At 71.4% G+C, this 57,671-nt stretch carries 49 protein-coding genes (1 of these 49 running past the window's edge); 29 read left to right on the top strand and 20 right to left on the bottom strand.

From position 1 onward, the window contains the following. From Ari01nite_RS00245 to Ari01nite_RS00220, 6 genes are all read right to left on the bottom strand, one after another. Nucleotides 1-56, bottom strand: partial view of a M20/M25/M40 family metallo-hydrolase gene (locus Ari01nite_RS00245; protein ID WP_203778355.1) — the 5' end (the start) only. Its footprint begins 1,315 nt before the window's first position; only the first 56 of its 1,371 coding nucleotides appear in the window; it begins with the start codon at nt 54-56; its stop codon lies off the left edge, out of view. A gap of 48 nt (nt 57-104) precedes the next feature. Beyond that, a complete protein-coding gene (locus Ari01nite_RS00240; protein ID WP_203778354.1) occupies nt 105-662 on the bottom strand; it encodes a hypothetical protein in 558 nt (185 codons plus the stop codon). 109 nt (nt 663-771) lie between these two features. After that, complete coding sequence (locus Ari01nite_RS00235; RefSeq protein WP_203778353.1) at nt 772-2,097, bottom strand: ATP-dependent 6-phosphofructokinase; 1,326 nt, start codon at nt 2,095-2,097, stop codon at nt 772-774. A gap of 53 nt (nt 2,098-2,150) precedes the next feature. Next, entirely contained in the window at nt 2,151-2,861 is a 711-nt protein-coding gene (locus tag Ari01nite_RS00230; protein ID WP_239162366.1) for a SanA/YdcF family protein, read from the bottom strand. After that, nucleotides 2,858-5,107: an exo-beta-d-1,3/1,6-glucosidase gene (locus tag Ari01nite_RS00225; protein WP_203778352.1), complete on the bottom strand. Its 2,250-nt coding sequence runs from the start codon at nt 5,105-5,107 to the stop codon at nt 2,858-2,860. Before Ari01nite_RS00225 ends, Ari01nite_RS00230 begins: the two co-directional genes overlap by 4 nt. Before the next feature lie 113 nt (nt 5,108-5,220). Then, nucleotides 5,221-6,186, bottom strand: a complete 966-nt coding sequence (locus Ari01nite_RS00220) for an AraC family transcriptional regulator (protein ID WP_203778351.1) — start codon at nt 6,184-6,186, stop codon at nt 5,221-5,223. A 195-nt stretch (nt 6,187-6,381) separates the two neighbouring features. Here Ari01nite_RS00220 and argC point away from each other — a divergent pair, with 195 nt between their 5' ends. The 8 genes from argC to argG all read left to right on the top strand — a co-directional run bounded on the left by argC (nt 6,382) and on the right by argG (nt 14,244). Continuing rightward, nucleotides 6,382-7,383, top strand: a complete 1,002-nt coding sequence (argC, locus tag Ari01nite_RS00215) for an N-acetyl-gamma-glutamyl-phosphate reductase (protein ID WP_203778350.1) — start codon at nt 6,382-6,384, stop codon at nt 7,381-7,383. Next, the gene (gene argJ / locus Ari01nite_RS00210; RefSeq protein ID WP_203778349.1) at nt 7,380-8,552 is read left to right on the top strand and encodes a bifunctional glutamate N-acetyltransferase/amino-acid acetyltransferase ArgJ; all 1,173 of its coding nucleotides are present in this window, start codon (nt 7,380-7,382) and stop codon (nt 8,550-8,552) included. Before argC ends, argJ begins: the two co-directional genes overlap by 4 nt. After that, the gene (gene argB / locus Ari01nite_RS00205; protein ID WP_203778348.1) at nt 8,549-9,460 is read left to right on the top strand and encodes an acetylglutamate kinase; all 912 of its coding nucleotides are present in this window, start codon (nt 8,549-8,551) and stop codon (nt 9,458-9,460) included. The genes argJ and argB overlap by 4 nt, the downstream gene beginning before the upstream one ends. Further along, nucleotides 9,457-10,605 (top strand): acetylornithine transaminase, encoded by a 1,149-nt coding sequence (locus Ari01nite_RS00200; RefSeq protein ID WP_203778347.1) that lies wholly within the window; start codon nt 9,457-9,459, stop codon nt 10,603-10,605. Before argB ends, Ari01nite_RS00200 begins: the two co-directional genes overlap by 4 nt. Continuing rightward, complete coding sequence (gene argF, locus Ari01nite_RS00195) at nt 10,602-11,528, top strand: ornithine carbamoyltransferase (protein WP_203778346.1); 927 nt, start codon at nt 10,602-10,604, stop codon at nt 11,526-11,528. Before Ari01nite_RS00200 ends, argF begins: the two co-directional genes overlap by 4 nt. A gap of 85 nt (nt 11,529-11,613) precedes the next feature. Continuing rightward, nucleotides 11,614-12,123 (top strand): arginine repressor, encoded by a 510-nt coding sequence (locus Ari01nite_RS00190; RefSeq protein WP_203778345.1) that lies wholly within the window; start codon nt 11,614-11,616, stop codon nt 12,121-12,123. Beyond that, a complete protein-coding gene (locus tag Ari01nite_RS00185; RefSeq protein ID WP_203778344.1) occupies nt 12,120-13,007 on the top strand; it encodes a hypothetical protein in 888 nt (295 codons plus the stop codon). Before Ari01nite_RS00190 ends, Ari01nite_RS00185 begins: the two co-directional genes overlap by 4 nt. Before the next feature lie 7 nt (nt 13,008-13,014). After that, nucleotides 13,015-14,244, top strand: a complete 1,230-nt coding sequence (gene argG, locus Ari01nite_RS00180) for an argininosuccinate synthase (RefSeq protein ID WP_203778343.1) — start codon at nt 13,015-13,017, stop codon at nt 14,242-14,244. Here the strand turns inward: argG and dapE are convergent. After that, on the bottom strand, nt 14,241-15,299 hold the full coding sequence (dapE, locus tag Ari01nite_RS00175) for a succinyl-diaminopimelate desuccinylase (RefSeq protein ID WP_203778342.1): 1,059 nt from the start codon (nt 15,297-15,299) through the stop codon (nt 14,241-14,243). The two genes, argG and dapE, sit on opposite strands and share 4 nt — an antisense overlap. A 74-nt stretch (nt 15,300-15,373) precedes the next feature. Here dapE and argH point away from each other — a divergent pair, with 74 nt between their 5' ends. Next, nucleotides 15,374-16,804: an argininosuccinate lyase gene (gene argH, locus Ari01nite_RS00170; protein ID WP_203778341.1), complete on the top strand. Its 1,431-nt coding sequence runs from the start codon at nt 15,374-15,376 to the stop codon at nt 16,802-16,804. A 219-nt stretch (nt 16,805-17,023) separates the two neighbouring features. Here argH and Ari01nite_RS00165 read toward each other — a convergent pair whose 3' ends face one another. Continuing rightward, entirely contained in the window at nt 17,024-19,855 is a 2,832-nt protein-coding gene (locus Ari01nite_RS00165) for a DUF4062 domain-containing protein (RefSeq protein ID WP_203778340.1), read from the bottom strand. Nucleotides 19,856-19,873: 18 nt separating this feature from the next. Then, nucleotides 19,874-20,125, bottom strand: coding sequence for a cold-shock protein (locus Ari01nite_RS00160; protein ID WP_203778339.1), 252 nt, complete (start codon nt 20,123-20,125; stop codon nt 19,874-19,876). 71 nt (nt 20,126-20,196) lie between these two features. Here Ari01nite_RS00160 and Ari01nite_RS00155 point away from each other — a divergent pair, with 71 nt between their 5' ends. Then, nucleotides 20,197-22,626, top strand: coding sequence for a CHAT domain-containing protein (locus Ari01nite_RS00155; RefSeq protein ID WP_203778338.1), 2,430 nt, complete (start codon nt 20,197-20,199; stop codon nt 22,624-22,626). Between the two features lie 57 nt (nt 22,627-22,683). Here the strand turns inward: Ari01nite_RS00155 and Ari01nite_RS00150 are convergent, their stop codons facing one another. After that, nucleotides 22,684-23,724, bottom strand: a complete 1,041-nt coding sequence (locus Ari01nite_RS00150; RefSeq protein WP_203778337.1) for a LacI family DNA-binding transcriptional regulator — start codon at nt 23,722-23,724, stop codon at nt 22,684-22,686. A 166-nt stretch (nt 23,725-23,890) separates the two neighbouring features. On the opposite strand from Ari01nite_RS00150, the gene Ari01nite_RS00145 reads away from it, so the two are divergent. The 5 genes from Ari01nite_RS00145 to pulA are packed head-to-tail and all read left to right on the top strand — an operon-like array spanning nt 23,891 to nt 34,811. Next, nucleotides 23,891-25,138, top strand: coding sequence for a sugar ABC transporter substrate-binding protein (locus Ari01nite_RS00145; protein ID WP_203778336.1), 1,248 nt, complete (start codon nt 23,891-23,893; stop codon nt 25,136-25,138). Further along, nucleotides 25,138-26,760: an ABC transporter permease subunit gene (locus Ari01nite_RS00140; protein ID WP_203778335.1), complete on the top strand. Its 1,623-nt coding sequence runs from the start codon at nt 25,138-25,140 to the stop codon at nt 26,758-26,760. The genes Ari01nite_RS00145 and Ari01nite_RS00140 overlap by 1 nt, the downstream gene beginning before the upstream one ends. Continuing rightward, nucleotides 26,757-27,602 carry a sugar ABC transporter permease gene (locus Ari01nite_RS00135; protein ID WP_203778334.1) on the top strand — a complete coding sequence of 282 codons (846 nt, stop codon included), beginning with the start codon at nt 26,757-26,759 and terminating at the stop codon, nt 27,600-27,602. Before Ari01nite_RS00140 ends, Ari01nite_RS00135 begins: the two co-directional genes overlap by 4 nt. Then, a complete protein-coding gene (locus Ari01nite_RS00130; RefSeq protein WP_203778333.1) occupies nt 27,599-29,377 on the top strand; it encodes a glycoside hydrolase family 13 protein in 1,779 nt (592 codons plus the stop codon). Before Ari01nite_RS00135 ends, Ari01nite_RS00130 begins: the two co-directional genes overlap by 4 nt. A 10-nt stretch (nt 29,378-29,387) precedes the next feature. After that, a complete protein-coding gene (gene pulA, locus Ari01nite_RS00125) occupies nt 29,388-34,811 on the top strand; it encodes a pullulanase-type alpha-1,6-glucosidase (protein WP_438872113.1) in 5,424 nt (1,807 codons plus the stop codon). On the opposite strand, the gene Ari01nite_RS00120 is transcribed toward pulA, so the two are convergent. Both Ari01nite_RS00120 and Ari01nite_RS00115 read right to left on the bottom strand, forming a co-directional pair. After that, nucleotides 34,808-35,707, bottom strand: coding sequence for a sulfite exporter TauE/SafE family protein (locus Ari01nite_RS00120; RefSeq protein ID WP_203778331.1), 900 nt, complete (start codon nt 35,705-35,707; stop codon nt 34,808-34,810). The genes pulA and Ari01nite_RS00120 overlap by 4 nt on opposite strands. 41 nt (nt 35,708-35,748) lie before the next feature. Beyond that, complete coding sequence (locus Ari01nite_RS00115) at nt 35,749-38,073, bottom strand: putative bifunctional diguanylate cyclase/phosphodiesterase (protein WP_203778330.1); 2,325 nt, start codon at nt 38,071-38,073, stop codon at nt 35,749-35,751. A gap of 140 nt (nt 38,074-38,213) precedes the next feature. On the opposite strand from Ari01nite_RS00115, the gene Ari01nite_RS00110 reads away from it, so the two are divergent. After that, nucleotides 38,214-39,122 carry a hypothetical protein gene (locus Ari01nite_RS00110; protein WP_203778329.1) on the top strand — a complete coding sequence of 303 codons (909 nt, stop codon included), beginning with the start codon at nt 38,214-38,216 and terminating at the stop codon, nt 39,120-39,122. Nucleotides 39,123-39,126: 4 nt separating this feature from the next. Here Ari01nite_RS00110 and Ari01nite_RS00105 read toward each other — a convergent pair whose 3' ends face one another. The 3 genes from Ari01nite_RS00105 to Ari01nite_RS00095 are packed head-to-tail and all read right to left on the bottom strand — an operon-like array spanning nt 39,127 to nt 41,751. Continuing rightward, nucleotides 39,127-39,771 carry a maleylpyruvate isomerase family mycothiol-dependent enzyme gene (locus tag Ari01nite_RS00105; RefSeq protein ID WP_203778328.1) on the bottom strand — a complete coding sequence of 215 codons (645 nt, stop codon included), beginning with the start codon at nt 39,769-39,771 and terminating at the stop codon, nt 39,127-39,129. Further along, the gene (locus Ari01nite_RS00100; protein WP_203778327.1) at nt 39,768-40,337 is read right to left on the bottom strand and encodes a TetR/AcrR family transcriptional regulator; all 570 of its coding nucleotides are present in this window, start codon (nt 40,335-40,337) and stop codon (nt 39,768-39,770) included. The genes Ari01nite_RS00105 and Ari01nite_RS00100 overlap by 4 nt, the downstream gene beginning before the upstream one ends. 10 nt (nt 40,338-40,347) lie before the next feature. Further along, the gene (locus tag Ari01nite_RS00095) at nt 40,348-41,751 is read right to left on the bottom strand and encodes an MDR family MFS transporter (RefSeq protein ID WP_239162365.1); all 1,404 of its coding nucleotides are present in this window, start codon (nt 41,749-41,751) and stop codon (nt 40,348-40,350) included. A 67-nt stretch (nt 41,752-41,818) separates the two neighbouring features. Here Ari01nite_RS00095 and Ari01nite_RS00090 point away from each other — a divergent pair, with 67 nt between their 5' ends. The 5 genes from Ari01nite_RS00090 to Ari01nite_RS00070 are packed head-to-tail and all read left to right on the top strand — an operon-like array spanning nt 41,819 to nt 47,667. Continuing rightward, nucleotides 41,819-43,750, top strand: coding sequence for a hybrid sensor histidine kinase/response regulator (locus tag Ari01nite_RS00090; protein ID WP_203778326.1), 1,932 nt, complete (start codon nt 41,819-41,821; stop codon nt 43,748-43,750). Nucleotides 43,751-43,802: 52 nt separating this feature from the next. Further along, the gene (locus tag Ari01nite_RS00085; protein WP_203778325.1) at nt 43,803-44,831 is read left to right on the top strand and encodes an ABC transporter ATP-binding protein; all 1,029 of its coding nucleotides are present in this window, start codon (nt 43,803-43,805) and stop codon (nt 44,829-44,831) included. Beyond that, nucleotides 44,815-46,020, top strand: coding sequence for an ABC transporter substrate-binding protein (locus Ari01nite_RS00080; protein WP_203778324.1), 1,206 nt, complete (start codon nt 44,815-44,817; stop codon nt 46,018-46,020). The genes Ari01nite_RS00085 and Ari01nite_RS00080 overlap by 17 nt, the downstream gene beginning before the upstream one ends. A 1-nt stretch (nt 46,021) precedes the next feature. After that, on the top strand, nt 46,022-46,855 hold the full coding sequence (locus Ari01nite_RS00075; RefSeq protein WP_203778323.1) for an ABC transporter permease: 834 nt from the start codon (nt 46,022-46,024) through the stop codon (nt 46,853-46,855). Beyond that, entirely contained in the window at nt 46,852-47,667 is an 816-nt protein-coding gene (locus tag Ari01nite_RS00070; RefSeq protein ID WP_239162364.1) for an ABC transporter permease, read from the top strand. The genes Ari01nite_RS00075 and Ari01nite_RS00070 overlap by 4 nt, the downstream gene beginning before the upstream one ends. A gap of 2 nt (nt 47,668-47,669) precedes the next feature. Here Ari01nite_RS00070 and Ari01nite_RS00065 read toward each other — a convergent pair whose 3' ends face one another. Both Ari01nite_RS00065 and Ari01nite_RS00060 read right to left on the bottom strand, forming a co-directional pair. Further along, nucleotides 47,670-48,221 (bottom strand): hypothetical protein, encoded by a 552-nt coding sequence (locus tag Ari01nite_RS00065; RefSeq protein ID WP_239162363.1) that lies wholly within the window; start codon nt 48,219-48,221, stop codon nt 47,670-47,672. Between the two features lie 10 nt (nt 48,222-48,231). Further along, nucleotides 48,232-48,825 (bottom strand): TetR family transcriptional regulator C-terminal domain-containing protein, encoded by a 594-nt coding sequence (locus tag Ari01nite_RS00060; RefSeq protein ID WP_203778322.1) that lies wholly within the window; start codon nt 48,823-48,825, stop codon nt 48,232-48,234. A gap of 47 nt (nt 48,826-48,872) precedes the next feature. Here Ari01nite_RS00060 and Ari01nite_RS00055 point away from each other — a divergent pair, with 47 nt between their 5' ends. Continuing rightward, nucleotides 48,873-49,268, top strand: coding sequence for a DUF1707 SHOCT-like domain-containing protein (locus Ari01nite_RS00055; RefSeq protein ID WP_203778321.1), 396 nt, complete (start codon nt 48,873-48,875; stop codon nt 49,266-49,268). A gap of 3 nt (nt 49,269-49,271) precedes the next feature. Here the strand turns inward: Ari01nite_RS00055 and Ari01nite_RS00050 are convergent, their stop codons facing one another. After that, the gene (locus tag Ari01nite_RS00050) at nt 49,272-49,880 is read right to left on the bottom strand and encodes a DNA-3-methyladenine glycosylase (RefSeq protein ID WP_203778320.1); all 609 of its coding nucleotides are present in this window, start codon (nt 49,878-49,880) and stop codon (nt 49,272-49,274) included. Between the two features lie 252 nt (nt 49,881-50,132). Between Ari01nite_RS00050 and Ari01nite_RS00045 the strand changes: the two genes are divergently transcribed. From Ari01nite_RS00045 to Ari01nite_RS00020, 6 genes are all read left to right on the top strand, one after another. Further along, complete coding sequence (locus Ari01nite_RS00045) at nt 50,133-51,008, top strand: helix-turn-helix domain-containing protein (protein WP_203778319.1); 876 nt, start codon at nt 50,133-50,135, stop codon at nt 51,006-51,008. Further along, entirely contained in the window at nt 51,001-51,204 is a 204-nt protein-coding gene (locus Ari01nite_RS00040) for a DUF397 domain-containing protein (RefSeq protein ID WP_203778318.1), read from the top strand. Before Ari01nite_RS00045 ends, Ari01nite_RS00040 begins: the two co-directional genes overlap by 8 nt. Nucleotides 51,205-51,340: 136 nt before the next feature. Beyond that, on the top strand, nt 51,341-52,099 hold the full coding sequence (locus tag Ari01nite_RS00035) for a CAP domain-containing protein (RefSeq protein WP_239162395.1): 759 nt from the start codon (nt 51,341-51,343) through the stop codon (nt 52,097-52,099). A 54-nt stretch (nt 52,100-52,153) separates the two neighbouring features. Further along, a complete protein-coding gene (locus Ari01nite_RS00030; RefSeq protein ID WP_203778316.1) occupies nt 52,154-52,606 on the top strand; it encodes a type II toxin-antitoxin system PemK/MazF family toxin in 453 nt (150 codons plus the stop codon). Between the two features lie 91 nt (nt 52,607-52,697). After that, the gene (locus tag Ari01nite_RS00025; RefSeq protein ID WP_203778315.1) at nt 52,698-53,318 is read left to right on the top strand and encodes a hypothetical protein; all 621 of its coding nucleotides are present in this window, start codon (nt 52,698-52,700) and stop codon (nt 53,316-53,318) included. After that, the gene (locus Ari01nite_RS00020; protein ID WP_203778314.1) at nt 53,311-53,970 is read left to right on the top strand and encodes an adenylate kinase family protein; all 660 of its coding nucleotides are present in this window, start codon (nt 53,311-53,313) and stop codon (nt 53,968-53,970) included. The genes Ari01nite_RS00025 and Ari01nite_RS00020 overlap by 8 nt, the downstream gene beginning before the upstream one ends. Here the strand turns inward: Ari01nite_RS00020 and Ari01nite_RS50785 are convergent. Then, on the bottom strand, nt 53,960-55,231 hold the full coding sequence (locus tag Ari01nite_RS50785; protein WP_275410812.1) for a GGDEF domain-containing protein: 1,272 nt from the start codon (nt 55,229-55,231) through the stop codon (nt 53,960-53,962). The genes Ari01nite_RS00020 and Ari01nite_RS50785 overlap by 11 nt on opposite strands. A 57-nt stretch (nt 55,232-55,288) precedes the next feature. Beyond that, nucleotides 55,289-56,038, bottom strand: coding sequence for a polyphosphate kinase 2 family protein (locus Ari01nite_RS00010; protein WP_203778313.1), 750 nt, complete (start codon nt 56,036-56,038; stop codon nt 55,289-55,291). A 59-nt stretch (nt 56,039-56,097) separates the two neighbouring features. Here Ari01nite_RS00010 and tyrS point away from each other — a divergent pair, with 59 nt between their 5' ends. Continuing rightward, entirely contained in the window at nt 56,098-57,354 is a 1,257-nt protein-coding gene (tyrS, locus tag Ari01nite_RS00005) for a tyrosine--tRNA ligase (protein WP_203778312.1), read from the top strand. Nucleotides 57,355-57,671: the final 317 nt, after the last annotated feature.

The following is a 57,671-nucleotide window of genomic DNA, read 5'->3' as shown; positions in this document are numbered from 1 at the left end:
GCGGCCACGGCCGCCGCGGATGCCGTCAGGAAGGTGCGCCGGGTCGATTTGGCCATACCTCGCACTCTCGTCCACGAAGGACGGGATGTCCATGCCTGTCGATATCACGACGATGCCGACGGCACGGGCGCGGCCGGCGCCGGCGAGGCCGGTCCGGGCGGCGGTCCGCCGGGCTCCCGGCGGTGCGGCGGCAGGGCGGGCCGGCCGTCGCGGTGCTCACGCCACTCCTCGCGGTCGCCGACCCGGCCCTCGCGGGCGTCCCGGGAGATGCGCGGGCCGTCGTGCCGGTCGTCGCCGACGTTGACGATGACGGCGCCGAGGGCGACCGCGCTCGCGCCCAGGAAGCAGCCGAGCAGCAGGGTGGCGGCGGCGATCAGGATCGGCACCCGGCGGTTCCGCCAGGGCCGGCGGGGCGGGACGGCCGTGGCCGGCGCGGCCGCCGTGGCCGCGGTTGCCGCCGGTGCGGGTGCCGGCGCGGCCTGGTCGGTGGGCGGCTGGGTCGCCGTCTGCTCGGCCGTGGGTGAATAGGGCGGCTGCTCGGCCGTGGGTGAATAGGACGGCTGCGCCGGTGTCGCCGGATAGGGCGGCGGCGGCCCGGGAACGGCGGGCTGGCGCGCGGTCGGCTCGTCGGGTTCGCCCGGCGGCGGGCTCTGCTGGGTCATCCTTGCTCCCGGCTCGAAGGGGTGGAGGTCACCAGCTTCGGCCCGGTGGATAAGGGCATCTGCCCGGCATTCCTAAGAAACGACTAAGAGCCTGGACCCCCACCTCGGGTCAGGCGGCGGCCCGGTCGGTGGCCGGAGTGGTGAACGACGCGGGCTGGCCGGTGGCCTCCCGGACGGACATCCACAGGTCGCCGTCGGGGTCCACCTGGTTGCGGGTGGCCACGGCCAGCGGGATGGGCACGTGGACGAAGCGGTTGCGCCAGGTTCCGACCACCAGTTCGGTGCGGCCCGCCATGGCGGCGTGCACGGCGGCCTGGGCCAGGCGCAGGCAGTAGACGCTGTCGTACGGGTTGGCGGGGACGCTCCGGATCACGTAGCTGGGGTCGATGTACTTCAGGTTGATCTCGGTGCCGGCGGCCGTGAAGTCGTCCAGGATGCGGCGTCGCAGGTAGATGCCGAAGTCGCCCAGGCTGCGGTTGCCGGAGGCATCGGTGCCCTCGGCCGGCAGGTAGTTCTGGCCGGCGCCCTCGGCCACCACCACGAGGGCGTGGCCGCGCTCGCGCACCCGGCGGCGCAGGTGCGGCAGGAACGCGTCCACGTCCACCGGGACCTCGGGTATCAGCACGTAGTCGGCGTCGTTGGTGGCCAGCGCGGCGTAGCAGGCGATGAAACCGCTGTGCCGGCCCATCAGCTGCACCAGCCCCACGCCGCCGGGCTGCGCGGTGGCCTCGGTGTGCGCGGCCCGGATCGACTCGGTGGCCTTGCCGAACGCGGTCTGGAAGCCGAAGCTGTGGCCGATCCACGGGATGTCGTTGTCGATGGTCTTGGGGACGCCGACCACGGCTATCCGGCGGTCCCGGTCGGCGATCTCGCGGGCGATGCGCTGGGCGCCGCGCATCGAGCCGTCGCCGCCGATCACGAACAGGATGTTGATGCCGAGTTGGTCCAGGCAGTCGACGATCTCGGCGGGGTCCTGGTTGCCGCGGGAGGTGCCCAGGACGGTGCCGCCGTGCTCGTTGATGTGCTGCACCCGGGCGGGCGTCAACTCCTCGACGTCGTGGCCGTGCCGGGCCACCAGGCCGCGGTAGCCGTTGCGGAAGCCGACGATCCGGGACACGCCGTAGTGCGAGGTCAGTTCGAGGACCAGGCCGCGGATCACGTCGTTGAGGCCGGGGCAGAGGCCGCCGCAGGTGACGATGCCCACCCGGATCTTCGAGGGGTCGAAGTAGATGTGCCGGCGCGGGCCGCCGGGCTCGAACGACGGCAGGTCGCCGCCGTTGCGGCCGGCCAGCATCGCGACGGTGTCGTCGAACAGCACCCGGTCGGTCTCGTCGACGTAGTGCTCGGTGGTGCCGTGCCGGGTGACCAGGCCGCGCAGCGGTGAGCTGATCCGGCACTCGCCGAGGGTTCGTATCCGCAGGTCCGCCGCATCCATGGCGGACAATCTAGGCGGCCGACATTTCCAGCTGATTTAGCCGGCTGATGTAGTCAGCCGGCGCGCAGCGCGTCGTCGACGCCGGTCTCGTAGCGGCCCAGGAAGACCGGGTCGCGGCGGGACGCCACGTCGGCCAGGGCCTTGACCACGGCCAGCCGTTCGCGCACCAGGTTGCGCTGCCAGATGGCGGTCATCCAGCGGACCGAGTCGTCGCCGACGCCGGTCGCGTCCACGCCGAGCGAGCGGCACAGCGCCACCGCGCGGTCGAGGTGGAAGGTCTGGGTGACGACGACGGCCTGGCGGACGCCGAAGATGCGGCGGGCCCGGGCGCAGGAGTCGTACGTGTCGAAGCCCGCGTAGTCGAGCACCAACTGGCTGGCCGGCACCCCGCGGGCGATCAGGTAGACCTGCATGGCGCCGGGCTCGTCGTACTCCCAGCGGCTGTGGTCGCCGGAGAGCAGGATGGCCCGCACCTTGCCGGCGTCGAGCAGGCGTTTGGCCAGGTCGAGCCGGGCCGCCAGGTAGGCCGACGGGGTGCCGTCCGGGTAGACCTGCGCGCCGAGCACGAGCGCGACCGGCGCCGCCGGGACGGTGCTCTCGTCGTAAACGTGACCGTGCGAAACCCCGCGGGTCCAGAGCGCGCCGCCGGCCATCGCCAGCACCGCGAGCGCCACCAGCAGGGCGCCGGCGGTCACCAGGCGGCGGACGGCGGCGCGGACGAGAATCGCGATCGGCACGGCGCCGACGATGCCAGCTCGTGTCAACCGGTGATCGTGAACCGGGCTTTCAGCAGGTCACGCTCGCGCGAGCTGGGGCCGGCCTGCAGTTCGAAGTCGCCCGGCTCGACCACCCGGCGGCCGTCCGCGGTGACCAGCGAGCAGTCCGCGGCCGGCACCTCGAGGTCGACCGTGACCGACTCGCCGGGCGGCACGGTGACCTGCCGGTAGGCCTTGAGCTCGCGGACCGCCCAGGTGACGCTGCTGACCAGGTCGCTGACATAGACCTGGACGGTCTCGAGCGCCGGCCGCTCGCCGGTGTTGGTGAGCGTTACACGTGCCCGGATAAATCCTCCCATCGGCACGATGGGGGATGAAACCGAAATGTCTGAGTAAACGAGCGTGGTGTAGGACAGGCCCTCGCCGAAGACGAACAGCGGCTCCTGGGTCAGATCGGCGTACCGCGTGCCGTGCTGGCCGCGGATCTGGTTGTAGTAGACCGGCTGCTGGCCCACGTGCCGCGGCACCGACAGCGGCATCCGGCCGCTCGGCTCGATCAGGCCGAGCGCGAGTTCGGCGATCGCCCGGCCGCCGCGCATGCCGGGGTTGAAGGCCTGCACGATCGCGGCCGCACCGAGCGCCGAGGGCGGCAGCACGCACGGCTTGGAGTTGATCAAAACCACAATCATCGGGGTACGGGTGGCAGCCACCGCGTCCAGCAGGGCGATCTGGCCGCCCAGCAATTCGAGCGTGGCGGTCGACTTGTTCTCGCCGGTGAGGTTGACCGTGTCGCCCACCACCACGACCGCGTAGTCGGCGCCGATCGCCTGGTTGCGGGCCTGCTCGAGGAGGTGCTCGTCGACCGGGGCGGACTGCGAGACCGGCGGCCGGGGCTGGCCGTCCGGGTAGGTCTCGCCCTCCGGATCGGGCACCAGGCGTTCGATCTCGGCGCCGCGGGCGTACGTCACGTCCCAGCGTTCGGGCACCAGCGCGCGGAACCCGTCCAGCACCGTCTCGACCAGCTCGCGCGGGTGCCCGTCCGGCATCCAGTCGACCTGCCCGGAGTTGCCGGCCCAGTCGCCCAGCTGGGCGGACACGTCATCGGCGTTCGGGCCGATCACCGCGATCCGCTTGAACCGGGCGCCCGCGTCGATCGGCAGCACGCCGTCGTTGCGCAGCAGCACCAGCGAGCGGCGGGCCACCTCGAGGTTGAACTCGGCGTGCTCGGGCGCGCCGATCACCGCGCGCTGGCGGACCGGGTCGGGCGCGCGGGGATTCTCGAAGAGACCCAGCTCGAACTTCAGGCGCAGGATCCGGCGTACGGCCGCATCGATCTCCTGCTCCTGCAGGAGCCCGCGCTCCACCGCCTCGAGTGCCCCCTCGAAGAAGCCCGGGGTGACCATGACCTGGTCGTTGCCGGCCCGCACGGCGACCGCGGCGGCCTCCGCGTAGCCGGCGCAGACCCGCTGCTCCCAGACCATCCGGCCGACGTTGTCCCAGTCGGTGACGAGCGTGCCGGCGAAGCCCCACTCCTGTTTGAGGACGTCGTTGAGCAGCCACTTGTTCGCGGTGATCGGCACGCCGTCCATCGACTGGTAGCCGAGCATGAAGACCCGGCAGCCCTCCCGCGCCACCCGCTCGAACGGCGGCAGGAACCAGGACCGCAGCTTGCGCGGGCTGAGGTCGGCCTCGCTGGCGTCCCGGCCGCCCTGGGTCTCGGAGTAGCCGGCGAAGTGCTTGGCGGTGGCCAGGATCGCGGTCGGGTCGGACAGCCCGCCACCCTGGTAGCCGCGGATCATCGCGGAACCCAGCTCGCCGATCAGGAACGGGTCCTCGCCGAACGTCTCGTCGACCCGGCCCCAGCGCAGGTCGCGGGCGATGCACAGGACCGGCGAGAAGGTCTGGTGGATGCCGGTGGTGGACACCTCGACCGCGGTGACCCGGCCGACCCGTTCGAGCAGGGCCGGGTCCCAGGAGGCGGCCATCGCGAGCTGGCTCGGAAAGATCGTGGCGCCCGGCCAGAACGAGTGCCCGTGGATGCAGTCCTCGGCGGTGAGCAGCGGGATCTGCAGCCGGGTGGTGGCGACCAGGTCGATGGCCTCGAGCATCTTGGCCGGCGACGTGTGCAGGATCGAGCCGGCCAGCTTCTCGCTGACGATCTCCTTGACGTCGTTGCGGGCGTCCAGCTGGAGCATCTGGCCGACCTTTTCCGGCAGGGTCATCCGGCCGAGCAGGTCGTCCACCCGAGCCTCGACGGGCAGGGTGGCATCCCGGTACGGAACGTCAGCGGACACGGTGCCTCCGGTCGTCACGACCGCTGTGGCACGGTCTGCGAGTTCACTTTCGGGGGAAAGTCTTCCAGCCCGGAACCGGTTCCGGCACCCCGGCCCGGTTCCGGAACCTTCGGTCAGGTACTCAGCGTGCGGTCCGGCGGGTGACCGTACGCGCTGCGGTAGTCGGCGGTGAACCGGCTCCGGGAGGCCCAGCCCCAGCGGTTCGCGATCGCCACCACGGTGTCGCCCCGGGTCGGATCGGCGGCCTGAAGATCACGGTGGGCCCGGTCCAGCCGGACCCGGCGCAGGTGCCCGCTCGGGGTGGTGCCCAGGTGCCGGCGGAACGCCGCCTGTATCGCGCGGGGCGACACCCGGGCGGCGGCCGCGACCTGGGCCGCGGTGATCGGATCGCCGGCGTGGCTCTCGATGTAGGCGAGCGCCCGCCGCACCGACGACGGGGCCGCCTGACCCGGTCCGGGCAGGTAGGACGCGGCGGTGGAGGTGTTCGGGAAGGCCACGATCGCCGCGGCGGCAGCCAGTTCCGCGGCCGAGCGCACCACCAGCGGGCTGCGCAGCGGAGCCTCCGGCCCGGTGAACAGTTCGTACAGGTAGACCGTGGTTTCCCGCCAGTACCGGTTCATCACGGCCGACACCGGAGCCATCCCCTCGAAGCGGAATTCGTCCGGCGCCACCCCGGTGCGCGCGGCCGCCACGCCGGCCGTCAGCTCCAGGTCGACGCTGACCGTGACCAGGTCGATGTGCTCGCAGTAGGTGGCCAGCGCCGGGCCGATCCGGTTGAGGAACACCTCGCCGGGCCCGATTCCGTGCGTCTCGCGGCCGGCCCGGGCCTCCAGCCGGCCGGCCGTCAGCGAGCCGGCCAGCAGTCGGTCGACCGGCTCCGCCAGCATGTCGGTCGCCATCTGATAGCGGACTCGGCCCACCGCGATGGCGTCGGTGGACACCGCCTCCTGCCGGTACTCGAAGTCGCGCACCGGCCCGCGGACGCGGACGTCGTGGCCCACGTAGAGATCGCCCAATACCGCGTGCGCGCTTTCGAAGTCCCGGGTGGCGTAGTGGAACCGCTGAATGTCCTGTGGCATTGGCGCCCCCTAGGTCGGCCTCGAAAATAACCCACAGTGCTGGTCCGGTCACCAGACGTCGCACCTGTCCCTCGATGGAGTGGTACGCAGAGTGACGGACGTGTCACACGTCACACCCCCGCGTTCGTGGGATCACGGTTGCCCGCCGGTGGCCCCGGTTGCTACGGTTCGCTGCATAGTCATGCGGAGGTTGGTATGGGAATCCGGGTCGCGGTCGCCGGTGCAAGTGGGTACGCCGGGGGCGAGCTGCTGCGCCTGCTCACCGGGCACCCCGAGTTCGATCTGGTGGCCGCCACGGCGCACTCGCAGGCCGGTGCGCACGTCACCGCCGTACACCCGCAGCTCGCCGGCCTCGACCTGACGCTCAGCGCGACCGAACCCGCCGCCCTGGCCGATGCTGACCTGGTGTTTCTCGCCCTGCCGCACGGTCAGTCGGCGGCCCTGGCGGCGCAGCTGCCGGCCGGGGTCAGGGTGGTCGACCTCGGTGCCGACTTCCGGCTGCGCGACCCCGAGCCCTGGGTGCGGTACTACGGCGGCACGCACGCCGGCACCTGGACCTACGGCCTGCCCGAGCTGCCCGGCCAGCGGGAGCTGATCGCGGCCTCCGACCGCGTGGCCAACACGGGCTGTTATGCAGCCACCATCACGCTCGCGCTAGCCCCGCTGATCGCCGCCGGCATCGCGTCACCCGCTGACGTGGTCGTGGTGGCCGCCTCGGGCACGTCCGGCGCCGGCCGCAGCGCCAAGGTCAACCTGCTGGCCAGCGAGGTGATGGGCGACCTCTCTCCGTACAAGGTCGGCGCGCACCAGCACGTGCCCGAGATCAAACAGGCCTCCGGGGCGACCTCGCTGTCGATGACCCCGGTGCTGGCGCCGATGCCGCGGGGCATCCTCGCCACCGTCACCGCGGTGCCGGCCGGCGAGGGCGACCCGCGCGCCGTCCTCGAGCAGGCGTACGCGGGGGAGCCGTTCGTGCATGTCCTGCCGGCCGGCCGGTGGCCGCACACGGCCGCCACCGCCGGTTCCAACTCCTGCCACCTCCAGGCCACGGTCGACGTCGACTCCGGCCGCATCGTGGTGGTCAGCGCCCTCGACAACCTCGGCAAGGGTGCCGCCGGCCAGGCCGTGCAGTGCGCCAACCTGATGTCCGGCCTGCCCGAAACCATGGGCCTGTCCGCGTATGGAGTCGCCCCATGACCGTCACCCAACCGAAGGGCTTCCGTGCTGCCGGCGTCGCGGCCGGCCTCAAGGACAACGGAAACCTCGACGTCGCCCTGATCGTCAACGACGGGCCGGATTTCACCGCGGCCGGCGTCTTCACCGGCAACCGGGTGAAGGCCGCGCCGGTCCTGTGGAGCCAGCAGGTGCTCAAGGGCGGCATCGTCCGTGCCGTGGTGCTCAACTCCGGTGGCGCCAACGCGTGCACCGGCTCGCAGGGCTTCCGGGACACCCACACCACCGCCGAGCACACCGCCACGGTGCTGCGCGCCGGGGTGAAACCGCAGCTGATCGGCGCCGGCGACGTGGCGGTCTGCTCCACCGGCCTGATCGGCGAGCTGCTGCCGATGGACAAGCTGCTGCCCGGCGTCGCCGCGGCCGCCAAGGAACTGGCCGCCGACGGCGGTGGCCGGGCCGCCGAGGCGATCATGACAACCGACTCGGTGGCCAAGAACGCCGTGGTGCAGCGCGAGGGCTGGTCAGTCGGCGGCATCGCGAAGGGCGCCGGCATGCTCGCCCCCGCGCTGGCCACGATGCTCGTGGTGGTCACCACCGACGCGTCGGCCGACAACGAGGTGCTGGACGCCGCGCTGCGCGAGGCCACCCGGCTCACCTTCGACCGGATCGACGCGGACGGCTGCATGTCCACCAACGACACCGTGCTGCTGCTGGCCAGCGGCGCCTCCGACGCGCAGCCGTCGCCCGAGGAGCTGACCGAGGCGGTCACCGCGGTCTGCCACGACCTGGCCCAGCAGCTGATCGCCGACGCCGAGGGCGCCACCAAGCACGTCGCGATCGTGGTCGAGGGCGCGGCCAGCGAGGCCGACGCCGTCGAGGTGGGCCGCAGTGTGGCCCGCAACAACCTGGTCAAGACGGCGCTGTTCGGCAACGATCCGAACTGGGGGCGGATCCTCGCCGCGGTCGGGACCACGGCGGCGGCCTTCGAACCGGACCGGGTGGACGTGGCGGTCAACGGGGTGTGGGTCTGCAAGGGCGGTGCGGCGGCCGACGACCGGTCCAAGGTCGACCTCTCCGGGCGGGACGTGACCATCACGGTCAACCTGCGGGAGGGCGAGATGACCGCGACGATCTGGACGACCGACCTGTCGCACGCGTACGTGCACGAGAACTCGGCGTACTCCTCATGACCCCACTCGAGAAGGCCGGGGTGCTGGTCGAGGCGCTGCCCTGGCTGGAACGATTCTCCGGCACCACTATCGTGATCAAGTACGGCGGAAACGCCATGATCTCGCCGGAACTGCAGCGCGCTTTCGCAGAAGATATCGTATTTATGCGATATGTCGGAGTGCGTCCAGTCGTGGTTCACGGCGGCGGCCCGCAGATCAGCCGGATGCTCAGCCGACTCGGCATCGAGTCGGAGTTCCGCGGCGGCCTGCGGGTCACCACCCCCGAGGCCATGGACGTGGTCCGGATGGTGCTGACCGGACAGGTCGGGCGTGAGTTGGTGGGGCTGATCAACCAGCACGGGCCGTTCGCCGTCGGGCTTTCGGGCGAGGACGCGGGCCTTTTCACGGCCACCCGGCGCACCGCGGCTGTCAATGGCAAATCCGTTGATATAGGACAGGTTGGCGATGTGACGCGGGTCGACACCTCGGCGGTCGACGACCTGATCGCGGCCGGCCGCATCCCGGTCATCGCCACCGTCGCACCGGACGCCGACGGCGTGCTGCACAACGTCAACGCCGACACCGCGGCGGCCGCGCTGGCCGAGGCGCTCGGCGCCCGCAAGCTGGTCATGCTCACCGACGTGCCCGGCCTCTACACCGACTGGCCGGACACCTCGTCGCTCACCTCGCAGATCGACGCCGAGGCCCTCGAGAAGCTGCTGCCCAGCCTCGAGTCCGGCATGGTCCCCAAGATGGAGGCGTGCCTGCGGGCCGTGCGCGGTGGAGTGCCCGCTGCGCACGTCGTCGACGGCCGCGTCCCGCACTCCACCCTGCTGGAAGTCTTCACCTCGGAAGGAGTCGGAACGATGGTGGTCCCCGCATCCATCCAACCGCCCCACCCGCCATCCTTGAACGGACAAAAGGCATGACCTCGCTGGTCGACCGGTGGTCGCAGTCGATGATGAACAACTACGGCACCCCGCCGGTCGCCCTGGTCCGCGGCCGGGGTGCGGTGCTTATCGACGAGCACGGCAAGGAGTATGTCGACTTCCTGGGCGGTATCGCGGTCAACGCCCTCGGCCACGCGCACCCGGCCGTGGTCGCCGCCGTGACCCAGCAGATCCAGCAACTCGGCCACGTGTCCAACCTCTACGTCGCCGAGCCGGCCCTGTCGCTCGCCGAACTGCTGCTGGCGCTGGCCGGACGGGCCGGCCGGGTGCTGTTCACCAACTCCGGCGCCGAGGCCAACGAGGCCGCGTACAAGCTGTCCCGGCTCACCGGCCGCGGGCACGTGGTGGCCACCCACGGCGCGTTCCACGGCCGCACCATGGGCGCGCTGGCGCTCACCGGCCAGCCGGCCAAGGCCGACCCGTTCCGCCCGCTGCCCGGCGAGGTCACTCACGTCGACTTCGGCGACCTGTCCGCGCTGGACGCGGCGGTCACCGGCGACACCGCCATGGTGATCCTGGAGCCGATCCAGGGCGAGAACGGCGTGGTCGTGCCGCCGCCCGGCTACCTGGCCGGTGCCCGCGAGATCTGCACCCGCAACGGCGCGTTGCTGGTGCTCGACGAGGTGCAGACCGGCGTGGGCCGCACCGGGCACTGGTTCCACCACCAGAGCGAGGGCGTCGAGCCGGACCTCATCACGCTGGCCAAGGGACTGGGCGGCGGGTTGCCGCTGGGTGCCTGCCTGGCGTTCGGGCCGGCCGCCGACCTGTTCACCCCGGGCTCGCACGGCACCACGTTCGGCGGCAACCCGGTCTCCTGCGCGGCCGGTCTCGCGGTGGTGCGCACGATCGCCGGTGAGGGCCTGCTCGACCACGTGAAGCGGGTCGGCGAGCAGTTGCGCCGCGGCCTCGAGGCCAACCCCCTGGTGGCCTCGGTCCGGGGGGCCGGGCTCCTGCTCGGCGTCGTGCTGAAAAACCCTGATGCCGTACGCCTGGCAGCAGCGCTCGCCGACGCCGGTTTCCTGGTGAACGCCTGCCAGCCGGACGTGATCCGGCTGGCCCCGCCGCTGATCGTCAGCGCCGAGCAGGCCGACGCCCTCATCGCTGCCCTGGAGGCTTTGTCGTGACCAGGCACTTCTTGCGTGACGACGACCTGAACCCGCAGGAGCAGGCCGCGGTGCTCGACCTGGCCGCCGCCATGAAGGCCGACCGGTTCGGCCACCGGCCGCTGGCCGGGCCGCGCGCGGTCGCGGTCTTCTTCGACAAGGTCAGCCTGCGCACCCGGCTCTCGTTCGAGACCGGCATCGCCGAGTTGGGCGGCCAGCCGCTGATCGTGGACACCCAGGCCACCCACTTCGGCCGGGGCGAGTCGCTGGCCGACGCCGGCAAGGTCGTCTCCCGGTACGTGGCGGCCATGGTCTTCCGGACCACCGGCGACGAGCGGCTGGTCGAGCTGGCCTCCGGGGTGGACGTGCCGGTGGTCAACGCGCTGACCGACGGCTTCCACCCGTGTCAGCTGCTGGCCGACCTGCAGACCGTCCGGGAACGCTTCGGCGCGACGGCCGGGCGCAAACTGGCGTACGTGGGCGACGCGGCCAACAACATGGCGCACTCGTACCTGCTGGCCGGCGCCACCGCGGGCATGCACGTGCGGGTCGCCGGTCCGTCCGGCTTCGACCCGGCGCCGGTCGTGGTGTCCCGGGCCGCCGAGATCGCGGCCTGGACCGGTGGCTCGGTCGAGGTGCTGCGCGACCCGTTCGAGGCGGCCGACGGTGTGGATGTGCTGGCCACCGACACCTGGGTGTCGATGGGACAGGAGAACGACGGCCGGGACCGGTTCACGCCCTTCCGCCCGTACCAGGTCAATGAAAAGCTCCTGGGTGCCGCGGCGCCGGACGCCATCGTGCTGCACTGCCTGCCGGCGCACCGCGGCGAGGAGATCACCGACGACGTGATGGACGGCCCGCAGAGCGCGGTCTTCGACCAGGCCGAAAACCGCCTGCACGCGCAGAAGGCGCTGCTCACCTGGCTGCTGGCGCAGTCAGCATGACCGCCCGCACCGAGCGGCACTCAGCCGCACCTGCGGGCGGCGCCGCAGGCGAGGGCCAGAAGGGCATGCACAAGGCAGGCTCAGCATGACGGGGCCGGTGACCCGCGCCGGGCGGCACGCCCGGATCGTCGAGCTGATCCGGGACACATCGATCCGGTCGCAGACCGAGCTCGCCGAACTCCTGGCCGGCGACGGCGTGCAGGTCACCCAGGCCACCCTCTCCCGCGACCTGGAGGAACTCGGCGCCGTGAAGGTCAGCGGCGCCTACCTCATCCCCGAGGACGGCAAGCGACCGCTGCGCGAGACCAGCGGGCAGGGCCCGGCGCGGTTGCTGCGGCTGCTGCGCGAACTGCTCACCGGGGTGGACGCGAGCGGCAACATCGCGGTGCTGCGCACCCCGCCCGGGGCGGCGCAGTTCCTGGCCAGCGCATTGGACCGATCCGGGCTTACCGACGTGGTGGGCACCATCGCGGGCGACGACACGATCTTTGTGGTGGCGCGCGACGGCGGACCGGACTCCGGGGCGGCATTGGCTGAAAAGCTGAGCAAATGGAGTCGTACGGATCACGAGCAGCGCGAGGAGGCACAGGCGTGACGGAACAGCCGCCGGTGGAGGTGCATTTTCCGCACTTCGCCGACAACGTCCAGGGACTCGTCGGGCGGGGCGTCGAGTTCTTCCTCGCCTCCAACGACACCCTGCGCAGTCATCTCCACGAGACGCCGTACGGGCACAAGCTGACCTGGCTCGACTTCACCGACACCACCGACAAGGGCTGGTCGACCGCCGAGTTCCTCAACCTGTTCAACGTGATCAACGGCATCGCGTTCGGCGACCGGGGCATTCCGATGCCGCAGTGGGTGATGGTCGACCTGATCCTGATGCCGTCGGCCGCGGTGATCGCCGGCCTGTCCCAGGAGGGGTTCCGCGCGATGGTCGAGCGGTCCACCTTCCGGTTCGACACCGACGTGAAGCACCACCTGCGCGTCGTACAGGAAAAAATGGCAGCGAGCGGCTACGACGGACCGGTACCGGTGGGTGGTTATTGCGCGGCGCCCAGCGCGGCGCCCGGCACCTGGGTGGGCTGGTCGCTGTGGTCGCTGATGCCGGCCGTCGGCCTCGGCCAGGCCGCCAAGGCGCTGGCGCTGTCCGCCTACCGGGCGCGCAAGCTCGACGGCGTCACCCAGTACGACAACAGCGCGCTCAAGGTGCACACCCGGTTCGGCCCGCTCAAGATCGTCGTGGCCACCGTGCCGTTCCACACCTCGCCGGGCTCGTTCGTCTACGAGAGCGACTTCACGCTCCCGGCCGCGGACGGGGTCAAACCGCCCAGCTTCCTGCTCGACCCGTTCGACTACGACCGCCAGGCCGCCATGCAGAAGGCCGTCGAGGCCGGCCGTTCCGAGTTCTACGTCCTGGCTCCGGGGCACCTCGTCGAGAACGGCAGCACCTACGTCCCGATCCTCGAGATTTCCCGTTAGGACAGTTATGACCAAGCGCAAGATCGTCCTCGCCTTCTCCGGCGGCCTGGACACCTCGTACGCCCTCGTCTCGTTCCGCGAGCAGGGCTGGGAGGTCATCACCGCGAACATCGACACCGGCGGCCTGCACAGCGGCGAGGGCGAGTCGGTCCGGGCCCGGGCCGAGGAGCTGGGGTCGGTGCAGCACTTCGTCGTGGACGCGCGCGAGGAGCTCTACCGACGGGTGATCACGTACGCGATCAAGGCGAACTACCTGCGCAACGGCGGCTACCCGTCGTGCGTGGGGGCCGAGCGGCTGATCCAGGCGGAGAAGGTCGTGCAGGTGGCGCTGGAGAACGGCGCGGACGCGGTGGCGCACGGGTCGACCGGGGCCGGTGCCGATCACGTACGGTACGACGCCGTGATCCGGGCGCTCGCGCCGCAGCTGGAGATCGTCACGCCGATCCGCGACGAGCGGCTGACCCGCGAGCAGGAGACGACGTTCCTCCAGGAACGCGGCTACGAGGTGAGCGCCAAGACCACCACGTACTCGATCAACGAGGGCCTGATCGGCACCACGATCGGCGGCGGCGAGACCTACGGGTCCTGGGATTACCTGCCGGAGGACGCCTGGACCTACACGAAGTCGGTGGACGACGCCCCGGCCGAGGGCGTCGAGCTGCTGCTGGGTTTCGAGCAGGGCGAGGTCGTCTCCTGCTCGGTGGACGGTGCTGCGCCGATCGCGGCCACCCCCAACTACGCGATCCTCAAGGCGCTCAACGAACTGGGCGGCGAGCACGGCGTGGGCCGCGGCATCCACATGGGTTCGACCATGGTGGGCAACCTGGCCCGGGTCGGTTTCGAGGCGCCCGGCATGCTGATCCTCATCGCGGCGCACCGCGAGCTGGAGCGGCTGGTGCTCAGCAACCGCCAGCAGGCGTTCAAAGCCACCCTGGGGACCACGTACGGCGACCTGCTGCACGAGGCGGTGTACTACGACCCGATCCTGGACGACTTCCGGGCGTTCCTCGACTCCTCGCAGCAGCGGGTCACCGGCGAGGTCCGGGTGCGGCTGCACAAGGGCAACGTGGTGCCGCTCGGCAGCCGCTCGCCGTTCAGTCTGCTCGACGCCGCGGCCCAGCAGGGCGTGGTCTACGGCTACGGGTCGTCGCTCTGGACCGGCGAGCAGGCCCGGGCGTTCGCGCACATGTACGCGATGCCCGGTGCCATCGCCCAGGTGGCCGGCATGAAGTCTTAATTCGCCAGCCAGGCCGTGAGTCCGGCCAGCGCGTTGTGGATGTCGGCCACCGGGCAGCGCTCGTCGTCCTTGTGCGCCAGCAGCGGGTCGCCCGGCCCGTAGTTGACCGCCGGGATGCCGAGCGAGGCGAAGCGGGAGACGTCGGTCCAGCCCAGCTTGGCGGCGGGCGTCCCGCCGACGGCCGCCACGAACTCCCGGGCCGCCGGGTGGTCGAGGCCGGGGCGGGCGCCGGGCGCGGAGTCGACGACCTCGATCTCCTGGCCCTTGAACAGCTCACGCAGGTACGCCTCGGCCTCGGCCGGACCGCGGTCCGGGGCGTACCGGTGGTTGATGGAGATCACGCACGAGTCGGGGATCACGTTCCCGGCAATGCCGCCCTCGATCTTCACGGCGTTCAGGGCCTCCCGGTACTGCAGGCCGTCGACCACCGGGGTCCGCGGCTCGTAGGCGCGCAGCACGTCGAGCACGGCCCCCGCCGAGTGGATGGCGTTGCTGCCCATCCACGGGCGGGCCGGGTGGGCGGCCACCCCCGGCACGGTGATCGTGATGCGCATCGTGCCCTGGCAGCCGCCCTCCACGGTCGCGTTGGACGGCTCGCCGAGCACCGCGAAGTCCCCGGCCAGCCAGTCCGGGTGCTCGCGCACGAGGCGGCCCAGCCCGTTGAGCCGGGCGGCGACCTCCTCGTGGTCGTAGAAGACGTAGGTGATGTCGTACCGCGGCTCGGTCAGCGTGGCGGCGAGCTTGAGGAACACGGCGTCGCCGGCCTTCATGTCGACCGTCCCGCGGCCCTCGACGACGTCGCCGGTCAGCGTGGTCGGCAGGTTGCCGGCGATCGGCACGGTGTCGAGGTGCCCGGCCAGGATCACCCGGGCCGGGCGGCCGAGCGAGGTGCGGGCGACGATGGCGTCGCCGTCGCGCAGGACCTCGAGGTGCGGCAGCGCGCGGAGGGCGAGCTCGACGGCGTCGGCGAGTTCTTTCTCCGCACCACTGACGGAAGGGATGTCGCAGATGGCTCGGGTGAGGGCAACGACATCAGAGGTCAGGTCCAGCGTCATTCCCGCGACTTTAGTAGCAGTCGGAGAACGGTAGGGTCGGACACCGAGGACCCTCAGAACTTCAAGGAGAAGGTGTGGCGGAGAGCGACGGGGCGACCCGGCTCTGGGGTGGCCGGTTCGCCGGCGGCCCGGCGGAGGCACTGGCGCGGCTGAGCGTCAGCGTGCAGTTCGACTGGCGGCTGGCCCCCTACGACCTGCTCGCGTCGCGCGCGCACGCCCGGGTACTGGCCGGCGCCGGCCTGCTCGACCCCGACGAGCTGGGCCAGATCCTGGCCGCGCTGGACGACCTCGACTCGGCCTGCGCGGCCGGCCAGTTCCGTCCCGTGATCGAGGACGAGGACGTGCACACCGCGCTCGAGCGCGGCCTGCTGGAACGCCTCGGCGCGCTGGGCGGCAAGCTGCGGGCCGGCCGCTCCCGCAACGACCAGGTGGCCACCGACCTGCGCCTCTACCTGCGCGACCACGCCCGCGGCCTGGCCGTCGCGATGGTCGAACTGGCCGACGCGCTGACCGAGCAGGCGGCCCGCAACGTGGACACGCCGGCCCCCGGCCTGACCCACGTGCAGCACGCCCAGCCGGTCACCTTCGGCCACTGGCTGCTGGCGCACGTGCACCCGCTGCTGCGCGACCTCGACCGGCTGCGCGACTGGGACGCCCGCGCGGCCATCTCGCCGCTGGGTTCGGGCGCGCTGGCCGGCTCGTCCCTGCCGCTCGACCCGGCCGCGGTCGCCAAGGAACTCGGCTTCACGGCCCCCGCGGCCAACTCGATGGACGCCGTGGCCGACCGCGACTTCGTGGCCGAGTTCCTGTTCGTGACGGCGCTGATCGGCGTGCACCTGTCCCGCCTGGGCGAGGAGGTGGTGCTGTGGACGTCGACCGAGTTCGGCTGGGTCGAGCTGGACGACGCCTTCGCCACCGGCTCGTCGATCATGCCGCAGAAAAAGAACGCCGACATCGCCGAACTGGCGAGAGGCAAGAGCGGACGCCTGGTCGGCGGCCTGGTAGCGGTCCTGACCATGCTCAAGGGCCTGCCGCTCACCTACGACCGGGACATGCAGGAAGACAAGGAACCGGCCTTCGACGCGATCGAAACGCTGGGCCTCCTGCTGCCCGCCCTGGCCGGCATGATCTCCACCATGACGGTCCGGGTGGACCGCCTGACCGAGGCCGCCCCCGTAGGCTTCTCCCTGGCCACCGAGGTGGCCGACTGGCTGGTTCGCCGCGGCGTCCCGTTCCGCGAGGCCCACGAGATCACCGGCCAGCTGGTGGCCCTGTGCTCGGTCCGAGGCTGCGAACTGGAAGACCTGACCGACGACGACCTGAAAACGGTGAGCGGCCACCTGGACCCGTCGGTGCGCGAGGTGCTGTCGGTGCAGTCCGCCCTGGCCAGCCGCACCACACCGGGCTCCACCGGCCCCGGCCCGGTGGCCGACCAACTGGCCCTGGTCCAGCACCGTCTGGACTCCTGGCGCGAGTGGGCGGTCGAAAAGGTGGTCCCGCGATAGGGCAGCCCGAGCGGCGCGAGGTGGAGCAGGACCTGGCACGTCAGGTACGGAGCCGGGTGGGGTGTCGGCGCCGCGATCCTGTCCGGACTCTGCGCGGGTCTGGTCGCCGGGCCGCCGGGGCCGAGGGTCGGTGCCGTCGTGGATCTGACCGGCAGTTCCGGCACGCCCGCCTTCAGGATCACCTCGCGAAGCTCTGAGGCGAGCCGGCCGGGTGGGCCCTCAGTCGGCGCCGAAGAGGCGCCGGAGCAGGCCCGGGCGTTGACTCGGGACGGTGATCCGGTCGATGGCCGGCCGGTGGTCCACGGCGGGCGGCGGGGCGGGCACGTCGGGCAACGCCGTCAGGCGCCCGCCGTACGCGGTGATCAGCGCCTCGGCCTGCCGTAGCGACCACCGGTCGGTGTACGGCTGGCCGTCGGCCCAGGCCTGCAGGCGGGCCCGGCCGGCCCAGCTGAGCGCGGCCTTGCGCTCGCCGGCGATGGCGAACGCCTGGGCGACCAGCAGGTAGGGGCGGTCGAACGGGTGCTGGCGGTCCATCGCCGCCACACACTCGTCGAGAGTGGTCCGGGCCTCCGCCCGGCGGCCGAGATAGGCGTAGGCCAGGGCGCTCTCCGCCGACACCACCTCCTGGCCGCCCACCCGGCGCAGCCGGTCGACGTCCTCGGCCACCGCCAGGCCGCGGGCGTGGTCGCCCTCGCGGATCAGCAGGTCGAACTTGAGCCGGGCCAGCCGCAGCCGGGTCCGCCACCTGGTGAACGTCTGCTCGGCGGCCTCGATCTCCGCCATGGTGAGCGCGTCGTTCCGGAAGCCGTGCACCAGGCGCCAGTACCGGAGGTCACCGCCGAACCAGGGGTTGTTGGCGACGATCGTCTGCCGGGCCTCGAGGTCGCGCAGTCCGGCACCGGCGTCGTACCCGTCCCGGCAGACCACTTCGAGGATGAGCCGGCGCAGGCTGAGCGCCGCCGACTCGGCCGGCGACAGCTGGGCGGCGGCGAGGATCGTCAGGATCTCGGCGTAGCTGCGGAACCGGCCGGCCGCCAGGTAGTGCGCCGCCATCCGGCCGAGCGACGACTTGACCTCGGCCGGCCCGCCGACCGTGCCGAGCCGGCGCTGCACCGCCTTTTCGACCGTGATGCCCTCGTCGTATCGCCCGGACAGCAGCATGGCGATCGACAGGTCGGCCTGCATCCGGTCCAGGGCCGAGAACTGGTACGGCTCCAGCAGTTCCCGGACCGGCCCGTTGGCGCCCAGCTGCTCGAGCAGCGGCCCGGCCAGCTGATCCTGCCAGACGCGCTCGCCCTGGACGTACTGCTGCGCCCCGGTCAGGGCCCGGAACAGCTGGATGGTCTGTTGCAGATCCTCGACGCTGGTGACCGTGGCCGTGTCGGCCGGCGGCTGGGCCTGGAAGTAGTCCCGCAGCCGCACGTTGGCGCCGATCCGTTCGCCGCTGTCCAGCTTCTCGTGGGCGTACCCGCGGACGATCGGGTGCATGTCGTACGTGTTGGCCGACCGGTTCCACCACAGCAGGCCGCGTTCCTCCAGCGTCCGCAGCGCCGCGTCGAGCCGGGCGCCGGCCTGTTCGCCGGGCAGGTACGGGTTGATGGCCTGCAGCACCCGCCACTCCAGGGTCGCGGACATCACCGACATCCAGCCGAGGAGCCGGCGTTCCTCGGCGTCGAGGCCGTCCAGCGCGGCCGCCAGGATGTGCCGGCGGCGGGCCGTCAGGTCGAGGTCGGCGAGCCGGAACTGGTGACTCGCCAGCCAGGCGGCGAAGTCGCCCGGGGCCGGCCGATGGTCACGGACCAGGCCGGCCACGATGGTGATCAGCAGCGGGTGGTTGCCGAACGGGCGGAAGAACTTGTTGATCTCCCGAGGCCGGCCGGTCACGCCCATGCTGCCGGCCAGTTTCACTACGTCCTCGTCGCCGAGCCCGGGCAGTTGGAGTCGCACCACACCGGGCAGCGGGGAGCGGGAGGACGCCTCCAGCGCATCGGGCGCCATCCGGGTGCTGACCAGGATCTTCGAGGTGGTCAGTCCGGCGAGCCGGCGGACGAACCGGTAACCGAGCGGGTCGATCATCGCGTGCTTGTTCGCGCGCCGGTCCGCCGCCACGTCCTCGTCGCTGACCTTGGACGGGTCGTACCGGTGATAGGCCAGCAGCAGCCGCTCGAAGCCGTCCAGGACGACCAGGAAGGGCCGCCGGCGCAGGGCGGTCAGCACCAGGTCCGGCAGGTCCTCCCGGCTGATGCTGCGCGGGTTCTCGGCGAAGTCCGGTTCGACGTACGCGAGCAGCTCCAGCAGGAACCGGTCGATCGAGGCCGAGCCGTCGTAGAAGCTCCACCAGAAGCAGCCGGCGTAGCCGTCGATCACCGCCGGCCCGTATCTGGTCGCCCACTCCCAGGTCAGCGCGCTCTTGCCGGTGCCACCGATGGCCTCGACCACCAGCACCGGGTGCGGCCCCTCGGCCCACTCATCGAGCTGGGCCAGCTCGGCGGCGCGTCCGGTGAACGGCGAGCCGCCGACGTACTCCGGCATGGCACACAACTGCGGCGGGGACGGCAGCACCCGCCTGCGGTGGTATGCCGGCCGGCCCGGCGCCTGCTTGTAGGGCTCCAGGGACTGGTAGACGTCGAGCCGGAAGTCGTCGACCGAGGCGAACGGACGCACCAGGTGGCGCGAGCTGACCTTGGCGACGAACCGGGCCAGTTTGGCCGTGGCCGCCGGGCTCTCCGCGGCGGCGGCACCGCGCAGCACGTCCGCCACCACGAAGGCCAGAATCACGACGTTGCCGAGCGAGACGGCGTAGTCGTACTCCAGCTCGGTGTATCCGAGGTCCTCGCCCGGCGGCAGCGAACCGTACCGGTCGCCGATGATCAGCACGAGGATTCCGCAGGTGTCGATCTGCTCCCGGATGTAGCCGAGCGGTGGCCGGGGGTCCGCCGAGAACCGTTCCATGTGGACCGGCGTCATCTCGTGGCGGACACAGACGTCGACGGCGGCTTGCCGGTGCGGCGCCAGTGAACCCGTGGCGCTCGACACGAAGACACGGGTCAACTGCCGGCCACCGCCCGGTCAGATGATGTCGCGGGCGGGCGAGCGGGTGTCCACACCGCTGTCGCTGCCCAGCGCCCGGACCTGTTCCGCCTGTGGCCCCTTCTGTCCCTGAGCGATCTCGAACTCGACCCGCTGCCCCTCCTCAAGGGCGCGATACCCGGACATCTGGATGGCCGAGAAGTGCACGAACACGTCGGCGCCACCCCCGTCCACGGTGATGAAGCCGAAGCCTTTTTCCGCGTTGAACCATTTGACCGTACCCTGAGCCACCGCTGCCTCTAATCCATGCGTCACGGGCGATTGGTAGGAGTGGAGTGTAGCGACAGCCACGGGGAGGCACAGTGGACGAATCTGAGGAAACCTCGCTGGGGTTGCTCTGCCTGTCCGCCGGTGACCGCGACCCGGCGGCGTTGCGGGCGGCCGAGGCGGTCCGGGCGGGCACCCCGGTCCGCGAGGCGATCGCGGGCCTGCTGCTCGGGCACGCGCCGTTCCCTCCACCGCCGGGCCCGCACCGCTGCCCACAGCTGCGGTGCTCGTTGCGGGAGGGCTCGCCGTCCGGGCCGCCGCGGCACTGCGCCGTCTTCCTGGAACCCATGGTGGCGGCCCGGTGGGATCTGGCGGTGGTGCAGGGACCGGCCGGTGCGGAGCGGGAGGCACTGGCCGCGCGCTTTCTGCGGGACGAGCCGGCCGGGATCATCCAGCTCGGCGACGAACATCTCGGGACGGCTGGGCCGCAGCGGGCGGCCGACGTCGAGGCCGGCTACCAGCTGATCGAGTCGCTCCTCGCGGACGGCCTGCGGGTTCTGCTGGTCACCCGGCACCGGCTGCCCGGCCTGCGGGCCCGCTTCGGCCGGTGGGCGCTGCACGTGCTGCGCACCGGAACGCTCCCGCCGCTCGGCACCGGCGACGGCCTCGAAGGGCTGCCGCCGACGACGACCGGTTCGGTTCCGCTGCGCCCGGGCGGCGGCGTGCTCACCCGGGACCCGTGGATGGAGGCGGAGCTGCCCCGGGGCTCCGGCGGGGCCGGACCGCCGGAGCGGGAAGCCGACCGGGTGGCGAACATCGTGGTGGCGGACGGTGCCGGCCGGCCGGTGCCCGGCGGGGTGCCGGCTGGGCTGCCCTATCTGGTCCGGGTCGCGGTCGGCCGGCCACTGGCCGGGAGCATCCTGGCGCCCGGCGCGCCGCCCTTCCCCGACGACCTGCTGCCGGTCGCCGAGGACGGGTGGTGGCTGCAGGCCGTACTGTCCCGGGATGGCACTCCGGTGGCCGAAGGCGCGCTGTTCGTACCGCGTACGGGAGACGGTTTTTCCTGCTTGTGTGCCCCGGACGGCCCGCACTCGTGCACCCGGGCCGAGCGGACGCCGTGGCGGGATCTGGTGGCGCTCGCGCCGCGCTCGGGCGGCACCGAGCGGTTGCAGCTCGCGCTCTATCTCGGCGCGGCGGCGGTGCAGGCCTTCGAGATCGACGTGCCGGTGGGCGGGGACGTGCCGCCGAGCGCGCGGGTCGTGTTCACGCTGAGCCGGGATCTGGCGGAGCTGACCCGGTTCGGCGGGCGGGCGGTGTCGATCCGGCTCGGCGACCTGCCGGCCGACCGGCACTACCTGGTGGTGAACGGTGCCACCGGCGCCCGGGTCGGGTCGTCGATCGCGGACAGCCAGGCCGGTACCGCCGCCCGCAGCCTGCGGGCGGTGCTGTTCGACCGGCAGCTGCGCGAGGGCCGGGGCGGCTGGATCTCCACCTACGACGCGCAGTTCGGCAAGCCGGGCGCGGCCTACCGGGCGGACCTGCTCGCGATGGCGCGCGCCGGCGCCACCGCGTACCTGGGCCTGTTTCCGCGGATCGAGGACCGGGACACGCTGCTCGCGGCGCTGAACAGCGGCGACGGTCCCGGCGTGATCCAGGTGGCGCTGGCCGAGGGCTCGCGCGCGGTGCTGCCCTGGCAATTGGTGTACGACCTGCCGATCCTGGACGGCGCCGCGGTCTGCTCCAGCGTGGACGACTTCGGACCGGGCGGCGCCGCCACCCGGGTCCCGGACCGGTGCCCGCACGCCGACCGGCACGACCAGCCGCTCGGCGTGCTGTGCCCGTACGGCTTCTGGGGTTTGGGGCACGTGCTCGAGGTGCCGCCGTCCAGTGGCGCCCTGACCCTGGCCGAGTCCACCGGCACCGACCACCCGCCGACCGTCGTGGTCGGCCTGAACGAAACGCTGCGCGGCGCCGACTGGGACGCCCAGCGAGCCGCGCTGGACCGCCTGGGTTCGCCCAGCCTGGTCACCACCACCGTGCCCGACCTGCGGCTGGCCGCGCAGCCCGGCGCCGATCTGCTCTACCTGTTCTGCCACGGCCGCCGGGCATCGGCGGCCGGGAGCGCGGTGAGCGGGCTGGCCCTCGACTTCGGCGCGGGCGGCACGCTCACCCCCGAGGACGTCAGCTACTGGGCGTCGCTGAGCCCGCGCATCCGCTGGGTGCACCGGCGCCCGCTGGTGGTCCTGAACGGCTGCCACACCGGCGAGCGGCTGCCCGAGACGCTCACCGACTTCGCGTCCGCGTTCGTGCAGTCGACCGGCGCGGCCGGCGTCCTGGCCACCGAGGTGACGATGGAACGCGGGTTGGCGGCGTTCGCGATGAGCTCGTTCGTCGCGGCCTGGGGCGCGGGGCTGGGGGTGGGCGCGGCGGTACGCCGGATGCGCTGGGAACTGCTGTCCCGCGGAAACGTGATGGGCCTGGCCTATTCCCCGTACTGCGACGCCGACCTGCGCCTGCCCCGATGACCGCTGGAAAAGTTGGCTGGTCGTTCGTGCAATTGATGAAAGAACTTGCATCGAGTTCTAGGCGGCGGGCGAGTCGAAGCGGCGCAGCGGGGCGATCGCGGTGGACTGGCGGACCACGAGTTCGGGGCGGAACAGGTACTCCGAGTGCGGGGCGCCGTGGCCGTTGATCTCGTCGACCAGCGAGCGGACGGCGGCCACCGCCATCGACGTGACCGGCTGGCGCATGGTGGTCAGCGGCGGGTCGGTGAAGGCGATCAGCGGTGAGTCGTCGAAGCCGATCACCGACACGTCGCGGGGCACCGACAGGCCGCGCCGGCGCACCGCCCGGATCGCGCCCAGCGCCATCAGGTCGGAGGCGCAGACGATGGCGGTCACGCCCTGTTTCATGAGGCGGTCGGCGGCTACCTCGCCACCCTCCACACCGAACAGCGTGAGCGACACGAACTCGTCCACCGCGTCGGCCGGCACGCCCAGTTCGCGCTGCAGGCCGGTGCGGTAGCCGGCCAGTTTGCGCTGGGTGCTGATGAACCGGTTCGGGCCCGAGATCAGGCCGATCCGGCGGTGTCCCAGCGCGACCAGGTGGGTGACCGCGAGGTCGCCGGCCAGCCGCTCGTCGCACGACACGTACGGCGCCTCGATGCCCTCGGCGTACCCGTTGACCAGGACGATCGGCAGTGGCCGGTCGAGCAGCCGGCGGTAGCGGTCGTGGTCGGCCGCGGTGTCGGCGGAGAGCGACGAGACGAAGACGATGCCGGAGACCTGGCGGTCCAGCAGCATCTCGACGTACTCGTCCTCAGTGACGCCGCCCGGCGACTGGGTGCAGAGCACCGGCGTGTAGCCCTGCTGGGCCAGGGACGACTCGATGGTCTGGGCAAACGCCGGGAAGATCGGGTTGTCCAGTTCGGGGACGATGAGACCGACCAGGCCTGCGCTGCGCTTGCGCAAGCGTTCCGGTCTTTCATACCCCAGGACATCGAGCGCCGTCAGCACCGCTTGCCGGGTTTCATGGGAAACGCCGGGCCGGTCGTTGATGACGCGCGACACCGTTGCCTCGCTGACCTGGGCCTGGCGGGCGATGTCGGCCATCCGTGCACGCATGGCACGCACTGTACCGATGACGTCTTGCGGGCTTGGACAGTGCAAGCCCTTCCATAATCTGCAAGCACTTGCTAACGTCCCCGCAACAAGGCCGACACAGGGTCATCGATGTCAGCCCAATCTTGCAAGTTCTTTCTCAGCAAACTTCCGTCGTCAGGAGACGTATATGCGCATCCGTGCCGCGGGTGTGGCCACCGCGCTGACCTTCGCCCTGTTCGCCGCGGGCTGCGGCGACAACGCCGAGCCCACCGCCCAGGGGCCGTCCGCCCAGGCGGCCACCGGTGAGCTGGTGATCTGGGCCGACGACAAGCGGGCCGCCGCGCTCAAGCCGTTCGCCGACAAGTTCGGCACCGAGAACGGCGTCACCGTCAAGATCCAGGCGATCTCGAAGGACCAGCAGACCACCTTCGTCACCGCCTCCCAGCAGGGCAGCGGCCCGGACGTGACGGTCGGCGCCCACGACTGGATCGGCAACCTCGTGCAGAACGGCGCGATCGACCCGGTCCAGCTGTCCGCCGAGCAGAAGGGCAACCTGGCCGAGAACGCGATCAAGGCGGTCACCTTCAACGGGCAGACCTACGGCGTGCCGTACGCGACCGAGAACCTGGCCCTGATCCGCAACACCGACCTGGTCCCGGACGCGCCGGCCACCATCGAGGACCTGGTCGCCGCCGGCCAGAAGCTCAAGGGCGACAAGAAGGCGTCCGAGATCCTCTGCCTCCAGGTCGGCCAGAACGGCGACGCGTACCACCTGTACCCGCTGTACAGCTCGGCCGGCGGCTACCTGTTCGGCACCGCGTCCAACGGCGACCTCGACCCGAAGGACCTCGGCGTCGGCAAGCCGGAGTCGGTCGAGGCGTTCAAGAAGATCGCCACCCTCGGCGAGAAGGGCTCGGGCGCGCTCAAGCGTTCGATCACTCCGGAGAACGCGATCGCCACGTTCACCGGCAAGAAGTGCGCGTTCCTGGTCTCCGGCCCGTGGGCGATCACCGACGTGAAGAAGGCCGGCCTCAAGTACGACATCTCGCCGGTACCCGGATTCGCCGGTGGCAAGACCGCCCAGCCGTTCCTCGGCGTGCAGACCTTCTACGTCGCGGCCAAGGGCAAGAACAAGGCGCTGGCCCAGGAGTTCGTCACCAACTACGTGACCACCCCGGACCTGGCCGTCGCGCTGTACCAGGCCGAGCCCCGGCCGCCGGCGCTGACCGCCGCGTTTGACCAGGTCAAGGGCAACGACCCGGACCTCGCCAAGTTCCTCGAGGCCGGTAAGAACGCCGTCCCGCTGCCCGCCATCCCGGCGATGGCCGCCATCTGGGACCCGTTCGGCAAGGCCGAGGCCTCGATCGTCGGCGGCGCCGACCCGGAGAAGACCATCACCGCGGCCGGCAAGACGATCTCGGCCCAGATCAAGTAATGACCACCTCGCTCGGTGGAGGGCCCGCGACCCGGGCCCTCCCCGCCCACCGCCACCCGGAGCGGCCGGAGCCGACCGGCCGCCGCCGGCAGAGCACCACGAGTCTCCTGGTCAAGACCGTCCTGCTCGGACTGGTCGTGGCGATCGCGATCTGGGCCGCGTTCCCGCTCGTCGAGAACGAGGCCTGGGCCGGCCTGGCCCTGCTGGTGGCCACCACCGCGGGCCTGCTCTACCTCTATCTGACCCCGCGGCACATCCCGGCGAAGTACCTGGTGCCGGGCACCCTGCTGCTGATCGTCTTCCAGCTGTTCCCGGTCCTGCTGACCGCGAGCACCGCGTTCACCAACTTCGGTGACGGGCACCGCGGCACCAAGGCCGAGGCCGTCGTGGCGATTCAGACCGCGTCGGTCACCCAGGTGCCGGGTTCGACCGAGTACGTGCTGACGGTCGCGACCACCGGTGACCCGGCGACCGGCCCGCTGGTCTTCCTGATCACCGACCCGGCCACCAAGGCGGTCTCGGCCGGCGACGCCGACGGGCTGGAGACGCTGGACGCCGGCGCCGTGACGCTGAACAGCGCCGGCCGGGTCACCGCGGCCGACGGCTACACGTTGCTCACCACCGGCCAGGCCAGCCTGCGCAGCCAGGAAGTCACCGCGCTGGCGGTGCCGACCGCGGGCGGCGCGATCCGGTCGTCCGGCCTGTCCCGGGCGTACGAGGGCGTGGCCGGCCGGGCCTACGACGAGGGCTGCGACTGCATCCGGGACACCGCGACCGGCCGGAGCTGGACCGCGGACGAGGCACTCGGTTCCTTCGTGGCCTCCGACGGCGAGCGGCTGGCGCAGGGCTGGAAGGTGAACGTCGGGTTCGACAACTTCACCCGGGTGATCACCGACCCGACCATCTCCGGGCCGTTCCTGCGTACGCTCATCTGGAATTTTGCCTTTGCCGTCGGCTCCACCGGCGGGACCTTCGTGCTCGGCATGTTCGTCGCGATCGCCCTGCACTCGCGCCGGGTGCGCGGCCGCAACCTCTACCGCGTGGTGCTGGTGCTGCCGTACGCGATGCCGGCGTTCGCCATGCTGCTGGTCTGGCGGGACATGTTCAACACCGACTTCGGCCTGATCAACAGCCTGTTCGGTCTGCACGTGGACTGGCTGGGTGAGCCGACCGCGGCCCGGATAGCGGTGCTGCTGGTGCAGCTCTGGCTCGGTTACCCGTACATGTTCCTGGTGACCACCGGCGCCCTGCAGGCCATCCCGGCCGAGCTCAGCGAGGCCTCCCGGATCGACGGCGCGGGACCCTGGGAAAGCTTCCGGATGATCGTGTTCCCGCTGCTCATGGTCGCGCTGACGCCGCTGCTGATCTCGTCGTTCGCGTTCAACTTCAACAACTTCAACGCGATCTACCTGACCACCGACGGCGGGCCGTTCCCGCCGGACAACCCGGCCAACGGCGCCACCGACCTGCTGATCACCTACACCTACCGGCTCGCGTTCGGCGGCAGCGGTGCGCAGTACGGCTACGCCGCGGCGATCTCGATCTTCATCTTCCTGATCGTCGGCATCGTCTCGGCCATCAGCTTCCGGCGTACCCGCAAGCAGGAGGAGGTGTACTCGTGACCAGGTGGCTGAAACTGGTGGGCTGGCGGCACGCGGTCGGGCTCATCGCGGTGCTGTTCTCGCTCGGCCCGATCGTGTTCGTGGTGTCCGCGGCGCTCAATCCGCTCGGCACCCTGTCCTCCAGCGAGCTGGTGCCCACCGGGGCGTCGCTCGTCAACTTCACCAATCTGTTCGACACCACCGCGTTCGGCAGCTGGTTCCTGAACTCGGTGATGATCGCCGGGATCGCGTCGCTCGTCTCGGTGTTCCTGTCCGCGCTGGCCGCGTTCGCGTTCAGCCGCCGGCGGTTCAAGGGCCGGCGGGTGGGTCTGCTGTCGCTGCTCCTGATCCAGATGTTTCCGCAGTTCCTGGCGGTCGTGGCGATCTTCCTGATGTTCTCGACGATCACCGACTACTGGCCGGCAATCGGCTTCAACACCTGGTGGGGCCTGACCCTGCTGTACCTCGGCACCGCGCTCGGGGTCGGCACCTGGCTGATGAAGGGCTTCTTCGACACGGTGCCGCGCGAGCTGGACGAGTCGGCCACCGTGGACGGGGCGTCGCACGTACAGATCTTCTTCCGGATCCTGCTGCCGCTGGTGGCGCCGGTGATCGCGGTGACCGGCCTGCTGGCGTTCATCGGCACCGTCAACGAGTTCGTGTTCGCCAATGTGTTCCTCACCGAGGCCAACTCCAAGACCCTCTCGGTGGGGTTGTTCGGCCTGGTGGCCGGCGAGCGGAACAACAACTTCGGCATGTTCTGCGCCGGCACGCTGCTCACCGCGGTGCCCACCGTGCTGGTGTTCCAACTCCTCCAGCGGTACATCGTGGAGGGACTCACCTCGGGGGCCGTCAAGGGATGAGACCGCACCACGACGGGTCCGCGCTGTACGTCTCGTCGCAGAGCCCGGCACTCGGCGAGACGGTCAGCGTCTTCGTCCGGGTGCCCGCCGGCACCCGGGCCAGCCGGATCCACCTGCGCTGGATCATCGACGGCGAGCCGGTCTTCACCTCGGCCGTCGTCGACCGCACCGACCTGGACGGCGACGTCTGGTGGCGGGCCGACATCCCGGTGCGCAACCCGGTCACGCCGTACCGCTTCCTGATCCGCACCACGGCCGGGGTGCGCTGGCTGACCGGCCTCGGCCTGACCCACTACGACGTGCCGGACGCCACCGACTTCCGGCTGGTGGCGCATCCGGCACCGCCGGCGTGGGCCCGCGACGCCGTGGTCTACCAGATCTTCCCGGACCGGTTCGCCCGGTCGGCCGCCGCGAACGACCGGGACACCCCGGCGTGGGCCACCCGGGCCGGCTGGGACACCCCGGTGGTGTCCGGTCCGGGCGCCACCGAGGTGCTCTACGGCGGCGACCTGGACGGCATCACCCGCCGGCTCGACCATGTGGCCGCCCTCGGCGCCGACACCCTCTATCTCACGCCGTTCTTCCCGGCCGGCTCCAACCACCGCTACGACGCGGCCGGCTTCGACCGGGTCGACCCGCTGCTCGGCGGCGACGCGGCGCTGTCCCGGCTGTCCGCCGCTGTGCACGCCCGGGGCTGGCGGCTGCTCGGCGACCTGACCACCAACCACACCGGCACCGGACACCCGTGGTTCGCCGACCGGCCGGACTACTACTACTTCGGCCCGGGCGGCTCCTACGAGTCCTGGCTGGGCCTGGCCGGGCTGCCCAAGCTGAACTGGGGCAGCGCCGGCCTGCGCGACCGCTTCCACCAGCTGACCCAGCACTGGCTGTCCCGGCCGTACGGCCTGGACGGCTGGCGGATCGACGTGGCCAACATGACCGGGCGGCGCGGCGCCGACGACTGGACCCACGAGGTGGCCGCGCTGCTGCGCCGGGCCGTCGCCGACGCCCGCGCGGACGGCCTGCTGATCGCCGAGCACGGCCACGACGCCACCGGCGACCTGGACCGGGACGGCTGGCACGGGACCATGAACTACGCCGGGTTCACCCGCCCGGTGTGGAGCTGGCTGCGCGCCGACGACCTGCCGTTCGACGACTTCCTCGGTGTTCCCGGCGAGGTGCCGCGGCGGGACGCCCGGTCGACCGTGGCCACCATGTCGGCGTTCGCGGCCCAGATGTCCTGGCGGTCCTGGACGACGTCATGGCAGATCCTCGGCTCGCACGACACGGCCCGGATCCGCACGGTGGTCGGCGGCGCGGCCCGCCAGGAGGTCGCGGCCGGCCTGCTGCTGACCCTGCCCGGCACCCCGATGATCTTCGCGGGCGACGAGATCGGGCTGACCGGTGCCGACAACGAGGAAGCCCGGCAGCCGATGCCGTGGGACCGGCCGGCGGCCTGGGACACCGCGACGTTCGACCGCTACCGGACCCTGGTCCGGCTGCGCAGGTCGTCGGACGCGCTGCGCCGCGGCGGTTTGCGCTGGGTGCACGCGGACGGCGACAGCCTGGTCTTCCTGCGCGAGACTGCGGGGGAGACGGTGCTGGTGTTGTGCCGCCGGGCGGCCGGGGAACCGCTCGCGCTGACCGGCCTGCCCGGCGCCACCCGCTTCGAGAACCTTTACGGCGGCGCCAAGCCGCTGTACACCGAACCTGATGGTGCCACCGCCATCGATGGCTACGGCCCGGCCGTGCAGGTCTGGGCAGTCCATAACTGAAGGGGACATTGTGGTCGAACACCGTCCACGGCGGCTGCTGGCCGCCGTGTTGTGCCTATTTCTTCCCTTACTGATCGCCGTCCCCGCGCAAGCGCAGGCGGCCCCACCACCGCCGCCCAGTGACGCGGTGCTCGCGCACTGGGGTTCCGACCGGCTGGACACCGCCGAGCAGTTCTACTTCGTGCTGCCCGACCGTTTCGCCAACGGTTCCACCCGCAACGACAAGGGTGGGCTGTCCGGCGACCGGATGGCCACCGGGTTCGACCCCGCCGACAAGGGCTTCTACCACGGCGGCGACCTGCAGGGCGTGATCGACCGGCTGGACTACATCGAGGGCCTCGGCACCACCGCGATCTGGCTCGCCCCGGTCTTCAAGAACCGCCCGGTGCAGGGCAGCGGCACCGACATCTCGGCCGGCTACCACGGCTACTGGATCACCGACTTCACCCAGGTCGACCCGCACTTCGGCAGCAACGCCGACCTGAAGCGGCTGGTCAAGCTCGCACATCAGCGGGACATGAAGATCTACCTGGACATCATCGTCAACCACACCGCAGACGTGATCCAGTACGCCGAGAACGAGTACACGTACATCGACAAGACCACCTCGCCGTACACCGACGCGCAGGGCCGGGCGTTCGAGGACCGCAATTACGCGGACGGCACCAACGGCTTCCCCAAGGTGTCGAACGAGTCGTTCCCGTACACGCCGGTCTTCCCGACCGCGGCGGACCGGAAGGTCCGGGTGCCGTCCTGGCTCAACGACCCGACGATGTACCACAATCGCGGCAACTCGACCTTCGTCGGCGAGAACAGCGAGTACGGCGACTTCTTCGGCCTGGACGATCTGTGGACCGAGCGGCCCGAGGTGGTGCGCGGGATGACCAAGATCTACGCGGACTGGATCCGCGACACCGGCATCGACGGCTACCGGCTGGACACCGTCAAGCACACCAACCTCGACTTCTGGCCGCAGTTCGCGGCGGGGATCGAGAAGGCAGCGCCGGACGACTTCTTCATGTTCGGTGAGGTCTACAGCGCCGACCAGGAGATCGAGTCCACGTACGTCCGGCAGGGCGGCCTGCCCGCGATCCTGGACTTCTCGTTCCAGGAGGCGGCCAAGGCGTTCGTGACCGGCGCCGGTTCCGCGCAGGTGCTGTCCGACCTCTACGCCAAGGATTCGCTCTACACCGCCCGGGACACCCACGCCGACCGGCTGCCCACCTTCCTCGGCAACCACGACATGGGCCGGATCGGCTCGTTCATCGCGGCCGGCGGCACCGACGCGTCCACCCACCTGCGCCGCGACCAGCTGGCGCACGAGCTGATGTTCCTGACCCGCGGCCAGCCGGTGGTCTACTCCGGCGACGAGCAGGGCTTCACCGGCCCGGGCGGCGACAAGGACGCCCGGCAGGACCTGTTCGCCTCGAAGACCGCGGACTACCTGGACGACGACCTGATCGGCACCGACCGCACCCACGCGCAGAGCAACTACAACACCGCGCACCCGATCTACCGCACCATCGCGGCCCTCGGCGAGCTGCGCGCCAAGCACCCGGCGCTCACCAGCGGGGTACAGACCACGAGGTTCGCGGCGGACGGCCCGGGCATCTTCGCGGCGTCCCGCCTCGACCCGGGTAAGCGCAACGAGTACGTGGTGGCCGTCAACAACGCGACCACCGCGCAGACCGTCACCATCGACACCTGGTCGGCCGGTGCCAACTTCCGCGGCATCTACGGCGGCGCCGCGACCGTCAAGGCGGCCGCCGACGGCAAGCTGGCGGTGACCGTGCCGGCGCTGTCCGCCCTGGTGCTGCGCGCCGACACCCCGGTGCCGGTGCCGTCGGCCGCGCCGACCGTGACCATCACCGCCCCGGCGGCCGGCGCCGCGGTGCCCACCCGGGCCACGGTCACCGCGCAGACCACCGGTGACCCGCTGGCCACCGTGACCTTTGCGGCGCAGGTCGGCGACGGGCCGTGGGAGCTGGTCGGCACCGCGACCCGGGCGCCGTACACCGTGCACCACGACCTGACCGGGCTGGCCGGCGCCACCCCGGTGCGGTACAAGGCGGTGGTGCGCGACAGCCGGGGCCGGCTCGCCTCGTCCACCAGCACCATCGTGGTCGGCACCCCGGTCGTGTCCACCAGCCCCGACTACGCGGTGGTGCACTACCAGCGCGCGGACGGCGACTACGACGACTGGGGCCTGTACGTCTGGGGCGACGTCGACGAGTCGATGCAGACCACCTGGCCGGCCGGGCAGCCGTTCGCCGGCGAGGACTCCTACGGCCGGTTCGCGTACGTGAAACTGAAGCCCGGCGCCAAGACCATGAACTTCATCGTGGTCAACAAGGACGGCGGGAAGGACACCGACGGCGACCGTTCGCTCGACCCGAGCAGGAACGCCGAGGTGTGGCTCAAGCAGGGCGACACCGCGGTCTACCCGACCCGCAAGGCGGCCACCGGCGAGGACGACCCGGCGCAGGACCCGAACACCGCGGTCATCCACTACCACCGTCCGGCCGGCGACTACGAGGGCTGGGGCCTGCACGTCTGGGACGGCGCGGCCAACCCGACCGACTGGTCGGCGCCGCTGCAGCCGGCCGCCACCGACGGTTTCGGCGTCACGTTCAAGGTGCCGCTGGCCGCCGGCGCCACCGGGCTGAACTACATCATCCACAACGGCGACACCAAGGACCTGCCCACCGACCAGCGGCTAGACTTCGCCGCGGCGGGCCGCGAGGTCTGGCTGCTCGCCGGGGTCCCGGACCGGTTGCTGCCGCCGGTCAAGAAGTCCGGCGCGGGCGGCGAGGTCGACCTGGCCACGTCGAAGGCGGTCTGGCTCGATCGGGGCACGCTCGCGTGGCAGCCGAGCGAGAACACCGACGGCAAAATCTACGATCTGGTGTACGCGGCCGGCGGCGGGATCGGCGTGGCCGGCGGCGAGTTGACCGGCACCTACCAGTCGCTGCGGCTGGCCGCCAAGCGCAACGGCCTGACCGAGAAGCAGCGCGTCGCGTTCCCGCACCTGTGGCAGTACGACGCGTTCAAGGTGGGCTCGGCCGACGTCGCCGAGATCCTGCGCGGGCAGGTGGTGGCGACCGAGCGGGACGCGGCCGGCAAGCTGCTCTCGGCCACCGGCGTGCAGACCGCGGCGGTGCTCGACGCCCTCTACCCGGCCGCCACCGAGGCCCGGCTCGGTCCGGTGCTGGCCGGCGGCCGTACCACCCTCGGGGTTTGGGCTCCCACCGCCGCGAACGTGGATCTGCTGCTCTATGACACCCCGGCCGCGGCGCCGCAGACCGTCGGGATGTTCCGTGACGACCGGACCGGCGTCTGGACCGCCCGCGGGCCGGCCACCTGGAAAGGCAAGTACTACCAGTACCGGGTCACCGCGTGGCAGCCGGCCGCGCGCAAGGTGGTCACCGCGGCGGTCACCGACCCGTACGCCGTCGCCCTCTCGGCCGACTCCAAGCTGAGCCAGGTCGCCGACCTGGCCGACCCGGCGCTCGCCCCGGCCGGCTGGTCCGGCCTGCGCAAGCCGGCCGCCACCGCACCCGCGAAGATCCAGATCTCCGAGCTGTCGGTGCGGGACTTCTCGATCGCGGACGCCACCGTGCCGGCCGCCGAGCGGGGCACGTTCGCCGCGTTCACCCGGCCCGGCTCGGCCGGCATGAAACACCTGGCCGGGCTGGCCGGCGCCGGCGTCACCCACCTGCACCTGCTGCCCGCGTTCGACTTCGCCACCATCCCGGAGAAGCGGGCCGACCAGCAGCAACCGGCCTGCGACCTGGCCAAGCTGCCGCCCGACTCGGACCAGCAGCAGGCCTGCGTGGCCGCGGTGGCCGCCACCGACGGCTACAACTGGGGCTACGACCCGCTGCACTACACGGTGCCCGAGGGCGGCTACGCGGTGGACCCGGAGGGCGCGGCCCGGACGAAGGAGTTCCGGCAGATGGTGGCCGGGGTCAACCAGGCCGGCCTGCGGGTCGTCATGGACGTGGTCTACAACCACACCTCGGCGGCCGGCACCGACGCCAAGTCGGTGCTCGACCAGATCGTGCCCGGCTACTACCACCGGCTGCTCGCCGACGGCTCGGTGGCCAACTCGACCTGCTGCGCCAACACCGCGCCGGAGAACGCGATGATGGGCAAGCTGGTCGTCGACTCGATCGTGACCTGGGCCAAGGCGTACAAGGTGGACGGTTTCCGGTTCGACCTGATGGGCCACCACCCGAAGGCGAACATCCTGGCCGTGCGGTCCGCGCTGGACAAGCTCACGCCGGGCCGGGACGGCGTGGACGGCCGGAACATCTACGTGTACGGCGAGGGCTGGAACTTCGGCGAGGTGGCCGGCGACGCCCGGTTCGTGCAGGCCACCCAGGCGAACATGGCCGGCACCGGCATCGGCACGTTCAACGACCGGCTGCGCGACGCGGTCCGCGGCGGCGGCCCGTTCGACGAGAACCCGCGCGTGCAGGGCTTCGCGTCCGGCCTGTTCACCGACCCGAACGGGGACCCGGTGAACGGCACCGCGGCGGAGCAGAAGGCGCGGCTGCTGCACTCGCAGGACCAGATCAAGGTCGGGCTGTCCGGCAACCTGGCGTCCTACCGGTTCGTGGACTCCTCGGGCCGGACGGTGACCGGCAGCCAGGTCGACTACAACGGCTCGCCGGCCGGCTACAACGCCGCACCGGACGAGGCGATCACCTACGTCGACGCGCACGACAACGAGATCCTGTACGACGCGTTCGCGTACAAGCTCCCGCAGCGGACCTCCGCGGCCGACCGGGCCCGGGCGCAGACCGTGGCGCTGGCCACCACGGCGCTCGGCCAGGGCGTCGGGTTCGTGGCCACCGGCACCGAGCGGCTGCGCTCGAAGTCGCTGGACCGCAACTCGTACAACTCGGGCGACTGGTTCAACGAGATCATCTGGGACTGTGTCGCCGGCAACGGGTTCGGCCGGGGCCTGCCGCCCGCTGCCGACAACTCCGCTAAGTGGCAATATGCCCGGCCCTTGCTCGCGGATCCCGCGCTGGTGCCGGACTGTGCCGCGATCAACCAGGCCGACGCGACCTACCGCGAACTGCTGAAGATCCGCAACTCGTCGCCGGTCTTCGGCCTGCCGACTGCCGCCGAGGTGCAGAAGCGACTGTCGTTCCCGCTGTCGGGCGCGGCCGAGACCCCGGGGGTCATCACCATGACCCTGGACGGACGGGGTATCGACCGCAACTGGCGTTCGGTGACGGTGGTCCTCAACGCCACCTCGGCGGCCACCACCCAGTCCGTGGCCGCGCTGGCCGGTAAGCGGGTCGCCCTGCATCCGGTCCAGCGGGCCTCGGCCGACCCGGTCGTCCGCACGGCGTCGTTCGCGTCGTCGAGCGGCACGTTCACCGTTCCCGCCCGCACCGTGGCGGTGTTCGTGCAGGACTAGGGTTGGGGTACCGGCGTGCGGTCCGGCTCGGCCTCCTCGGCCGGCCGGGCCGCCGTCATTTTCCGGGCCACCGCAAGGCCGATCGCGACCAGCACCGCGACGCCGGAGACCACGCCCACCACGGCGGTGGACAGGTCGAACAGCTTGAGGGCGCTGGCCAGCAGCACGATCACCAGGGCCGGGCGGATCAGCCCGGCCGGCGCGCGCGACGAGATCCGCGAGCCGATCAGCACGCCCGGGATCGAGCCGAGCAGCACCGCGGCGGCCAGGTCGAGCTGGAGGTCGCCGAAGAACGCGTGCCCGAGAGCCGCCGCGGTGACCAGCGGCACGGCCTGCACCAGATCGGTGCCGACCAGGTGGTTGGCGCGCAGCGCCGGGTACAGCGCGAGCAACGCCACGATGATCAGCGAGCCGGAGCCCACCGAGGTGAGGCCCACGATGAGACCGCCGGCCGCGCCGACCAGCGCGGTGGGCAGCGGCTTGACGCGTACGTGCACCGGCGGTGTCTCCGGCTGGCGCCGGCTCACCCAGGCCTTGAGCACCAGGCCGCCGGCCGCCAGCAGCAGCGCCACCCCGAGCGCGATCTTGATGACCTGCTGCATCCGGGCGTCGTCGCCGACCAGCCGCAGCAGCAGCACACCGACGAACGCGAACGGTACGCTGCCGGCGCACAGCCAGCCCACCATCGCCCAGTTCACCGTGCCGCGCCGGGCGTGCACCCAGCCGCCGAACGGTTTCATCACGGCACTGGCCGCCAGGTCGCTGGAGACCGCCGCGACCGGCGGCACGCCGAAGACGAGCACGAGGACCGGAGTCATCAGGGCGCCGCCGCCCATGCCGGTCAGGCCGACGATGATGCCGACGCCGAGGCCGGCCAGCGCCAGGGTGAAATCCACCGAACGGATACTGCCCGGCTAACCCCACCTTGTCCACTAAGTCAGTGGAAATTGTCAACTTTCCCGGTCACTGAGACGCCCAGCAGCAGGGCGATGTCGTCGCCGGCCATCGGACGGGCGAAATGGAAGCCCTGGGCGAACCGGTACCCCATTTTGTGCAGCCGGAATGCCTGGTCCTCGGTCTCCACACCCTCGGCCACCGCCTCGATCCGCAGGCCCTCGGTGATGCCGATCAGGCCGTCCACGATGACCGCCTGCGCGCTGGTGCCGGTGACCCCGTCGACGAACGACTTGTCCACCTTGAGCACCTTGACCGGGCAGTCGACCAGCAGGCTCAGCGAGGACTGGCCGGTGCCGAAGTCGTCCAGCGCCACCCGCATGCCGAGCGCGTGCAGCTCGCGTACGGCATCCAGAGCCTCGCCGGTGCCCAGCACCGCGGTCTCGGTGACCTCGGCGACCAGGCGGTACGGGTCCAGGCCGGACTCCCGGAGCAGCTCGGCCACCTGGGCCGGGAAGCCGGGCTCGCGCAGCTGCCGGGCCGAGATGTTGACGCTGACCTTCTCGGGTGCGTTCGGCCCGTACGTCCGCTCCCACTCGGCGGCCTGACGGACCACCTGCTCCAGCACCCACCGGCCCAGCTCGACGATGTAGCCGTTGCGCTCGGCCAGCGGGATGAACACGCCGGGCGAGACCAGGCCGTGCTCGGGGTGCCGCCAGCGGAGCAGCGCCTCGACACCGGCGAGCCGGCCGTGCGGCAGCTCGACGATCGGCTGGTAGAGCAGGAACAGCTCGTCGCGGGCGATGGCCTGGCGCAGGTCGGCGGCCAGCCGGGCGTCCGCGTCGGCGAGCTGGTCCATGATCGGGTCGAACCAGGTGCAGCGGGCGCCGCCCATGTTCTTGGCCGCGTACATCGCCACATCGGCCCGGCGGATCATCTCCTCCGGGGTGTCGCCCTCCTGCGCGGCGGTGACGCCGATGCTCAGCCGGGGCGCCAGGTCGTGGCCGTGCAGCGACAGCGGCTGCTGCACCGCGTCGGCCACCTCGGCCAGCAGCGCGGCCACGCGCTCGTCGTCCAGGCCGGGCAGCAGCAGCACGAACTCGTCGCCGCCGAGCCGGGCCACCAGGTCCGCGGGACGCAGCCGCTCGAGCAGCCGCCCGCTCACGGCGCGCAGCAGGGCGTCGCCCATGCTGTGCCCGAGCCGGTCGTTGACCACCTTGAAGTCGTCGAGGTCGAGCAGCGCCACGTGGCATCCGTCGCCGGCGGCCAGCCGGGCGGTGGCCTGCTCGGTGAACGCCGGCCGGTTCGCGATCCCGGTGAGCGCGTCGTGGGTCACCTCGTGGGCCAGCTTCCGCTGGTACGCGTTGAGCTGCTGCAGGTTGGCGTCGACCGTGTCGAGCAGCCGGCGGTTGTCGCGCAGCGCGGTGATCTGCCGGATCACGACCAGCGCGGTCAGCGCCGCCACGCAGACCGCGATGAAGAGCTGGTCGCCGCCCCGGCCGGCCTCGCCGACCAGCAGCGTCCCGGTCATCGCGGCGACCGCCAGGTACGGCAGCACGCTGAACCGGCGGCCCAGCGGCTGCTCCTCGGCCGGCTCCTCGGGCTTCGCGCGGCGCTGCCGTTCGGCGGCCAGCGCGGTGAACAGGGTGGCGATCGGCACCGACAGGATCGCGGTGCTCAGGTAGGGGCGGTCGACCAGGAACGGTGCCAGGGCACCGGTCGCCGACGAGCCGGCCACGCCGCCGGAGAGCAGCTGAAGCGCGCGCCGGTCCAGCTGCCCGGTGCCGGCGAAGGCCACCTTCGCGATGGCGATCATGCCGGTCAGGGCGAGCACGCAGATACCGAGCATCGCCGCGCCCTGGCCCTGCCACACCTCGGCGTGCCGGAGCGAGAACTGCCAGAGCAGGCCGCCGCAGGTGATCACCAGGACGCCGGTGTCGATCGCGAAGCGGGCCCAGTCGCCCGGGGTGCGCTGCCAGGCCGGCAACCGGAGCAGGGCCCAGAGCACGAACGCCAGGATCACCGTGAGCAGTACCAGGGTGCGCGTACTGAACTGCTGCGTCGGCACCGGACCGGACAGAAGCATGTCGTCCATGGCGCTGACGACGGTGGCGATCAGCGCGAAGCCGGACATGGTGAGGTGCTGCCAGAACCGCCGGGTGGCGGCGGGCAGGTGCGGGCTGCGGCTGACCCGCACGTACGCGTAGGTCACCAGGACCGACATGGCGAGCGGCGAGAACCACCCGACGATCGGGTGCGACCACACGTGCACCAGGCCGATGAGGAACCACCCGGAACCGAAGGCGAACAGCGCGAACGCGAGGGCGACCACGCCGCTGATCCGACGCTCGGGACGTACTTCTGACATGGCTCTTCCATCGGAGGCGGCCGGGATGGTCTGAGGTATAGCGGGGGTGCCGTTCGGGTGCCATGGTCGACTGGCCGAAGAGGTTAGCCCAATCGGCGGATGGGACATCGACCGGAGCCCATTTCTGGCACCATGCCCCGGTGCCCACCCATCGATGGATCTTGCTGTTCGTGACGCTGGCCGCGGTGCAGGCGGCCCAGACGCTGCTGCACCGCGAGATCGTCCCGTACACCGGCACGCTGGCCACCGCGGCCCTGCTCGCCCTGGCCGCCAGCCGGCACGACGGCCGCCGCGGTCCCGGCCGCCGCGCGCTGGCCGGCCTGGCGCTGCTGACCCTGGCGGCCCTGGCGGTCGACCACGAGAACGACGGCTACGGCTGGCCCCTGGAGTTCGGCGGCCACGGCAGCCCGCTGCCCCCGATCCTGGTCGTCGCCGGGGTGCTCCTGCTGGCGGTCGCCCTGCTCAGCCGGGTCGGTGCGGTGCGCAAGGTGCTGCTGATCCCGGCCGGGCTGCTGGCGGCCGGGGTCGTCCTCCTGATCGCCGAACAGGCCGGGCCGGACCCCGCCGCGATCCGGTGGCTACTGGTGCCGGCGGTGGCGGTGATCCTGGTGCTGTTCGCGGTGAACGCGGCCCTGGCCGGCGGCCGCCGCTGGCGCCCGGCCGGCTGGGGCCTGCTGCCGGTGCTGGTGCTGGCCCTGGGGGCGCTGGGCGCGTTCGGCACCGCCGAGCCGGTCACCGGCGGTGTCCAGGTGCACGCCGAACTCCACGAACTGCGGGCGTGCACCCGTCTCACGTATGTGGCGCCGATCGGCGTCCAGCCGACCGCAACCTGCGAACGAGCCGGTCCCGCCTACTACGACAACAGCGAACGCGCCGCCTCGGCCGTAGCCGTGGCGGTGTGGCCGCCCGCGGCCGCCGCCGACCCGCCGCCGCCGATCTCGTGGGACTGGCAGGGCGACCCGGACTGGTCCGCGGTGGCCGCCGCCACGGCCGCGGCCGCGCTGCTGGTCGGATTGGCCGCCTTCGTCCGGACGCTGTTCCCGCGGTAACCGCTCAGCCGCCGGCGGCTTCGAATCGTGCGGTAAGTGCAGCCATGCCCGGGCCGCTCAGGCGGGGGAGCGCCACCGTGCGGCCCGTGGTGATCAGCAGCAGCGCGGCCATCGGCCCGGCCACCTCCGGTCCGGTGCCGTGCGACCAGTCGATGTCGGTTGCCACCAGGCGCAGGCCGGCCGTCCTGCGCATCGACGGCTGCGGTGGTGGCATCCGCATGGTCAGGACCCGCTTGCAGGACAGCGCCGCGGCCTCCGGCGGCATCGGCACCTCGCGGCCCAGCGGGATAGCCATGTCCTGTTCGTGTACCAGCAGGTCGGTGAGGGTCTCCAGCGGGGTGACGCCGAGGTTGCGGCGGCGCCGGGCGGCCGTGTCCCGGATGTCGGCGGCGATCTGGGCGGTGGTCAGTTCGGCGGAGCGGCGGCGGGCCGCGTCGGCAATGGTGCGGTGCATGCTGCCCTTCCAGTGGGTCAGCACCGGGAGGGCGTCGCGCAGGCCCATCTGCTGGAGCGTCAGGTGGGCGGCGACGTCGCGCACCGTCCAGCCGGGGCACAGCGACGGTTTCTCCCATTCGGCGGGGGACAGGTCGTCGAGCAGGCCGGCCACGCTCAGCCGCCGGCTTTCGATCAGGGTCCAGATCTCGGTCATGCGGGCACCTCCGGGCGGATGACGCGGGTTACCAGGGCGGTGAGCTGCACCGACGGGTCGAATGCCGGGTCGGGTACGGCCAGTTCGTGCAGGACCAGGCCGGACCAGTGGTTCATCAGCAGCGGCGCGTCGCGTACGGGGTCGGTGGAGCCGGCCAGCCGCAGCCAGGTCAGGAACCAGGTGTTTACCTCGGCGCCGGTGGCCAGCAGCCGGGCCCGCAGCGACGGCTGGATGCCGGCCTCGACGAGGATCGCGTAGCGGGCCAGGCTCACCCGGCGGTGCGGGCCGGTGAGACCGCGGGCCAGTTCGGCCATGGCCAGGGCCAACTCGACCGGGGTGCGCGGGTGCAGCCGGGCCGCGATGTCCTCCCAGATCTGCCGCTCGCGGGCGGAGAACCGCTCGACCACCGCGTCGAGCAGCGCGTCCCGGGTGCGGAAATGGTTGGACGTGGAGCCGGCGGGCAGGCCGGCCGCGCTGTCCACCCGGCGGTGGGTGAGCCCGTGCATGCCGGACTCGCCGAGCACCTCGATTGCGGCGTCCAGCAGTTCTTCCCGTCGTCCCGGCACGACCCCCACACTACGATAGTAGTGCCCGATCGGCGGACTTCGGCATCAGCGACGCCAGAACCACCAGCACCACGGCCACGAGCGCGAGGCCGACGAAGATGCGCTGCACCGCCACGGTGAGCCGGGCCGGGTCGACCGGTCCGCCGCCGATCGCGGCGTTCGCGATCGCGCCGAAGACCGCCACGCCGACCGCGCTGCCCAGCGAGCGCAGGAAGATGTTGTTGGCGGTCACCACGCCGCGCTCGGCCCAGCCGACGCTGGACTGGGCGGCGATCAGCGTCGGCGACGCGGTCAGGCCCATGCCCAGGCCGATCACCAGGCCGTACGCGCCGACCTCCCACACCGTCGAGTCCTGGCCGAGCCGGAGCAGCAGCGCGCAGCCGGCCAGAATCAGGGCCGTGCCGACCAGGGCGCAGCCACGGAACCCCAGCCTGATGTAGACCTTCCCGGACTGGCTCGCCGCGATCGGCCAGCCCAGGGTCAGCGTGGCCAGCGTGAACCCGGCGACCAGCGGGCCCGCGCCGAGCACCTCCTGGGCATAGGTGGGCACGTACGACGTGAGCCCGTACAGGATCCCGCCGACGCCCACCGAGATCAGGCCGGACGTGACCAGCAGCCGGCGCTGGAAGATCCACAGCGGCAGTACGGGTTCCGGCGCCTTGCGTTCCACCAGCACGAACACGGTCAGCGCGGTCACCCCGCCGGCCAGGATGGCGATGCTCACCGGCGAGTCCCAGGCCCAGCTCTGGCCGCCCTCCAGCGCGCCGAGCACGACCAGCGCGAGGCCCGCCGAGAGCAGCGCGGCACCGCGGTAGTCGATCACCGGGTGGCCGCGTTCGACCCGCTCGTGGAACCGGCGCACGATCATCGCGGCGGCCAGCAGGCAGAGGGGGATGTTGACAAAGAAGATCCACCGCCACGAGACGTACTCGCTGAACACCCCGCCCAGCGTGGGCCCGACCACCGAGGCGATGCCCCAGACGCTCGCCACGTACCCCTGCACCTTGGCCCGCTCGCGCACCGAGTAGAGGTCGCCGACGATCGTGATGGTGGTCGGCATGATCGCGCCGGCGCCCAGGCCCTGCAGCACCCGGAACGCGATCAGCGGCCAGATGCTCCAGGCCACCCCGCACAGGATCGAGCCGAGCAGGAACAGCCCGACGCCCCAGAGGATCACCGGCTTGCGGCCGAACAGGTCCATGAGCTTGCCGTAGATCGGCACCGAGACGGCCTGCGCCAGCAGATATGTCGAGAAGAGCCAGGGGAACTCGGTGAAACCGCCGATGTCCCGGACGATGGACGGCACCGCCGTGGCGAGGATGGTGGCCTCGATGGCGACCAGTGCCGTGCAGAGCATGACGGCGGCGAGAACCTGGCCGCGTTCGGACCTCAGCCCGATGGAGTTGTCCGACACTTGGCCAAGCTACATCAGCTCCTGGAATGCCCGGCGTGGCGCGGTTTGTCTGGTTTAACCTGCGATTATGGCACTCGTGGTGGTGGCCGAGGACAACATCGATCACCAGCGGGTCATCGCTCGGGTGATCCGCCGGCTCGGGCACGAAGTGGTGGTCGCCGACGACGGCGAGGCCGGCCTGGCCGCGGTCCGCGAGCACCGGCCGGCCCTGCTGGTCGCCGACGTGGACATGCCGCACCGGGACGGCCTCGCGCTGTGCCGGGCGATCAAGGCCGACCCCGAGCTGGCCGGCATCCCGGTGGTGCTGGTCACCGCCTACCTGCTGCCGGGTGACCCGCGGCTCGCCGACGTCGGCGCGGCAGGCGTGATCGGCAAGCCGTTCGGGGTGCCCGAGCTGACCGAGGCGCTGCGCGGCTACCTCGACCGCGCCTCCGTGCAGTCCGAGGCGGCCATGCTCGACGTGCTGCTGGACTGCCTGGACACCGGGGTCAGCGCCTGCGACCCGTCCGGCCGGCACCTCATGATCAACCGGGCGCTGCGTGAGGTGTTCGGCGAGGTCGACCGGACCGCCCCGGTCGGTGAGCTGAGCGAGCGGTACGCCGTCCGCCGCCCGGACGGCAGCGTCATGCCGGAGTCCGAGCTGCCGATGTTCCGGGCCCTGCAGGGCGAGCGGGTGGATCACGTCGAGCTGCTGATGTCCGACGGCGAGGGCCGTGACCGCTGGTACCGGGTGAACGCCCGGCCGGTCCGGGGCGCGACCGGCGCGGTGGTCTCCGCCGTCGCCGCGATGCACGACTACACCGCTCAGCACCGGGCGCGGCAGTACCAGGCCTGCAAGAACGAGGTGCTGAAGGTGCTGGCCACCGACCCGGCGGCGCCGGACGCGGGCAACCGCATCCTGGCCGCGATCGGCACCACCATGCGCTGGCCGTACGTGCGCCTCTGGCTGGTCGACGAGGTGACCGACCGGCTGCGCCCGACCGCCACCTGGATCGGCCCGGGTGGCTGGGACCTGTCCCTGCCGGCCAGCATCGGGCGCGGGCAGGCCCTGGTGGGGCAGTGCTGGGACAGCGGCGAGCTGCTCTGGGTGCCGGACGTCCGGGCGCCCGGCGCGCCGATCCTGCCGCAGGTGGTCGCCGAGGTGGACTGGCCGTCGGCCGGCGCGGTGCCGGTGCGCAGCGGCGACCGGGTGATCGGCGTGATCGCGTTCTTCTCGGCCACCCGGCAGGAGCCCGACCCGGCGCTCGGCATGCTGCTGACCGGGGTGGCGGGCTCGATCGGCGCGTTCCTCGAGCACCGCCGGGCCGAGGTGCTGTCGCTGCACCTGGCGGCCGCCACCGACGAGTACATCGCGCTGGTCGGGCACGAGCTGCGCACCCCGCTCACCTCGATCGGCTCGTACATCGACCTGATCGCCGAGTCGTCCGACGACACCCCGTTCGGCGAACTGCGCGACCTGGTCGAGGTGGTGCAGCGCAACAACACCCGGCTGCGCGACCTGGTCGAGCGGCTGCTGGACCTGGCCACCCTGGAATCCGGGCACGTCGACCTGGTGACCGGCCCGGTGGATCTGGCCGCGCTGGTCACCGAGGCGATCGCCGGCGCCACCGGGGAGCGGTGGATCGCGGTGGAGGCGGACCGGGTCGACAAGGTCACCGTGCCGGGCGACGAGCGGCGCCTGCGCCAGGTGCTGGACGGCCTGCTCAGCAACGCGGTGAAGTTCAGCCCGCCGGAGTCCACGGTGACCGTGAACCTGGTCGACGAGGGCGAGGTGGTGGCGCTGACCATCGCCGACCGCGGCGTCGGCATCCCGGCCGAGGAGCAGGCCCGGCTGTTCCGCCGGCTCTACCGCGGCGGCAACGTGCGGCACACCGGCATCCCGGGCGCCGGCCTCGGCCTGGCGCTGTGCCGGGTGGTGGTGGAGCGGCACCACGGCACCATCACGATGTCCTCGCACGAGTCCACCGGCACGAAGGTCACGGTGCGGCTACCGAAGTAGCTCGCTGAGACTGTCCATTTACAACGGAGCCGCGATTCGTGAGGCTGAGCCCATGGGTACGCCGGCGATCAAGCTGACCGGGCTGCGCAAAGCGTTCGGCGCGGTCGAGGCCGTGGCCGGAATCGATCTGGCGATCGCCGACGGCGAGTTCTTCTCGCTGCTCGGACCCTCGGGCTCCGGTAAGACCACGGTGCTCCGGATGATCGCCGGCTTCGAACTGCCGACCGCCGGCACCGTCGAACTCAGCGGCCGGGACGTGACCCGGCTGGCCCCGTTCGAGCGGGACGTCAACACGGTCTTCCAGGACTACGCGCTGTTCCCGCACATGTCCGTGCTGGAGAACGTCGAGTATGGCCTCAAGGTGCGCAAGGTCGCCCGCCGCGAACGCCGGGAGCGGGCGCTCGCCGCGCTCGGCTCGGTGCGGCTGGACGGCTTCGGCGACCGCCGGCCCGGCGCCATGTCCGGCGGCCAGCGGCAACGCGTCGCGCTGGCCCGGGCGCTGGTCAACCGCCCCCGGGTGCTGCTGCTCGACGAGCCGCTCGGCGCCCTTGACCTCAAGCTGCGCGAGCAGATGCAGGTGGAGCTCAAGCAGATCCAGCGCGACGTCGGCATCACGTTCGTCTTCGTCACCCACGACCAGGGCGAGGCGCTGACCATGAGCGACCGGGTGGCGGTCTTCGACCGCGGCGTGATCTGCCAGGTGGGCACGCCCGAGGAGGTGTACGAGCGGCCGGCCACCCCGTTCGTGGCCGGCTTCGTGGGCACGTCCAACCTGCTCACCGGCGCGGTGGCCGAGGAGCTGGTGGGCCGGGCTGGCACGTTCTCGGTGCGCCCCGAAAAGATCGCGCTCACCGGCGACGGCGTGCCCGGCCGGATCGCCGAGGTCATCTACGCCGGTCCGGTCACCCGCTACGTGGTCGACCTGGACGCGGGCGCCCGGATGGTGGTGGTCGAACAGAACCAGCGCACCGGGACCGCGGCGCTGGCCGAGCTGCGCGGCAAGCCGGTCCACCTCAGCTGGCACGACGAGCACGTCATCGAGATTCCATCAAGGGAGGACTCGGATGCGGCACACCGGTAGGGCGATCATTGCGGTGCTGGCGGCGGGCGTGCTCACGCTCGCCGGCTGCAGCGACGGCGGCGAGGACGGCGGCAGCGGGTCCGGACCGGGCGGGATGAGCGTGCCCAAGATCGACAAGTTGGGGTCGCTCGGTGCCGGCGAGGGCGCGGTCAACGTCATCGCCTGGGCCGGCTACGTCGAGGACGGCTCGACCGACCCCAAGGTGGACTGGGTGACCGGTTTCGAGAAGGAGACCGGCTGTCAGGTCAACACCAAGGTGGCGGCCACCTCCGACGAGATGGTCACGCTCATGAAGACCGGCGAGTACGACGTGGTCTCCGCGTCCGGGGACGCCTCGCTGCGGCTGATCTACGGCGGCGATGTGGCACCGGTCAACACCGATCTGATCTCCAACTACCAGGAGGTCTTCGAGGGCCTCAAGAACAAGCAGTGGAACTCGGTCGACGGCCAGTCCTACGGCGTCCCGCACGGCCGCGGCGCCAACCTGCTGATGTACCGCACCGACGTGGTCAAGCCGGCGCCGACCTCGTGGGGCACGGTGTTCGACCCGAATTCGCCCTACCAGGGCAAGATCACCGCGTACGACTCGCCGATCTACATCGCCGACGCGGCGCTCTACCTGATGAAGACCAAGCCCGAACTCGGCATCAAGAGCCCGTACGCGCTGGACGACACCCAGTTCAAGGCGGCCACCGACCTGCTCACCCAGCAGAACAAGCTGATCGGCGAGTACTGGTCCGACTACACCAAGGAGGTCCAGGCGTTCAAGTCCGGCAACTCGGTGCTCGGCACCACCTGGCAGATCATCGTGAACCTGTCCAAGGCCGACAAGGCGCCGGTCGAGGCGGTGCTGCCGACCGAGGGCGCGACCGGCTGGTCGGACACCTGGATGATCTCGTCGAAGGCCAAGCACCCGAACTGCGGCTACCTCTGGATGAACCACATCATCTCGCCGAAGGCCAACGCCGGGGTGGCCGAGTGGTTCGGTGAGGCGCCGGCCAACAAGCTGTCCTGCGCCGAGACCGTCGACAAGAACCACTGCGCCACGTTCCACGCCGAGGACGAGGCCTACTTCGCGAACGTCTGGTACTGGACCACGCCGGTGCCACAGTGCCTGGACGGCCGCACCGACGTCACCTGCAAGGACTACGCGGCCTGGACCCAGGCCTGGACCACCATCAAGGGCTGAGGTGTCCTTTCTCCACCGCCATCCCGGGCTGCGGCTGGCGGGGCTGCTCTCGGCCCCGCTGCTGTGGCTGGGGGTGGCGTACCTGGGCGCGCTAGCCGTCCTGCTGGTCTCGGCGTTCTGGTCGGTCAACACGTTCACCGGCGACCTGGTGCAGGAGTTCACCCTGCGCAACTTCCGCACGCTGCTCGCCGAGGAGGTCTACCGCAACGTCACGCTGCGCAGCCTCGGCGTGGCGGTCGCGGTCACGGTGATCTGCGCGGTGCTGGCCGTGCCGATGGCGTTCTACATGGCCAAGGTGGCGGCACCGCGCCACCGGCACTGGCTGGTGATCGCGATCCTCACCCCGCTGTGGGCCAGCTATCTGGTCAAGGCGTACGCCTGGCGGGTGTTGCTGGCCAACGGCGGCCCGCTGGACTCACTGTTCGGCGGTCCCGGGTATGGGCTCTTCGCCACCATTGTGGTGCTGTCGTACCTCTGGCTCCCGTACATGATCCTGCCGGTCTACGCGGGTCTGGAACGGCTGCCGGACTCGATGCTGGAGGCCTCGGGCGACCTGGGCGCGCGGCCCGGGCGCACCTTCCGGGCCGTGGTGCTGCCGATCCTGGTGCCGTCGGTGTTCGCCGGCTCGATCTTCACGTTTTCGCTGTCGCTGGGCGACTACATCACCGTGCAGATCGTCGGCGGCAAGACCCAGCTGATCGGCAACCTGGTGTACGCGAACATCGGCGCCGCCGGCAACCTGCCGTTCGCCGCCGCGATCGCCACCATCCCGGTCCTGGTCATGGTGATCTACCTGGTCGCGGTCCGCCGGTCGGGTGCCTTGGAGGAGCTGTGACGCTGTCCGGTTGGGCCCGCTGGGCGTTGCGCGCGTTCATGGCGTTCGGGCTGCTGTTCATCTATCTGCCGCTGACCCTGGTGCTGGTCAACTCGGTCAACGGCGACCGCACGTTCGCCTGGCCGCCGCGCGACCCCACGCTGCGCTGGTGGTCGGCGGCCTGGGACAACGCCGGCGCCCGGGAGGCGCTGCTCACCTCGGTCAAGGCCGGGCTCGGCGCCACCGCGATCGCGCTGGTGCTGGGCACCATGGTGGCGTTCGCGGTGCAGCGCTTCCGGTTCTTCGGCCGGGACACGGTGTCGCTGCTGATCGTGCTGCCGATCGCGCTGCCCGGCATCGTCACCGGCATCGCGCTGGACAGCGCCTGGCGCTCGGTGATCGCCCCGCTGGGCCTCGGCAAGGGCCTGTTCTCGGTGGTGGTCGGGCACGCCACGTTCTGCGTCGTGGTGGTCTACAACAACGTGCTGGCCCGGCTGCGCCGGACCGGCACCTCGCTCGAGGAGGCGTCGGCCGACCTGGGTGCCTCGCCCGGGCAGACATTCCGGTACGTGACCTTCCCGCTGATCCGGTCGGCACTGCTGGCCGGCGGGCTGCTCGCGTTCGCGCTGTCGTTCGACGAGATCATCGTGACCACGTTCACGGCCGGCCCGGGGATCACCACCTTGCCGATCTGGATCTTCAACAACCTGTTCCGGCCCAACCAGGCGCCGGTGGTCAACGTGGTGGCGGCGTTGTTGATCGTGCTGTCCGTGCTGCCGGTGTGGCTGGCCCAGCGGCTCGCCGGACCTGCGGCTGGTGCCAGCCGCACGTAAGGTCAGGCCAGCGATCCGGCCGACTGGGTGTGGGTCGGCTCCGGCGCGTTGTGGTGGGTGGCCACCGCGGCGGTCATGAACGTGCCGCCGACCGCGAGCGCGCCCAGGATGCCGAGCGAGATCTGCTGCTCGTGGGCGACCTGCCGCTCGTAGTCGGCCTGGTTCACCACGGTGACCCGGCCGTTGTCGGTGATCACGTACTGGCCGTCACGCACCTCGGCGCTGCCGTCCAGCCCCGCGAAGGCCACCACCACGGCCAGCCAGAACGCGAAGAACATGACCCCGGCCAGCATCGACGCCCAGTGCGGCACGTGCGGCGGCACCCAGGAGGTCAGGCTCCACGGGGTCCGCGGCCGGGTGGTCCGGTAGTACCACCGGTTGCCGAGCACCCCGGCGATCACCCCGGGCACGGTGAGCGCGGCGGCCACCCCGACCGCGACCGGGCTGGGCAGCAGGCGGAACCCGGCGAACAACCCGGCGATCAGCGCGGCGGACCAGAGCATGCCGGTCGAGCAGAGCGCGCTGCACACGACCACCAACCGTTGCGGCATCATCAGTCGGAACCTAGCCGCCGCCGGGTGCGGGCGGGGTGGTTTCGGCGTTCAGCAGCGCGGCGAGCGTCACATCCAGGGCCGGCAGCAGGTCGGCGGCGGTCTCCGGTGCGTAGAGCAGCCGCAGCGTCAACCCGTCCGAGATGGCCAGCACGGCGTCGGCTGCCCGCTGCGGATCGTCGGTTCTGCCCGCCAGCCACCGCGCCAGGTCGGCGCTGACCGCGTCGTCGACCTGCCGGAGCACGTCGGCGAACTCCGGGTGATGCACGGCCGCGACCGCGAACGCCGCCCACACCAGCGCCTCGGCCCGCCGCTCCGGGTCCAGCGGCAGGGTGGCCAGCACGAGCCGGCGCAGCACCTGCACCGGGGTGCCGGACCGGTCGACCTCGTCGAGCCGCTGCTCCGTCCGCTCGGCGACCAGCTCGAGCGCCAGGCCCAGCATCTCGTTCTTGGTCCGGAAGTACTTCTGCACGGCACCCGCCGACCGGCCGGCGCGCGCCGCGACGGTCCGGACGCTGACCGCGTCCAGTCCGCGCTCGGCCGCCAGCGCCAGCAGAGCGGCGCCGATGGCTCGGCGTTCCTGGTCCCGGTCCACGACCTTGGGCATCTTGCTCCTTGAGGATACAGTCGTATCTTAAAGGGGGAGGGATCGCTATGGATCAGCAGAACATGCGTGCCGCGGATCGGGACCGGGAGGCGGCGGTCGTGCGTCTCGCCGCGGCGCTCGGCGAGGGCCGCATCGATTTTGCCGAGTTCGACCGCCGGTCCGGTGCCGTCGCTGCCGCCGGCACGGTCGGCGACCTGGCCTTGCTGACCGCCGACCTGCCGGTCCCGGCCGAGGCGGCGGTGGCCGAGCGGCGCCGGCGCGAGCTGAAGGAGTGGCTGGCCGAGTGGCGGCACTGGCTGGGCGGCGCGGTCATCATGACCGGGATCTGGGCGGTGCAGTCGATCCGGGACGGCGCCCTCGCGGACTACTGGCCCGCCGTGCCGCTGGGCATCTGGGCGGCTGTCCTGATCGCCGTGGCGATCTGGCCGAGCGAGGACGACTGACGGTCATCTCCGGGGCGCATGCCGGCGGTATGCGCTCACGCTCGGGTCGCCGGTGATCCAAAACCGCCAGGGCACGTCGTGTGCCGAGGTCACGCCCACCCGGGGCCCGGTGCTGACCGCGTCCGGCTGGACCTCCGACCGGCCCTCGGGCGGGCTCAGCGTGGCGGGCCCGCCGCCGTCCACCACCGAGGTGTCGTTGGCGCTCCGGTCGAGGGACAGCACCTGCATCAGCTTGGCCGGTCCGGCTGCGAGCCCGTGGTCCGCGCGGGTCGCCGGGCGCCGCTGCCGGGCCAGTTCCAGTCCGCCGACGACGGCGCCGGCCCGCAACAGCACGGCGGCCGCCCGGCCGGTCTCGCCGCACACCACGTTCGCGCAGAAGTGCATGCCGTAGATCTGGTACACGTACAGCCGGCCGGCCGGGCCGAACATGACCTCGTTGCGGTTGGTGCGCCCGCGGTGGGCGTGGCTGGCCGGGTCCTCGCCGAGCCCGCTGTACGCCTCCACCTCGGTGAGCCGGACGGTCACGCCGTTCGCGGTGAGCCGCCAGCCGAGGAGTTGCCGTGCCGCCTCGTCCACGGCCGCCGCGGGCAGCTTCAACCAGGGGAAATCCACCGGGCCACCCAATCACACGATGCATCCCCTGATCAGTTCGGGACGGGACCGCCCGATTTTGGCATTCGCGAACGGCAATAAGAGCCTTAACCGAAGGGGTGCGTTTGGCATACGCTGTTTCCTCAACGGTTCTCCGCGAGAATCTCACAGGAGGATTCTCGCTGTCTCGCTTGAGACGGTCAGATCGTCTCGTTCGAGACACTCGGGCGCGCCCGGCGGACCGATGAACCCAGGCAGAGGAGTCACCACCACATGTCCGACACCGGTTCCACCGTTCCCCGCCGCCAGGTCGGCCGGCTCATGCGTCAGCTGCGCGAGCAGGCCGGCATATCGCTGATGGCGGCCGCCGAGGAGCTGGAGTTCTCCCGTGCCCGGATGTATCGGATCGAAAACGGCGAGGTGCCCGTCCGTAAGCACGACGTGATCGCGATGTGCACCATCTACCAGGCGTCCGAGCGGATGACCGAGGTGCTCATCGGCCTGGCACAGGAGTCCAAGGCGAAGGGCTGGTGGCACGCGTACGGCGACGTCGTGCCCGCCTGGTTCGAGCTCTACGTGGGGATGGAGCAGGCCGCCGGCCGGCTGCGCTCGTTCGCGCCCAGCGTGATCCCCGGCCTGCTGCAGACCAGGGAGTACGCGGAGTGTGTCTTCCGCAAGTGGATCGGCGAGGACGAGATCGCCGTCGACAACGCGGTCGCCGTACGGCTGGAACGTCAGTCGCTTCTGTCGCGTAACCGACCAGAAGCCCCCCGGCTCGACGTGATCATCGACGAGGGGGTGCTGCGCCGGTCCATCCCGCACCGGGACGGCATGCAGAAACAGCTGGCCAGCCTGCTCAACGCGACGTCCCGGCCGAACGTCAGCGTCCGGGTGATCCCGTTCGCGGCCGGCCCGCACAAGGCGGCCAGCTCCGGCCAGTTCACCATTTTGGAGTTCCCCGCTGTTGGTACGGCGTCACCCGAGCCGACGACCATCTATTGCGAGAATCTCACTGGGGCGCTTTACCTGGATAAGCTCACCGAGGTGGAAGCGTACGAATCGATCTGGCTCGAACTCGAGGCGACTGCGCTGACCCCGGACGAGTCGGACGAATTCATCGGCGCGATCCTCAAGGAGAGCGATGGTTGACCTGACGGGTGCCGTCTGGCACAAAAGCACACGAAGTGGGGGCAACGGCGGTGACTGCGTAGAAGTAGCGGTCAACCTGCCTGGTGTGGTGGCTGTCCGCGACACCAAGGACCGTGCGGGGGCGGCCCTGGTCTTCACTCACACCGAGTGGCGGGCATTCCTGGCCGGGGTCCGGGACGGGGAGTTCGACCTTTAGATCTCGGTGAGCCGACTCTTAAGGAGTCATTAGCGGGCGGGCGGCCCGCGACGGCCGCATCCATAGTGGGTGGGCGCCGCCTCCCGGGTGGCGTCGTCCCCCTGCCTGCCGTCCCCGAGGTGCCGCTCCCGTGTCGATGTCCGCTGCCGCCCGTCTCCGTTACACGCTGGTGGCCGGGGTCACCGCGGTGGTGATCGGCGCCGGCTTCGCGGCGGTCGGCATCTCCAAGCAGGCCGACGCCGGCTCCACCGTCCCCAGCGCCGCCGACCAGCCGCTGCCCGGCTCATCCCTGCCGGAGGTCACCGACGAGCCCCTCGTCGACCTGGGCAGCCCTTCCCCCTCGGTCTCGGTCACGCCGTCCCCGTCCCCGTCCGTGTCCAAGACGGCCTCCGCCAAGCCGTCGCCCAGCAGGACGAGCCGCTCGGCCCGCGCCAGCCGGACCCCGACCGCGGCGCCGACCGCGCCCCGGACCGGCGACGCCATCCTGGACGCGGTGCTGGCGCGCATCAACGAGGCCCGGGTCGAGGAGGGCCTCGGCATCCTCACCCTGGACGCCAACCTCTCCAAGGCGGCCGCGCTGCACACCCAGCTGATGATCGACGGCTGCGGCCTGGAGCACCAGTGCCCCGGCGAGAGCGGCCTAGGCGCCCGCTTCACCGCCGCCGGCGTGACCTGGCGGGCGGCCGGCGAGAACATCGGCTTCGGATCGAGCGGCGCCAGCGACGCTCAGATCATCCGCGCCGCCAACGGCCTCACCGACAGCATGCTGGCCGAGGTGCCGCCCAACGACGGCCACCGCAAGAACCTGCTGAGCACCACCTTCAAGCGGATCGGCCTGAGCGTCGTGCGGGACGGCAACGGCCGCACCTGGATGACCCAGGACTTCGTGAACTAGGACAGGTCCCAGGCGTCGATATCGGGCGTCCCGGATGAAGCCTATTGTGCTGCGGTGGCCAACACTCTTCGTACCCTCCTGAGCAAGGTGACCCGCCCGGCGAAACCCCGCCCGCCGCGGCAGATACCGGTGCCGCGCCGCACCCGGCACCTCGAATACTCGCCGAACCTGGACGGTGACGCCGACCCCGGCGAGATCGTCTGGACCTGGGTGCCGTACGAGGACGACCCGGCGCAGGGCAAGGACCGCCCGGTGCTGGTGGTGGGCCGCAACGGGTACCGGCTGCTCGGCCTGATGCTGTCCAGCCAGGCCGACCGGGACGGCCAGCGCAACTGGATCGCGCTCGGCCCGGGCGGCTGGGACCGCGAGGCGCGCCCCAGCTGGATCCGGCTCGACCGGGTGCTCCAGGTGGACGAGCGGGGCATCCGCCGCGAGGGCGCGATCCTGGACCAGCTTCTCTTCGACCGCGTGGCCGCCAAGCTGCGCGCCGACTACGGGTGGCGTTGACCACTCCCCGGACGAGTGACCCCGCCTCTACCTCGGCCTCAGCCTCCGCCTCCGCCGCGTCCGGCCCGGGTGGGCCGGATAGCGTTGGGGCATGGGCGAGGACGTCATGGTCGGTTTCGGTGGAAAACAGGCGTGGCTGGCCGTCCGCGTCGACGCGGGCCGGACCGGCCCCGCCGAGGCCGTGCTGTCCGCGCTCGGCCTGCGTGACCTCGGCGAGGTGCCCTGGCGCGACGGCATCGACCTGGCCCACCTGACCGACGACCGGGTTGCCGTCACCCCGCCGCTGACCGGCGCCCGCGACACCTCCTGGGTGCTCGCCACCGGTCGCTGGCTGTTGCGTCCCGGCACGCCGGTCGACGTGGTGGCGCTGTCCGTCGAGCTGCGGACCGAGGTGCAGTTCTTCGCCACTCACCGGGTCACCGAGCTGCACCGCTGGCAGCGGGCCGCCGGCGGCGAGCTGATCCGGGCGTTCGGCTACGTGGGACAGACCGGCGAGGTGACCAGCTGGCACGGCGACCCCGACCCGGCCGAGCGCGACGCGGGCCTGCCCGCCACCCTGGACGAGCACACCACGGTGCTGGTGGGCGAAAATGATGTCCTCAAGGTGGCCGATGCCTGGAGCGTCGACCCGACGGCGCTGACCGGCCGGCCCGCCACCGCACCGCTGCGGATCGGCGCAGCCGGCAACGGAGGAGGCGAACCCCGTGCGTAAGTACGTGATCATGGGCGTGCAGGGCAGCGGCAAGGGCACCCAGAGCCAGCTGATCTGCGAAGACCTCGGTCTGGTGCACATCGCGGTCGGCGACATCTTCCGCTGGCACGTGCGCAACCACACCAAGCTGGGCGCCCAGGTCCGCCGGATCATGAACGCCGGCGAACTGGTCGGCGACGACATGGTCGAGTCGGTGGTCCGCAACCGGCTCGACGACCACGACTGGAACTACGGGTTCGTCATCGACGGCTTCCCGCGCAACGGCCGGCAGGCCGAGTTCTTCATGGAGAGCTACGACATCGACGGCGTCATCCATCTCGAACTGCCCGAGGATGAGGTCCGCCGCCGCGTCCTCAGCCGTCGCCTGTGCCCGAACTGCGGCATGGACTACAACCTGATCGCCGACCGGCCCGAGCAGGAGGGCCGCTGCGACATCTGCGGCCACGGGCTGATCACCCGGGCCGACGACACCCCCGAGGCGCTGGACGCCCGGCTGCGCGACTACAACGAGAAGACCCGCCCGGTGCTCGAACTGTTCCGGCGCAAGGAGTTCGTGCACGACATCGACGCCCGGCCGCCGGCCGACGAGGTCCAGGCCAAGATCCGCGCGGCCCTCAACCTCCCGGCCTACCAGGCCCGCCCTACAGTCTGACCGAGGCGGTCCGCCGGCCGTGCTTGTCGGCGTACATGGCGGCGTCGGCGCCGGCGAACACCTCGTCCAGCGACCGGCCCGGCCCGCCCAGGGCGTAGCCGATGCTGCCGCCGACCGGCACCGGCCCGGTGGACAGCGGGGCCGGCCAGTCGAACACGCCGCGGATCGCCATGGCCGTCGCGGTGGCCAGCTCGGCCCGGGCGCCGGGCAGCAGCACCGCGAACTCGTCGCCGCCGAGCCGGGCCACCGTGGCCTCCGTGCCACAGGCGTGCCGCAGCCGGGCGGCCACCTGGCAGAGCAGTTCGTCGCCGGCCTGGTGCCCGTACGTGTCGTTGATCGTCTTGAAGCCGTCCAGGTCGACCAGCAGCACCGCGTACGGGCCGTCGGCGACCGCGGCGAACCGCTCCCACAGCAGGGCCCGGTTCGGCAGCCCGGTCAGCGGGTCGTGATAGGCGGCGTGCTCGAGACGCTCCTCGTAGCCGCGCTGGGCGGTGACGTCGAGCAGCGCCACGATGGTGCCGTGCTCGGTCGGCACCGTCTCCACGACGACCTGCGTCTCGTCGTTCAGCTGCAACTCGAGACTGTGCTCACCCGGAGTGAGCCGGCGCAGGTCGACCGGGGTGCCGTCGGTGGTCCGGGCCTGCACCTCGTCGAGGGGTCCGGTCAGCGCGGTGGCGGCCGCGTTGGCCAGCAGCACGTCGCCCTGGTCGCCGGTCACCAGCACCGGGAAGGGCAACCGGCCGAGCACCTCGGCGAACATCCGGTCCTGCCGCTGCTGCTCGTCGCGCAGCCGGAGCAGAAGGTGGCGCATGCCGTAGACGAGCACGGTGACGGTCACCATGCCCTGGTACATGTCGATCGTGACGTCGATGCCGAGCACCACCGAGGCGGTTACGGTCAGTGCGACGTACCCGGCCATCGTGGTGAGCACCCGGCGCAGGCGACCGGTCGCCGCCCGGAACAGCAGCAGCGTGAAGATCAGGCCGAAGACCGGTTGCACCTGGCCCAGCGTGAGCAGCACCGCGCCGACGGCGGCCAGCTCGATCGGATCCACCAGGAACGGCACCAGCCGGCCGGTGCGGAACTCGAGCACCCGCAGCACCAGGATGCAGCCCACCAGCACGGCGGTGATCGCCTGGGCCGCGCCGGAGGCACCGGCCGCGTGCGCCTGGATCTGCCCCAGCACCCCGGCCATCACCAGGAACGCCAGGAACAGCAGGCGGAGCGCGCGAATCGGGTCGCGGTGGAAGTGGGCGGGCACGCTACGAGACTGTGGTCCGCCCGTTGTCGCCGCCGGTATCGCCGGGTTGCGGAGCGGTTAGAACTGCCGGCCGCGGCGGGTCAGCTCGGCCTCGATCGCGTCGCAGACCGCCTCCACCACGGCGAACCGGGCGTAGTGCTTGTCGTCGCCCGGGATTACCCGCCACGGCGCCCAGGTGTGGTCGCAGCGCTCCAGCATCTCGACCACCGCGGCCTCGTAGTCGGATCGCTTGTCCCGGTTGCGCCAGTCCTCGTCGGTCAGCTTCCAGGTGCGCAGCGGATCGTGGGCCCGGTCCTCGAAGCGGCGCAACTGCTCCTCGGGGGAGACGTGCATCCAGAACTTGACGATGATCATCCCCTCGGCGACCAGCGTCCGTTCAAACTCCACGATTTCGTTGTACGCGCGCTGCCACTGCTCCCTGGTGGCGAACCCCTCGACCCGCTCGACCAGCACGCGCCCGTACCAGGACCGGTCGAACACCGACATGCCGCCCCAACCGGGCAGCTTCGGCCAGAACCGCCACAGGAAGTGATGGCGCTTCTCGTCGTAGGTGGGGGCCGCGAACTGCGACACCCGCGCGTGCCGCGGGTCGATCGGCGCCACCAGCCGCTTGATCGCGCCACCCTTGCCGGACGCGTCCCAGCCCTCGAAAACGCAGGTCAGCGGCGGGCCGATCTGCTTCTCGCCGATCTGCCCACCGAGCACCAGGCGCAGCCGGAGCAGTCGCTGCTGCGCCTCCTCCAGGCGGGCGACGGCCTTCTTCTTGGCGATCTCGACCGGCGGTGCGGCGCTACCGAGGCGGCTCATCCGTACAGCATGGCGAAACCCGGTGTGATCCGCGAGGAACGGTGCGGGAGAATCCGGATGTGACTCTCGTAGACGACCTGACGTGGCGTGGACTGATCCAGGACTCGACCGACCTGCCCGCGCTGACCGAGGCGCTCAACGGCGGGTCGATCACGTTCTACGTGGGTTTCGACCCGACGGCGGCGTCGCTGCACGTCGGCCACCTGATGCAGGTGATGACCGCGCGCCGGCTCCAGCAGGCCGGGCACCGTCCGCTCCTGCTGGTCGGCGGGGCGACCGGCCAGATCGGTGACCCGCGCGAGTCCAGCGAGCGCACGCTCAACCCGCCCGAGGTGGTGCAGGGCTGGGTCGACCGCATCCGCGACCAGCTGCGGCCCTTCGTCACGTACGACGGCGGCAACGGCGCGGTCCTGGTCAACAACCTGGACTGGACCGGCCCGACCTCGGTGATCGAGTTCCTGCGCGACGTGGGCAAGCACTTCCCGGTCAACAAGATGCTGGCCCGAGACGTCGTGCGCAACCGCCTCGAGACCGGCATCAGCTTCACCGAGTTCAGCTACCAGCTCCTCCAGGCCAACGACTTCCACCAATTACACGTACGCCACAACTGCGCGCTCCAGTTCGGCGGCTCCGACCAGTGGGGCAACATCACCGCCGGCGTCGATTTCGTCCGCCGCCGCGGCGCGGGCCCGGTGCACGCCTTCACCACCCCGCTGGTCCTCAAGGCCGACGGCACCAAGTTCGGCAAGAGCGAGGGCGGCGCGGTCTGGCTCGACAAAACCATGACTTCGCCGTACGCCTTCTACCAGTTCTGGATCAACGCCGACGACCGCGATGTGTCGAACTACCTGCGCTTCTTCAGCTTCAAGTCCCGCGAGGAACTGGAAGAACTCGAAAAGGCCACGGCCGAACGCCCGCAGGCCCGCCTGGCCCAGCGAGCCCTGGCCGAGGAGATCACCACGCTGGTACACGGCTCCCACGAAACCCAGCAGGCGATAGCCGCAAGCCAGGCACTGTTCGGCCGCGGTTCCCTGGACGACCTGTCACCCGACACGCTGCGCGCCGCACTGTCCGAGGCCGGCCTGCACACGGTGACCGGCGAACTGCCCACCTACACCACACTGCTCAAGGACACGGGCTTGGTGGCAAGCGCCAACGAGGCAAGGCGCACCATCGCCGAGGGCGGCGCCTACGCCAACAACGAACGCATAACCGACGGCGACGCCGTCCCCCCGCCCACCACCTTGCTGCACAACAGCTTCCTGGTCCTGCGCCGAGGCAAACGAACCTTCGCCGGCGTCGAACGCCAGCCCTGACCCCCTTTCTCCAACGCCCCGGCGGATCTTTCCGCCGGGGCGTTTCGGCGATGGCCGCTCGGGACTGTGACCCGGGTCGCAGCGGGGCGATTTGGCGGTGGGGAGGCGTGGACTGTACTGTTCACGAGCCGCCAGGGAGACGGGCGAGCGAGCGGGGCCTTCGGGTTGCGCGGCGGCCGTCCTGACGGAAACCCGAGGAATTGTCACGGCGATCAGTCGTGTACGGTTTCGCGGTGCTTTGGCTTTTCTGTTGGTGCAATTTCGGGAAGTTTCCGGGATTTGACGAGGCGGTAAAGCGGAGGTAAAGTTCAGCGAGT

Origin of the sequence: Paractinoplanes rishiriensis, from assembly GCF_016862375.1 — a bacterium.
GTDB lineage: Bacteria > Actinomycetota > Actinomycetes > Mycobacteriales > Micromonosporaceae > Actinoplanes > Actinoplanes rishiriensis.
This window is presented reverse-complemented; position numbering and strand designations above follow the sequence as displayed.

Excerpts from the sequence above, each read along its gene's own strand:
- Ari01nite_RS00240 (WP_203778354.1), bottom strand. The coding sequence starts at position 662 with ATGACCCAGCAGAGCCCGCCGCCGGGCGAACCCGACGAGCCGACCGCG.
- Ari01nite_RS00235 (WP_203778353.1), bottom strand. The coding sequence starts at position 2,097 with ATGGATGCGGCGGACCTGCGGATACGAACCCTCGGCGAGTGCCGGATC.
- Ari01nite_RS00220 (WP_203778351.1), bottom strand. The coding sequence starts at position 6,186 with ATGCCACAGGACATTCAGCGGTTCCACTACGCCACCCGGGACTTCGAA.
- argC (WP_203778350.1), top strand. The coding sequence starts at position 6,382 with ATGGGAATCCGGGTCGCGGTCGCCGGTGCAAGTGGGTACGCCGGGGGC.
- argJ (WP_203778349.1), top strand. The coding sequence starts at position 7,380 with ATGACCGTCACCCAACCGAAGGGCTTCCGTGCTGCCGGCGTCGCGGCC.
- argB (WP_203778348.1), top strand. The coding sequence starts at position 8,549 with ATGACCCCACTCGAGAAGGCCGGGGTGCTGGTCGAGGCGCTGCCCTGG.
- Ari01nite_RS00200 (WP_203778347.1), top strand. The coding sequence starts at position 9,457 with ATGACCTCGCTGGTCGACCGGTGGTCGCAGTCGATGATGAACAACTAC.
- Ari01nite_RS00190 (WP_203778345.1), top strand. The coding sequence starts at position 11,614 with ATGACGGGGCCGGTGACCCGCGCCGGGCGGCACGCCCGGATCGTCGAG.
- argG (WP_203778343.1), top strand. The coding sequence starts at position 13,015 with ATGACCAAGCGCAAGATCGTCCTCGCCTTCTCCGGCGGCCTGGACACC.
- dapE (WP_203778342.1), bottom strand. The coding sequence starts at position 15,299 with ATGACGCTGGACCTGACCTCTGATGTCGTTGCCCTCACCCGAGCCATC.
- Ari01nite_RS00150 (WP_203778337.1), bottom strand. The coding sequence starts at position 23,724 with ATGCGTGCACGGATGGCCGACATCGCCCGCCAGGCCCAGGTCAGCGAG.
- Ari01nite_RS00145 (WP_203778336.1), top strand. The coding sequence starts at position 23,891 with ATGCGCATCCGTGCCGCGGGTGTGGCCACCGCGCTGACCTTCGCCCTG.
- Ari01nite_RS00140 (WP_203778335.1), top strand. The coding sequence starts at position 25,138 with ATGACCACCTCGCTCGGTGGAGGGCCCGCGACCCGGGCCCTCCCCGCC.
- Ari01nite_RS00130 (WP_203778333.1), top strand. The coding sequence starts at position 27,599 with ATGAGACCGCACCACGACGGGTCCGCGCTGTACGTCTCGTCGCAGAGC.
- Ari01nite_RS00115 (WP_203778330.1), bottom strand. The coding sequence starts at position 38,073 with ATGTCAGAAGTACGTCCCGAGCGTCGGATCAGCGGCGTGGTCGCCCTC.
- Ari01nite_RS00105 (WP_203778328.1), bottom strand. The coding sequence starts at position 39,771 with ATGACCGAGATCTGGACCCTGATCGAAAGCCGGCGGCTGAGCGTGGCC.
- Ari01nite_RS00090 (WP_203778326.1), top strand. The coding sequence starts at position 41,819 with ATGGCACTCGTGGTGGTGGCCGAGGACAACATCGATCACCAGCGGGTC.
- Ari01nite_RS00085 (WP_203778325.1), top strand. The coding sequence starts at position 43,803 with ATGGGTACGCCGGCGATCAAGCTGACCGGGCTGCGCAAAGCGTTCGGC.
- Ari01nite_RS00080 (WP_203778324.1), top strand. The coding sequence starts at position 44,815 with ATGCGGCACACCGGTAGGGCGATCATTGCGGTGCTGGCGGCGGGCGTG.
- Ari01nite_RS00065 (WP_239162363.1), bottom strand. The coding sequence starts at position 48,221 with ATGATGCCGCAACGGTTGGTGGTCGTGTGCAGCGCGCTCTGCTCGACC.
- Ari01nite_RS00060 (WP_203778322.1), bottom strand. The coding sequence starts at position 48,825 with ATGCCCAAGGTCGTGGACCGGGACCAGGAACGCCGAGCCATCGGCGCC.
- Ari01nite_RS00055 (WP_203778321.1), top strand. The coding sequence starts at position 48,873 with ATGGATCAGCAGAACATGCGTGCCGCGGATCGGGACCGGGAGGCGGCG.
- Ari01nite_RS00045 (WP_203778319.1), top strand. The coding sequence starts at position 50,133 with ATGTCCGACACCGGTTCCACCGTTCCCCGCCGCCAGGTCGGCCGGCTC.
- Ari01nite_RS00040 (WP_203778318.1), top strand. The coding sequence starts at position 51,001 with ATGGTTGACCTGACGGGTGCCGTCTGGCACAAAAGCACACGAAGTGGG.
- Ari01nite_RS00035 (WP_239162395.1), top strand. The coding sequence starts at position 51,341 with ATGTCCGCTGCCGCCCGTCTCCGTTACACGCTGGTGGCCGGGGTCACC.
- Ari01nite_RS00025 (WP_203778315.1), top strand. The coding sequence starts at position 52,698 with ATGGGCGAGGACGTCATGGTCGGTTTCGGTGGAAAACAGGCGTGGCTG.
- Ari01nite_RS00010 (WP_203778313.1), bottom strand. The coding sequence starts at position 56,038 with ATGAGCCGCCTCGGTAGCGCCGCACCGCCGGTCGAGATCGCCAAGAAG.